48 protein-coding genes and 8 pseudogenes (1 of these 56 running past the window's edge) are annotated in these 57671 nt (G+C 59.1%); 31 read left to right on the forward strand and 25 right to left on the reverse strand.

Translation table 11 applies throughout. The features are described 5' to 3' along the window. Nucleotides 1–92: 92 nt before the first annotated feature. A pseudogene (locus P3T40_RS39395) lies at nucleotides 93–2087 on the reverse strand (error-prone DNA polymerase); the annotation flags it as partial. 271 nt (nucleotides 2088–2358) lie between these two features. Then, nucleotides 2359–3066, reverse strand: a complete 708-nt coding sequence (gene imuA, locus P3T40_RS39400) for a translesion DNA synthesis-associated protein ImuA (RefSeq protein ID WP_429273098.1) — start codon at nucleotides 3064–3066, stop codon at nucleotides 2359–2361. Nucleotides 3067–3152: 86 nt separating this feature from the next. Between imuA and P3T40_RS39405 the strand changes: the two genes are divergently transcribed. Together P3T40_RS39405 and P3T40_RS39410 are read left to right on the forward strand one after the other, a co-directional pair. Next, on the forward strand, nucleotides 3153–3458 hold the full coding sequence (locus P3T40_RS39405; protein ID WP_429273099.1) for a hypothetical protein: 306 nt from the start codon (nucleotides 3153–3155) through the stop codon (nucleotides 3456–3458). Nucleotides 3459–3481: 23 nt separating this feature from the next. Continuing rightward, nucleotides 3482–3699: pseudogene (locus P3T40_RS39410) on the forward strand (hypothetical protein). 472 nt (nucleotides 3700–4171) lie between these two features. On the opposite strand, the gene P3T40_RS39415 reads toward P3T40_RS39410, so the two are convergent. Further along, nucleotides 4172–4414 carry a hypothetical protein gene (locus tag P3T40_RS39415; protein ID WP_429273100.1) on the reverse strand — a complete coding sequence of 81 codons (243 nt, stop codon included), beginning with the start codon at nucleotides 4412–4414 and terminating at the stop codon, nucleotides 4172–4174. 599 nt (nucleotides 4415–5013) lie between these two features. Between P3T40_RS39415 and P3T40_RS39420 the strand changes: the two genes are divergently transcribed. The 5 genes from P3T40_RS39420 (at nucleotide 5014) to P3T40_RS39440 (ending at nucleotide 8039) form a co-directional block, all read left to right on the forward strand. Further along, nucleotides 5014–5283: a DUF1488 family protein gene (locus P3T40_RS39420; protein ID WP_429273101.1), complete on the forward strand. Its 270-nt coding sequence runs from the start codon at nucleotides 5014–5016 to the stop codon at nucleotides 5281–5283. Between the two features lie 538 nt (nucleotides 5284–5821). Then, the gene (locus P3T40_RS39425; RefSeq protein ID WP_429273102.1) at nucleotides 5822–6277 is read left to right on the forward strand and encodes a hypothetical protein; all 456 of its coding nucleotides are present in this window, start codon (nucleotides 5822–5824) and stop codon (nucleotides 6275–6277) included. Between the two features lie 140 nt (nucleotides 6278–6417). Beyond that, entirely contained in the window at nucleotides 6418–7059 is a 642-nt protein-coding gene (locus P3T40_RS39430; protein ID WP_429273147.1) for a CBS domain-containing protein, read from the forward strand. Nucleotides 7060–7290: 231 nt separating this feature from the next. Next, nucleotides 7291–7473, forward strand: coding sequence for a hypothetical protein (locus tag P3T40_RS39435; RefSeq protein ID WP_429273103.1), 183 nt, complete (start codon nucleotides 7291–7293; stop codon nucleotides 7471–7473). A gap of 257 nt (nucleotides 7474–7730) precedes the next feature. Beyond that, the gene (locus P3T40_RS39440; RefSeq protein ID WP_429273104.1) at nucleotides 7731–8039 is read left to right on the forward strand and encodes an acylphosphatase; all 309 of its coding nucleotides are present in this window, start codon (nucleotides 7731–7733) and stop codon (nucleotides 8037–8039) included. 238 nt (nucleotides 8040–8277) lie between these two features. Here P3T40_RS39440 and P3T40_RS39445 read toward each other — a convergent pair whose 3' ends face one another. Continuing rightward, nucleotides 8278–8679, reverse strand: a complete 402-nt coding sequence (locus P3T40_RS39445) for a response regulator transcription factor (RefSeq protein WP_429273105.1) — start codon at nucleotides 8677–8679, stop codon at nucleotides 8278–8280. A 1036-nt stretch (nucleotides 8680–9715) separates the two neighbouring features. Here P3T40_RS39445 and P3T40_RS39450 point away from each other — a divergent pair. Beyond that, nucleotides 9716–10171 carry a hypothetical protein gene (locus P3T40_RS39450; RefSeq protein ID WP_429273106.1) on the forward strand — a complete coding sequence of 152 codons (456 nt, stop codon included), beginning with the start codon at nucleotides 9716–9718 and terminating at the stop codon, nucleotides 10169–10171. Between the two features lie 149 nt (nucleotides 10172–10320). Here the strand turns inward: P3T40_RS39450 and P3T40_RS39455 are convergent, their stop codons facing one another. Then, the gene (locus P3T40_RS39455; RefSeq protein WP_429273107.1) at nucleotides 10321–10734 is read right to left on the reverse strand and encodes a response regulator; all 414 of its coding nucleotides are present in this window, start codon (nucleotides 10732–10734) and stop codon (nucleotides 10321–10323) included. A 928-nt stretch (nucleotides 10735–11662) separates the two neighbouring features. Further along, nucleotides 11663–11872 carry a hypothetical protein gene (locus P3T40_RS39460; RefSeq protein WP_429273108.1) on the reverse strand — a complete coding sequence of 70 codons (210 nt, stop codon included), beginning with the start codon at nucleotides 11870–11872 and terminating at the stop codon, nucleotides 11663–11665. Nucleotides 11873–12031: 159 nt separating this feature from the next. On the opposite strand from P3T40_RS39460, the gene P3T40_RS39465 reads away from it, so the two are divergent. The 4 genes and pseudogenes from P3T40_RS39465 (at nucleotide 12032) to tnpB (ending at nucleotide 13567) form a co-directional block, all read left to right on the forward strand. Next, on the forward strand, nucleotides 12032–12343 hold the full coding sequence (locus P3T40_RS39465; protein WP_429273109.1) for a hypothetical protein: 312 nt from the start codon (nucleotides 12032–12034) through the stop codon (nucleotides 12341–12343). 216 nt (nucleotides 12344–12559) lie between these two features. Then, a pseudogene (locus P3T40_RS39470) lies at nucleotides 12560–12937 on the forward strand (AAA family ATPase); the annotation flags it as partial. Between the two features lie 76 nt (nucleotides 12938–13013). Then, nucleotides 13014–13400, forward strand: coding sequence for an IS66-like element accessory protein TnpA (gene tnpA / locus P3T40_RS39475; protein WP_429273110.1), 387 nt, complete (start codon nucleotides 13014–13016; stop codon nucleotides 13398–13400). Then, a complete protein-coding gene (tnpB, locus tag P3T40_RS39480; RefSeq protein WP_429273111.1) occupies nucleotides 13397–13567 on the forward strand; it encodes an IS66 family insertion sequence element accessory protein TnpB in 171 nt (56 codons plus the stop codon). Before tnpA ends, tnpB begins: the two co-directional genes overlap by 4 nt. A gap of 138 nt (nucleotides 13568–13705) precedes the next feature. Here tnpB and P3T40_RS39485 read toward each other — a convergent pair whose 3' ends face one another. Then, entirely contained in the window at nucleotides 13706–13954 is a 249-nt protein-coding gene (locus P3T40_RS39485) for a thiamine pyrophosphate-dependent enzyme (RefSeq protein ID WP_429273112.1), read from the reverse strand. Between the two features lie 42 nt (nucleotides 13955–13996). Here P3T40_RS39485 and P3T40_RS39490 point away from each other — a divergent pair, with 42 nt between their 5' ends. Further along, nucleotides 13997–14191 carry a hypothetical protein gene (locus P3T40_RS39490; RefSeq protein WP_429273113.1) on the forward strand — a complete coding sequence of 65 codons (195 nt, stop codon included), beginning with the start codon at nucleotides 13997–13999 and terminating at the stop codon, nucleotides 14189–14191. Between the two features lie 40 nt (nucleotides 14192–14231). Here P3T40_RS39490 and P3T40_RS39495 read toward each other — a convergent pair whose 3' ends face one another. The 4 genes and pseudogenes from P3T40_RS39495 to P3T40_RS39510 form a co-directional block, all read right to left on the reverse strand. Further along, nucleotides 14232–14543 carry a hypothetical protein gene (locus P3T40_RS39495; RefSeq protein WP_429273114.1) on the reverse strand — a complete coding sequence of 104 codons (312 nt, stop codon included), beginning with the start codon at nucleotides 14541–14543 and terminating at the stop codon, nucleotides 14232–14234. A 70-nt stretch (nucleotides 14544–14613) separates the two neighbouring features. Then, a pseudogene (locus tag P3T40_RS39500) lies at nucleotides 14614–15189 on the reverse strand (thiamine pyrophosphate-binding protein). Between the two features lie 20 nt (nucleotides 15190–15209). Further along, on the reverse strand, nucleotides 15210–16031 hold the full coding sequence (budA, locus tag P3T40_RS39505; RefSeq protein ID WP_429273115.1) for an acetolactate decarboxylase: 822 nt from the start codon (nucleotides 16029–16031) through the stop codon (nucleotides 15210–15212). Between the two features lie 209 nt (nucleotides 16032–16240). Beyond that, a complete protein-coding gene (locus tag P3T40_RS39510; RefSeq protein WP_429273116.1) occupies nucleotides 16241–17797 on the reverse strand; it encodes a hypothetical protein in 1557 nt (518 codons plus the stop codon). Nucleotides 17798–18223: 426 nt separating this feature from the next. Here P3T40_RS39510 and P3T40_RS39515 point away from each other — a divergent pair, with 426 nt between their 5' ends. Further along, on the forward strand, nucleotides 18224–18913 hold the full coding sequence (locus P3T40_RS39515) for a YoaK family protein (protein WP_429273117.1): 690 nt from the start codon (nucleotides 18224–18226) through the stop codon (nucleotides 18911–18913). Between the two features lie 95 nt (nucleotides 18914–19008). Here P3T40_RS39515 and P3T40_RS39520 read toward each other — a convergent pair. Beyond that, nucleotides 19009–19110: pseudogene (locus tag P3T40_RS39520) on the reverse strand (IS110 family transposase); the annotation flags it as partial. A 573-nt stretch (nucleotides 19111–19683) separates the two neighbouring features. On the opposite strand from P3T40_RS39520, the gene P3T40_RS39525 reads away from it, so the two are divergent. Beyond that, on the forward strand, nucleotides 19684–21084 hold the full coding sequence (locus P3T40_RS39525; RefSeq protein WP_429273118.1) for an amidase family protein: 1401 nt from the start codon (nucleotides 19684–19686) through the stop codon (nucleotides 21082–21084). 250 nt (nucleotides 21085–21334) lie between these two features. Then, nucleotides 21335–22108, forward strand: a pseudogene (locus P3T40_RS39530) (cytochrome c biogenesis CcdA family protein); the annotation flags it as partial. 112 nt (nucleotides 22109–22220) lie between these two features. Here the strand turns inward: P3T40_RS39530 and poxB (P3T40_RS39535) are convergent. Both poxB (P3T40_RS39535) and P3T40_RS39540 read right to left on the reverse strand, forming a co-directional pair. Then, nucleotides 22221–23942 carry a ubiquinone-dependent pyruvate dehydrogenase gene (gene poxB / locus P3T40_RS39535; protein WP_429273119.1) on the reverse strand — a complete coding sequence of 574 codons (1722 nt, stop codon included), beginning with the start codon at nucleotides 23940–23942 and terminating at the stop codon, nucleotides 22221–22223. A 151-nt stretch (nucleotides 23943–24093) separates the two neighbouring features. Then, nucleotides 24094–25023: a LysR family transcriptional regulator gene (locus tag P3T40_RS39540; protein WP_429273120.1), complete on the reverse strand. Its 930-nt coding sequence runs from the start codon at nucleotides 25021–25023 to the stop codon at nucleotides 24094–24096. Between the two features lie 469 nt (nucleotides 25024–25492). Here P3T40_RS39540 and P3T40_RS39545 point away from each other — a divergent pair, with 469 nt between their 5' ends. From P3T40_RS39545 to P3T40_RS39560, 4 genes are read left to right on the forward strand one after another with little or no spacing between them, the layout of a single operon-like run. Next, on the forward strand, nucleotides 25493–26119 hold the full coding sequence (locus P3T40_RS39545; protein WP_429273121.1) for a winged helix-turn-helix domain-containing protein: 627 nt from the start codon (nucleotides 25493–25495) through the stop codon (nucleotides 26117–26119). A gap of 18 nt (nucleotides 26120–26137) precedes the next feature. Beyond that, the gene (locus P3T40_RS39550) at nucleotides 26138–29299 is read left to right on the forward strand and encodes an efflux RND transporter permease subunit (RefSeq protein WP_429273122.1); all 3162 of its coding nucleotides are present in this window, start codon (nucleotides 26138–26140) and stop codon (nucleotides 29297–29299) included. Then, nucleotides 29296–30576 (forward strand): efflux RND transporter periplasmic adaptor subunit, encoded by a 1281-nt coding sequence (locus P3T40_RS39555; RefSeq protein ID WP_429273123.1) that lies wholly within the window; start codon nucleotides 29296–29298, stop codon nucleotides 30574–30576. Before P3T40_RS39550 ends, P3T40_RS39555 begins: the two co-directional genes overlap by 4 nt. A gap of 20 nt (nucleotides 30577–30596) precedes the next feature. Continuing rightward, nucleotides 30597–32054, forward strand: coding sequence for an efflux transporter outer membrane subunit (locus P3T40_RS39560; RefSeq protein WP_429273124.1), 1458 nt, complete (start codon nucleotides 30597–30599; stop codon nucleotides 32052–32054). Nucleotides 32055–32073: 19 nt separating this feature from the next. Here P3T40_RS39560 and P3T40_RS39565 read toward each other — a convergent pair whose 3' ends face one another. From P3T40_RS39565 to P3T40_RS39575, 3 genes are all read right to left on the reverse strand, one after another. Then, the gene (locus P3T40_RS39565) at nucleotides 32074–32445 is read right to left on the reverse strand and encodes a response regulator transcription factor (protein WP_429273125.1); all 372 of its coding nucleotides are present in this window, start codon (nucleotides 32443–32445) and stop codon (nucleotides 32074–32076) included. A 361-nt stretch (nucleotides 32446–32806) separates the two neighbouring features. Beyond that, nucleotides 32807–33493, reverse strand: a complete 687-nt coding sequence (locus P3T40_RS39570; protein ID WP_429273126.1) for a response regulator transcription factor — start codon at nucleotides 33491–33493, stop codon at nucleotides 32807–32809. A gap of 331 nt (nucleotides 33494–33824) precedes the next feature. Continuing rightward, a complete protein-coding gene (locus P3T40_RS39575; RefSeq protein ID WP_429273127.1) occupies nucleotides 33825–35135 on the reverse strand; it encodes a GAF domain-containing sensor histidine kinase in 1311 nt (436 codons plus the stop codon). A 419-nt stretch (nucleotides 35136–35554) separates the two neighbouring features. Here P3T40_RS39575 and P3T40_RS39580 point away from each other — a divergent pair, with 419 nt between their 5' ends. The 5 genes and pseudogenes from P3T40_RS39580 to P3T40_RS39600 all read left to right on the forward strand — a co-directional run bounded on the left by P3T40_RS39580 (nucleotide 35555) and on the right by P3T40_RS39600 (nucleotide 39005). Then, the gene (locus P3T40_RS39580) at nucleotides 35555–36238 is read left to right on the forward strand and encodes a response regulator transcription factor (RefSeq protein ID WP_429273128.1); all 684 of its coding nucleotides are present in this window, start codon (nucleotides 35555–35557) and stop codon (nucleotides 36236–36238) included. A 135-nt stretch (nucleotides 36239–36373) separates the two neighbouring features. After that, nucleotides 36374–36760 carry a response regulator transcription factor gene (locus P3T40_RS39585; RefSeq protein WP_429273129.1) on the forward strand — a complete coding sequence of 129 codons (387 nt, stop codon included), beginning with the start codon at nucleotides 36374–36376 and terminating at the stop codon, nucleotides 36758–36760. 475 nt (nucleotides 36761–37235) lie between these two features. Beyond that, complete coding sequence (locus P3T40_RS39590) at nucleotides 37236–37709, forward strand: hypothetical protein (RefSeq protein ID WP_429273130.1); 474 nt, start codon at nucleotides 37236–37238, stop codon at nucleotides 37707–37709. 175 nt (nucleotides 37710–37884) lie between these two features. Next, nucleotides 37885–38184: pseudogene (locus P3T40_RS39595) on the forward strand (cyclic nucleotide-binding domain-containing protein); the annotation flags it as partial. Between the two features lie 230 nt (nucleotides 38185–38414). Further along, on the forward strand, nucleotides 38415–39005 hold the full coding sequence (locus P3T40_RS39600; RefSeq protein ID WP_429273131.1) for an NAD(P)/FAD-dependent oxidoreductase: 591 nt from the start codon (nucleotides 38415–38417) through the stop codon (nucleotides 39003–39005). A 205-nt stretch (nucleotides 39006–39210) separates the two neighbouring features. On the opposite strand, the gene P3T40_RS39605 is transcribed toward P3T40_RS39600, so the two are convergent. Continuing rightward, nucleotides 39211–39675: a RidA family protein gene (locus P3T40_RS39605; RefSeq protein WP_429273132.1), complete on the reverse strand. Its 465-nt coding sequence runs from the start codon at nucleotides 39673–39675 to the stop codon at nucleotides 39211–39213. 53 nt (nucleotides 39676–39728) lie between these two features. Next, nucleotides 39729–40775 carry an alpha/beta fold hydrolase gene (locus tag P3T40_RS39610; protein WP_429273133.1) on the reverse strand — a complete coding sequence of 349 codons (1047 nt, stop codon included), beginning with the start codon at nucleotides 40773–40775 and terminating at the stop codon, nucleotides 39729–39731. A gap of 327 nt (nucleotides 40776–41102) precedes the next feature. On the opposite strand from P3T40_RS39610, the gene P3T40_RS39615 reads away from it, so the two are divergent. From P3T40_RS39615 to P3T40_RS39640, 6 genes and pseudogenes are all read left to right on the forward strand, one after another. Continuing rightward, on the forward strand, nucleotides 41103–41561 hold the full coding sequence (locus tag P3T40_RS39615; RefSeq protein ID WP_429273134.1) for a cytochrome P460 family protein: 459 nt from the start codon (nucleotides 41103–41105) through the stop codon (nucleotides 41559–41561). Between the two features lie 206 nt (nucleotides 41562–41767). Next, nucleotides 41768–42184 carry an organic hydroperoxide resistance protein gene (locus tag P3T40_RS39620; protein WP_429273135.1) on the forward strand — a complete coding sequence of 139 codons (417 nt, stop codon included), beginning with the start codon at nucleotides 41768–41770 and terminating at the stop codon, nucleotides 42182–42184. Between the two features lie 191 nt (nucleotides 42185–42375). After that, nucleotides 42376–42729: a BON domain-containing protein gene (locus P3T40_RS39625; protein ID WP_429273136.1), complete on the forward strand. Its 354-nt coding sequence runs from the start codon at nucleotides 42376–42378 to the stop codon at nucleotides 42727–42729. A gap of 33 nt (nucleotides 42730–42762) precedes the next feature. Further along, on the forward strand, nucleotides 42763–43689 hold the full coding sequence (locus tag P3T40_RS39630; RefSeq protein WP_429273137.1) for a LysR family transcriptional regulator: 927 nt from the start codon (nucleotides 42763–42765) through the stop codon (nucleotides 43687–43689). A 382-nt stretch (nucleotides 43690–44071) separates the two neighbouring features. Further along, the gene (locus P3T40_RS39635) at nucleotides 44072–50014 is read left to right on the forward strand and encodes an AAA family ATPase (RefSeq protein ID WP_429273138.1); all 5943 of its coding nucleotides are present in this window, start codon (nucleotides 44072–44074) and stop codon (nucleotides 50012–50014) included. 580 nt (nucleotides 50015–50594) lie between these two features. Further along, a pseudogene (locus tag P3T40_RS39640) lies at nucleotides 50595–51292 on the forward strand (IS6 family transposase). Between the two features lie 138 nt (nucleotides 51293–51430). Here the strand turns inward: P3T40_RS39640 and P3T40_RS39645 are convergent. The 6 genes from P3T40_RS39645 to poxB (P3T40_RS39670) all read right to left on the reverse strand — a co-directional run. After that, nucleotides 51431–52027 carry a LutC/YkgG family protein gene (locus P3T40_RS39645; RefSeq protein ID WP_429273139.1) on the reverse strand — a complete coding sequence of 199 codons (597 nt, stop codon included), beginning with the start codon at nucleotides 52025–52027 and terminating at the stop codon, nucleotides 51431–51433. Beyond that, a complete protein-coding gene (locus P3T40_RS39650) occupies nucleotides 52024–53400 on the reverse strand; it encodes a lactate utilization protein B (RefSeq protein WP_429273140.1) in 1377 nt (458 codons plus the stop codon). Before P3T40_RS39650 ends, P3T40_RS39645 begins: the two co-directional genes overlap by 4 nt. After that, on the reverse strand, nucleotides 53397–54140 hold the full coding sequence (locus P3T40_RS39655) for a (Fe-S)-binding protein (protein WP_429273141.1): 744 nt from the start codon (nucleotides 54138–54140) through the stop codon (nucleotides 53397–53399). Before P3T40_RS39655 ends, P3T40_RS39650 begins: the two co-directional genes overlap by 4 nt. A 150-nt stretch (nucleotides 54141–54290) precedes the next feature. Then, nucleotides 54291–55277 (reverse strand): cytochrome d ubiquinol oxidase subunit II, encoded by a 987-nt coding sequence (cydB, locus tag P3T40_RS39660; protein ID WP_429273142.1) that lies wholly within the window; start codon nucleotides 55275–55277, stop codon nucleotides 54291–54293. 16 nt (nucleotides 55278–55293) lie between these two features. Beyond that, nucleotides 55294–56685: a cytochrome ubiquinol oxidase subunit I gene (locus tag P3T40_RS39665; RefSeq protein WP_429273143.1), complete on the reverse strand. Its 1392-nt coding sequence runs from the start codon at nucleotides 56683–56685 to the stop codon at nucleotides 55294–55296. Between the two features lie 8 nt (nucleotides 56686–56693). Then, nucleotides 56694–57671, reverse strand: the 3' portion of a protein-coding gene (gene poxB / locus P3T40_RS39670) for a ubiquinone-dependent pyruvate dehydrogenase (protein ID WP_429273144.1). Its footprint extends 759 nt past the window's final position; 978 of the gene's 1737 nt are visible here — the last part of the coding sequence; its start codon lies beyond the right edge, outside the window; it ends in the stop codon at nucleotides 56694–56696.

Raw genomic sequence — 57671 nt, forward strand, 5'->3', positions numbered from 1 at the left:
CACGAACTGCGACACTGGGTGCGTACTTCAGGGCACCTGAAGCCGCAACATTCCAACACTCAACTGTGAGAGGTGCATTATGAAATCACCGTCGGAACACCTAGTGTTCGGCCCAGCGCCGTCTTCAACGCATCGCTCGGATAGGAGACGGGCTCGAAACCCTGCCGGCGGGCCAAATACGGATGGACCGCGCCCCCTTGAATCGGACCTGGCCGGACGATGGCAACCTCAATAACAAGGTCGTAAAAGGTACGAGGCTGCATTCGCGGCAGCATGCTCATCTGCGCGCGCGATTCAATTTGAAACACGCCGATTGTGTCTGCCTTCGAAATCATCTCGTAGGTTGCGGGGTCTTCTGGCGGGATATCCTGCATTTCGAAGCGCTCCCCGCGTTGCTCGGACACGATGTCGAGGGTGCGCCGGATTGCTGATAGCATGCCTAGCGCTAGTACATCGATTTTCAAGAGACCGAGCGACTCGAGGTCGTCTTTATCCCACTGAATGACCGACCTGTCCGCCATGGCCGCGTTTTCCACTGGCACCAGTCTCGTCAGTTTTCCGCGACTGATAATGAAGCCACCTGAATGCTGAGACAGGTGCCTCGGAAAATTGAGCAACTGTGAGGCAAGTCTGGCCCACGCCTGGATGAGAGGCGTCTCCGGGTTAAGCCCCGACTCCTCAAATCGCTTGAGCAGGTCCCGACTGTTATCAAACCAGTGATGTGACTTGGCCACCGCATCGACAATCTGCGGGTCGACACCCAACGCCTTACCCGTCTCGCGTAGCGCGCCTCTCGGTCGGTAAGTCGACACGGCCGCCGCAATCGCGGCCCGGTGACGCCCGTACTTCCGATATATGTACTGGATGACCTCTTCGCGCCTTTGATGCTCGAAGTCTACGTCGATGTCGGGCGGTTCCCCGCGCTCTTTCGAAATGAATCTTTCGAACAACATATTGCCTCGTGCCGGGTCGACCTCCGTAACTCCCAGGCAATAGCAGACGGCGGAATTGGCCGCCGAGCCTCGGCCCTGGCAAAGGATGTGCTGGCTGCGGGCAAAGCGGACAATGTCATACACCGTCAGGAAATACGGCTCGTACTCGAGCTCGGCTATCAGCTCGAGTTCATGCTCAATCTGCTCCTGTACGTTGTGAGGAATGCCTGACGTGAAGCGTCGCTGCGCGCCGATGTATGTTTCCTGTCGAAGATAGGCCGCCGGCGTGAACCCCGGCGGCACAAGTTCGTCCGGATATTCGTAGCGTAAATCGTCCAGCGAGAATGTGCAGCGGCTCGCAATATCGACGGTGGCAGCGAGGGTGTCGTCGGGATAGAGGTTAGCGAGCCGCAGTCTGGACCGCAGATGCTGTTCGGCATTCGGCGCGAGGTCGTACCCGCACTCGTGCACCGGCCTCCCGACGCGGATAGCAGTCATTGTGTCCTGCAGCGGCTTTCTCGAGCGGACGTGCATCACGACATTGCCAAGCGCCACGACCGGAAGCTCCTGATTGCGAGCAACAAATTCGACCGAACCTCTATGGATGTCATCCATCGCACGTTGATGGAGGACGAGCCCGGCCCATGCGCGTCCAGGAAACGTATCGTCAAGCCACTCGAGCTGAGCCGCCAGGACGTCTTCTTTTGCAGGAAAGTTTGGGACGAGAATGGCAAGACAATCCGGCATGCCATGTAGGTGCCGGTTGTCTTTGTCGGGTCGCGAGATGTCCTGTGGCGTGAGCCGGTATTCACCCTTCGGCGCACGCGTGCGCGCTAGCGTAATCAGTTCGCAGAGGTTGCCGTATCCCTCGCGATTCCTCGCGAGCAGAATGAGTCCGAAGGCTGGCGAGCCGTCGGCGTTCACCAGTCGGAAATAAGAGCCAACGATAAGCGGCAGTTTCGCGTCCTTGGCTGCGACATGGGCACGGACCACGCCGGCCAGCGAGCACTCGTCTGTCACCGCAAGCGCTGAATAGCCTAGCTGCGCAGCTCTCGCAGACAACTCCTCCGCGTGCGAAGCTCCGTGCAGAAATGTGAAATTGGAAAAGCAGAAGAGCTCGGCGTACGCCGGCAGGACATTGAACGTCGTATCCATGGCACTTTATCCGAAGTGACCATGTAACGACCGGCGCTCTTCGACAGCGCCTCTGCTACCTACTCGTCCACGATTTGTCCGGTAGCAGCCTGCGTCTTCCGCGCGTGCGACGAAAGACTTACGCGTCACCCGGTCGCCGTCGAACCAGCCGGGTACGACGCGGTTCCCCGACGTCTTCAGTCGAAACGGCGAGCAGCAGAAACGTTTATATCTACGCACCACGACGCTTGCATGGCTGTCTTTCCCAAGTACGGCACCGCCGTGAAACAGCTCAAGCGACGACTTTGGTCGCAACAGTTGGAGCGGCAACTTCGGCAAGTGAACGGTGAGAAAGACGCGCATGTTGGGAAAGCAGAACAGGAGTGGGTTGAAGGGAAATCGATAAAGGCTCTTCGCGAGAGGGCCCTCGTCGTTTCACGAAATCGACGGCCAAGCCGTCGGCCGATGGTCTTAGCCCCAATCGCAGGAGTGCCGGCGAAGAATCCTGTGCAGCGGCAAGTGGCCTCACCATCACGAAAAGCGTCTCGGACGACTGCGCTGCCAGGTGCAAACGTCGAAGTGACGACGCCTTCGCGTACTGCGTCCAGAAAATGAGCGCACCGCAACTGCCTGCGCGAACAATCTGCTCAGCCGACCAGAGGGCATCTGCTGTCTGCGCAGCCTGCACGCATAGCACTCGCTCAATGGAGAGACCGATGTAACTTAGCCCCAACCCATGAGGGATATGCGGCGGCTGCACAAATGCAACCGGCCGATTTTCCGAAGCGCTGAGCGCTGGCCGAAGCAGTCGCAGTTCACCCACGCCAGCTTGTTGCACCAGCAGGTCAACCAGTGCGCCAACAGGCCACCCCCCACCGGGAAGCTCGGCGGACAGCGCCGGGTAACCCGTCTCAACCACGCGCCCACGGCCGCGTGCGAGCTGCGACGCCCGCCAAAGTGACGGATGTATCTCCTCGGCAAGAACGGTAGCGGTGGACATTGCACGCTCAAAATACTGTATATTTATACAGTATCGTACACGCAATTTTGCGATTGTGAACTGACACTTTTATCGGAGCGGCAACCATGAATACTCGCGTTAGCAAGGCCGGCCATCCAATGCCGGAAATTGCGGCGTTCATGGCAAAGCTTCGCTCTGCTTTTGGCGACAAGGCCATTGACGATGCTATCGGGCGTGGCAAGGCCGGCGAGGCGACGTTTCACGCCCGCGAACACGGTCGAACTGTTGGCACGCCGAGCCCAGCGAAGGACAATGTGTGGCGCGTTGACGCTGAGCTACGGGACCGGCATTATTGCCCCGGCTGCGACGGCGGGTGCGTTGGACAGGGTGGTTGCAAGGAATGGCTGAAACGCAACAGGGAGATTGAGTGAAATCGGTCGGACTAGCGCTCTTGATGGAATCGGGAATCTACAAGGGGTACCGCATCTTTGGGCACGCCATACTTCAGCAAGACGGCATCCTTTTGCCTGAGCGATACGCAGCCAGCGGAACCATAACGCGAGAAACAAAGATTGTTGAGGCCTCTGGCGTGCTCGGCGTATTTGATCGGAAGAAGAGGCTCAGTTTGCAGGACTAGACTGGGCACGCGCATGGGTCGATAACCACGGCTAGCACGCTGATGCGGATAAAAGCTACGAGACGTATACGTGCAGGATAGCGCCACCGTGTTCTACGAGTTCGAAAGTGCGCACGCGACCCGCCTTGACATCTAGCAGGAGCCTTTCGATTTCGGCGATGGCAGCCACGAGTTGAGCGTCTGATTCCACCATGTCTAACTGCGTGGCTTCGCTCATAAGCTCGCGCTTCCGTAAAAGAAGTCGCTTAACGGCCGCATCACGTGATACAAAAATCTGTTGCATATGCCAGGAGGGTACCGTTTTCAATGGTGACCGCCGACACCCGTTTTCGTGACGATTGCAACCTCAACCGACGCCGGCAGTGATGCTCCCGATGTCGATAGCGCGCCATGCAGCACCTTGGTATCGCGGCAAGATTTCGGCTCCGAGGCGACCGAGCGGTTATTAACTTGGATGTGTATGCGGCTCTCGTCGACCCGGCAGCGCGCGTCTCGCATTACGAGTACCTACCCTGCGGATGCCCCGCTTGCGGCTTTCGCTTTTTTGGCGGCCTCATGGTGCCCGATGGCACATCCACCGGCTGCGCCTGCCACACCGTGCTTCCCCGCGACGTGTCCAGCGACGCCACCGACCACCGCACCTTTTGTACAGCCCGCCGCCTGAGCGTTGCTTGCAATAACAAGGCTCACAGCCACCAACCCGCTTAAAAATTTGGACACGGCGTTCCCAAGATGAGATTTCAACGCCATCAAATCGCAACAAGCGTACCTGGGAGGTAAGGGCACGGCTGGCCCGTCCGACGTAGACCGACCCGACTGTGTCATCGTGGACCAGAAATGGCGCAACGGAGCAACCTCGGTGGTTCAAAAAACACGCGCCCAGGGGCGCGCGGCCTTGCAGATTGTGCTTGGGCCGGGGTGCCGCACGCACGCTTGGATTTAAGGCGATGCCTAAGAAAATCGATTGGCAAGTTCTACAACCGATTGTTCGATAATGCAAATTACCTCGCCGCAACGATTGCAGGCTATCAGATTGGCAATCCGCCCCTGGCGGGAGCGTCGCTCCGTGGAATGCTGAACACCATGTCCGCGTACATCCCGGCCATGAACTGATTTTTTACCGGCAGCCGCTCGGATGCACCTTCGAGGCGTCGGTCATTTAGTTGACGACGTGCTCCAACGCGCCGGAGCAACTGGTATTCGCGGCATGCGAAAATGCACACGTCGTTAGGACGGTGACCGCGCGGGCGAGAACTCCCAGCACGCCTCTGTGATTTATGATGTGCGAGACAGTACTGCGGGCGTTATCCGATAACTCGACTGTCTAATCAACAAAACGCGAACGAAATATGGAAAGTACTCTCGTGGCGGAGGCCCGCGTTTCTTCTGACGGAAAGCTGGTGCTTTTCGTAGCAACCATCCGTGACCGTGGCGTGCAATGTTCGATTTCCCGCCGCGCTCTGGAAGAGCATTTTTGGGCCCCTATCGGCGCCTCCGACGCGCGCCTTCTAAAGGCCTATGCGGACGGACGCAACCGGATTGCGGCGGCCGTCGAACGAAAAATGCTGAGAGCGCCCAGCGAACTGATTCAGTTGAACGGCGCCGACTTTAATCACTAAGTGCCTGGGCGCACGCAGAGCTTCCGACGGACTGGCGTTAGCAAGGCGATGAACTCCTATCGCTGCGGTCCACTCTGCCCGTGAAATAGTGCACGACCGGTCAGCGTCGCAATAGCGGCCATGGCAGTGCATGTAAGCGTAGCCGATGACGACAAACCGACGAAAATCAGACAGAGAAAAGCCGCAAGTTGCCCCAGACGGGATAATGCCTCTCGTTTGAACCGCGGGCCCGCAGCATCTTCTGAGCAAGGAAGCGATTTATTTCCGCAAGCCGGTAGACCTGCCATCGCTGATATTCGCAGTCGACACCTTTGTCGCTGCGCGTCTTACCTCGCCGTCTATCAGACTGGCATGCTCTGAACCGGCACGAAGCCGATGGCCGGCTGCCGAAGCGCATCCTGGCCGTAGCGGCAAACCGCGCCACTGGAGCATTCGCACAAGTCAGGTGCGTACCGACGAATATATCGCCACGGGCCGCGACCACAGGCATGAGCGTTGCGCGTCTTAATGTCCACCGGTGTGACCTCGGAGGGCGTTCATGCTGCAAGTTCTCATTGGTCTTTTCACCTCGAACCGCGACGGCGAAGACGCACTTCAGGCATTGCAAATGCTGGGCTTAAGCCCGGGGAACGGGCACCTTTACCAGAAAAATCGACACGACTCAGGGCCGCCTTTGCCTTCCGGGAGCCCACCCCCGGATTTGCACTCAGAAGAGCGCGCGGAGTACGCCGCCCATGGTGAGTACCTCGACGTCTCCGGCGCGGCAAATCGATACAGCGCAGAAACGGACTGTGCCACGCCCAGCATCGGCGGGGGCAGCGTGGCGGGCGGTAGCGCGACCGAGCGCACGCTTCTGGTTGTTGAAGACATATGCGGTCTGCGACCCGCCACGGCCTGCACAGTGTTGTTCGACCACGGCGCGGTCGCGGTGAAGGACCCGTCCGGGCACTGGCGGTTTTCACCTCATCGAAACGTCTGCCTTAAACAGGGGTAAGGCAAGAGGGACGGCTAGGAGCGTAGCCCACGGCTGCCACCTAACCTTTCTGCAACTCGAGTCCGTTGCTGCCTTTTTCTGTTTCTGGAGCGAACGAATGGCCAACGTGCTGCTGCTTGAGGACGATGCCAATTTTCTTCATGCACTCCAAACCATGCTTGTCCTTCAGGGGCCTACTCAAGCAGGATAATATTGACTGTCTTCCGGTATACCGGGACGGTCGGGTTATCGGAATGATTGCCGACCGCGACATCGCGATGCGCGGCGTTGCGGACGACCGCGATTCGAATCAGATGAAGGTGCGAGAAGCAATGTCGGTAGACGTTATCTGCTGCAGCAAGAACGACACTCTCGAGACCGCAGCAGCCACTATGAAGGCGGCTCATGTCCAAAGGCTCGCGGTCACGCAAGGTGACGGCCATCTGGTAGGCATCATTTCAATGAGCGACGCAGGGGGCACGAGTTCCGAGCGGCGTCCCTTCGAAGTCGTCTTCTACAAGGAAATACTAGACCATGCGGGCCTGCCGCATCACGGTGAGTTGATGCGCGTTTCGGTCGGCCAGGGAACGAAGCAGGAGGCGGTGGACGCAGCCACCGCTCAGTTTGAACAAGCCAATCGAGTCGCCAACTGGACTGCACTCGCCAGCGGGTACGATGTCTCAAGCATTCATGTTGATGCAGATGGTGCGAACGTTGAAGAACTCGATTGCACTTCTGAACGCGACGCCCGTATTCGCCCTCGCACCCGCATCCTGTGGGAACGGGCTGGCGCCCCGGAGTGACGGGACATACAATTTTGGGAACAGGCAGCGAGGGAAACGGACGCAGGAGTACCTGCCTGCAAAATGACGACCACAGGCCAGCTGTTCGGATGCACTTCGTTGCGCGACCGGTCTCCACTTCTGGAACGGTGACCGTTCGACTGCCGGCCGCAACCGGTTCAAACCTGATTGCAGCACTCCCGTGCGGGTGACGCACCCAGTTAGTTACTACCTTCCTCTTCGGAGCATGCGATGAAGAACCAATCAAAGGACCGGACACGCGGCGGCGGCCGCAAAAATGCCCAGGACAAGGATGCGCATGAAATCCCGAGCGGCGACATCGGCACACAGACACCCGACGGTGCCGCCCCTGTCCTGCAGTCCGAGGACGACGAACTGCTCGACGAAGACACAACGAAAAAAGTGGCCAGATAGATAAAATGCCAAGAGCCCCGGGCAAGTCGACCAGGCTGCGTGACACCGACTTTGGTCACTGCCCGTCGCGTTGCTCCGTTCCTCGCAGATGGAAGCAACCCGGCTCAGTGCAGGCAGCCCAGGCAGAAGCACACAACGCTCGCAACCGCTAACCCGGAGTAGCGTCGGCGCGATAGCTTGCCAACTTCGCAATAGGCGCATCGACGCCGGGTTGTACCGGACGCCGGATATCGTGACAACCAACGCGGGAGCCACGGATGGAAGACGACCAGAAAGATGGGATGCTTGAGACCCGGCTGGTGAGGGTGCGTGGCGTCGTGCAGGGAGTCGGCTATCGTGAAGCCAGTGTACGCCGTGCTTATGAATTGGGCGTTACGGGTTGGGTCCGCAACCGCATGGACGGCTCCGTGGAGGCGATGGTGCAAGGCTCGCCGGAGCAGCTTGCAGATATGTGCGCCTGGCTAAGCGAAGGTATGTCCGCCGCGCTTGTCGATGGGCTCGAGGTGACTGAAGTCGCGCCACCGTTTGCCCGCTTCGAACACTTTGAGCGATTGCCGACGTTGTAAGGACCCGCCATTCGCGGTAGCGCATTTCATCTCCACGTAAAGCGCCACAGTTCCACAAACGCGGTTCCGGCGCAGAACGGTTCATCCGTTTCCCCGTGACGGGAAATCCGTCCTCGGACTTCGCGTTCCGTCTCCCGCACCTACTTCTCCTCACGTCTCGCACGGGTGGCCACGGCGGTGTCCTGCAGCCGCTTATGGGGTGCTCTTCCGGAGCACCCGGTTGCGCGTCCTCAGCTCGCTACGAAGACGCGTTCAAAAGACGTCGTACCGATGCGACCATTACCACGAGAGACACGGGCTTTTGCCAAAACTCATCCCACACTGCTGCGTCGCCGGGCTCCACAGGGTGAGCGCTCGCGAGAATGACAGGAATCCGTGCGAGTTCCAGGTCTAGCTTCAGTTGACGGCAGAACTCAATGCCCTCCATTGCTGGCATCGACCGGTCCGTGACGATGAGGTCGGGCTTTTCCTCGCTGGCGGCAACAAGCCCGGCATTGCCATTGCTGGCGGTCACGACCCGATAACCCGCAAGCTCAAGGATGCGTTTCCACGCTTTCACGATGGCGACATCGTCATCGACAAGAAGGATGGTCCTCTTTGTTTCTTGCTGCCCACCGGCGCTGGGGAGTGCCGGAATCATAGTCGTCACCTGTCCTCCCTACGCGCTTCGTCGAGTTCGTTGAATGTATTTCACTGTATTGCGCGCGCAAATTACCGATGTGTTTGTATGTAACCAAATGAACGGCCACTGCATTCGGCGCGAACCCGGCAGCGGACTGCTACCCCAAGCGAACCAGGAAACATACCACCCCGCTTGCCAACCTTCGGACCGCCGCACAATTTGGATAATTGCTTACAACTATCACCTCGACCGACATGCATTTCAGCGTTGGCCGCACGTATATTTCACGGTAGCCAACGAGGAGGATGCTGTCATGAACGGTTTGCGGCACTCATCCAATCCGAGACCTAGTCGTATTCGCGCATTACTCGCGGTCGCGGTCTTTTCAGTCGTAGCGCTGTGCGGCACTGGACTCGCCGCGTTTTCAGGGGTCCTGCCCGGCTCTGAGGGTGTAGCGTGCAAAGTAACAGCCATTCCGTTGGTTGACCTGCAAGTCGCCGCCTCAAAGGCCGGTCATCACCATTCCCCTCGTTCTGGGCGGAAGGCCGTCGCCGCGACGTGAGCAAGTGATGCGTCGGCGGCGCTCCAGTACCACTTCGTGCTGGGAAACTCCTCCCATGGCGGCCTAGGTTTTCATCCAGGCCCCGCCAGACTGATGGTCGCGGACCGGGAAATGCCCGGGATGGATGGCGGAGAGCTGGGCAGGCAAATCCTGTGGAAACCGGCATTCGCTCAGCTACGATTTTTTGTACTTTCGGCGGCGCCGGACCCAGCGGCTTCAAGTGTGTTGGTCAATGTATTTCCGCAAGCCGGCAAACCTGCCGATGCTGTTACTCGCAATCGGTTCGTCGCTGCGCGCCTCGGCGTCTATCACGCTGCCTTGCTCAGACCCAACACCGTCCCGCTGACAGCCGGTCGAAGCTCATCGCAGCGTCGGGTCAAACCGGGTAGGTGGAAGCACTAGCACGAGTGGAATGCGCGCCGCCAGCGACTCGCGAGTACAGGCATGAGCGTTGCTCGTCAGCACGGACCAGTGTGAACCAGGAGAGAACAGATGCTACAAGTTCTCGTTGGCTTTTTCACCTCGTACTGGGACGGCGAAGACGCGCTTCAGGCGTTGCAGGCGCTGGGTTTAACCCCGGCGAACGGGCACCTTTACGAGGAAAGTGAACACGACCCAGCCTCGCGGTTGCATCCCGAGATTCCTGAGCCGGATTTGCACTCCCATGAACGCGCGGAGTATGACGCGCACGGGGAATACCTTGACGATACCAGCGCGGCAAACCGATACGGCGCAGAGACGGGCTGCGCGGCACCCGGTACCGATGAAGGGAGTCCTTCGTGCGGTAGTGCAACAGCTCGCACGCTTCTGGTTATTGACTACATATGCGGTGCGCGACTAGCTACCGCTTGCGAAGTGTTGTTCGACCGTGGCGCCGTCGCGGTAAAGGACCCTTCCGGTCATTGGCGATTCTCACCTCGACGAAGCGACTGCCCTGGATTGAATTAAGTTACTCGAAAAGGGCACCCACAACGCGTAGCGCTCTAGCGGCGGGGCTCGCAGCATCATTCATGCTCACGGTATCGCGGAGCAGATGTACGGACGATGCGTCCCGCCAGGCTCCTCCATGCGAGTTCTGTGCGTCCAAAGGAACGTTTTTATCGCGTGCCCAAGAGTCGACGTAGCGCGGCGAAAAGCTCTCCAAAATCGAGCGGCTTTCGCATGTAACAATCGTAGCGCACACAAGCAGGCGGTGTGAGTTCACCAGAAACCAGAATAAATACTCTATCTGCTAACCAGCGCTGCTCGCGCACACGTTCGCACAGTAAACCGCCCGACATCCTGGGCATTCGTAAATCCGAGACGACGGCGTCGACGTGCGCGGTGGTCAGTATGTTCCATGCGGCAACGCCGTCGGCGGCAGCGAGAACGCTGTACCCTCCTTGTGCGCACGCCTCGGTCCATGCTGCCAATGTATCGCCGTCGTCGTCAACCAGTAGAACTGTGCTCATCGCCGTTTGGGAATGTCGAAAAATTGGTCGTTCTGAGCCGCTACCTTCGATTTTTTTCATCGCCCACATCGACCGGTCTCAAGCCGTCTCCGCGCGACACGCCGCGACTGGCTCTCTAGTGTTCGACAGACAAAATTTGTCAAGTTCACATTTCTGGTTGGAAGCGTCAAGGCGCGCGACGCAAGGACTGGCAGCTGCCGAGCCTACGCGGACAGCGGAGCTGGACGCGTGACCTCTGGCGAAGCCCCGAATTGCAGGACTAACCGCCTTCGTTTCGACCAATTGCGCGTGAGCTATCAACCCTACAATGATTTTCATGGGAGCAAGTCCTGAGCCCATACGCGGTCTTCCCCCGCGTTGTTTTGAACCGTACCGTTGATAGCATCGCTGGCGCGGCGTGCGCCAGTCGCTTTTGAGCGCAGCAGGCAGTCGAAGTAGCAACATCGTAGTTGCAGGACCGGCAGCAGGAGTAGCAATGTCCGCTGCCGGCTTCATCCTGTCCGGCCCTGTTCCTCCATGGAGCAGGGCTCTTTTTCACCTCTTGGCGACCTCCTCTATCCGAACTGGTCCGAAGGTGCCGCGAGAGACATGCCCGACGTTTAATAGTGGTCGTGATAATGGTCGTGGTAGCCGCCACCTTCAGGGACTACGATGCAGCCGCTGAGTGCGGTTCCAAGACATACCGCCATTAGCATCAGCGCAAAGATTCTTTTCATAACGCGCTCCCAATATTTGGAGTGCAGATTACCGGTGTGTTTGTGTGTAACGAGACGTGTGATTTGAAACACGTGCCCCGGCCCGGCCCTTCCCGGAAATCCCGTCTGACACGAAATATTCGGTTTCAGAACTCACAAACCCTCGATCAACATCGTGGTCGTCCGAGCCGCTGAGGAGATGAACGGCTAGCAACCGTCCCTTCAAACTGAATCGGAGACGAACATGCACAACGTTGCCTACAAAATCGCCGCTGTCGCAGCACTCCGCCTTGTCATTCGCCGGCACCGCCTCGGCGCAAACCAACCGGGATGCGGCGCGCCCACGCCGCGCTCGGGTCAATGAGCGCCTCGCGAATCAGGACCGGCGCATTCACCACGAAGTGCGGAAGGTGAAATGTCGCACGCGGGCGGCGAGACTCCATCGCGATGACCATCAGATTCGCCAGGAGGAGCGCGACACGGCAAGCCAGGACGGGAGCCATATCACCCGGCGTGAAGACTACGCGTTTAATCAGCAGGAAAACCGCACGAGCCGGCAAATGGGCCAATAACGATTTCGCCAGCGGTAGACAAGGCTCGGAACTGGGGGAGTTGGTACGCTCCCCCCAGCATCGGTAGGCCTCAGGCCTGCCGGAGGGAACATGAAAAACACGAATGAAAAGTCTCTGCGTTCTCTGGTCGAGAAATGGCTAGCTTCGGCTCCCGCGACACCAGTCCATGTGATTGCGTTCGGTCGTACACGAAGGGATGGCAGTCGCTATGTGTGCGTCGAGACTGCAGGCGGAGTCCGAGCACTGTTCTTCTTTCGGCACGACGATGGTGACTGGTGCGTGTTCCCGCCTGCTTCGGACAGGAGGAAGTCGGCCAGCGGGGCTACCACCGCCTCTACTTGGAGGCGCTACGTCGCACCCGCGCCGAACTCCTTCGATGCGAGCAATAGCATGCAAGCTTGAGCGTTATGCGCCAGCGCATCAGAAGAGGTTCTTCTGAGGGCACGGACGCAGCATAGCGAGGGTACGCGTAGAATCCACGGACCGGCAGAATGCCGGTCGCAGTTGGACCCAAATCACTGATTTCCCCTGCCCTCCACATGTCTGGGAGACTCCTGTCGGCAGGCCGGACCCGCAAGCCTAAAGTCTCCGGTACAAAAGCCGCACGCCATATGCGATATGACCGACCTCTTCACTACCAAACCTCGCGCGCCGCTCGCCGAGCAGCTCCGCCCCGAATCGCTCAGCGATGTAGTGGGACAGTCTCATCTGCGGGGCCCGGGCAAGCCCCTTCGGCTCGCTCTCGACTCCAAACGGTTGCACTCGTTCATCCTGTGGGGACCGCCCGGCGTCGGTAAGACGACGATTGCACGGCTTGCCGCGAAGGCGTTCGACTATGAATTCATCGCTGAGTCCGCCGTCGCCGCCGGCATCAAGGAACTGAGGGAGGCCGCCACGCGCGCCCAGCAGGTACTAGACCAACATGACCGCTCAACCGTCCTGTTTCTCGACGAAATTCATCGACTCAACAAGAGTCAGCAAGACGGTAAGCGCCCGGCAATGTCGCCTCGGACTGGCGGGTTATGAAGGCGACGATCGTGTCCACCTGTTTTTTAATGGACACGTGTACGCTATGAACAAGAATGAAGCAGTTTCTGAGGTGGTGCAGCCGACACGGCGCCGTCGCCACAGCAAGGAGTTCAAGGAGAAGGTGATCCGAGCGGCGATGCAGCCGAATGTGTCGATCGCTGCGGTCGCGTTGCATTTCCAGTTGAATGCGAATTTGTTGCACCGATGGGTGGCTGCACAGGAGGAACAGGACCTCGCGCGTGAGGCGCGCCAGTCCGTGAGCGTGCCGCCGGCGCAGTTTGTTCCGCTGCAACTGGAGGCGCCGGGCGCGATGCCCGCTTCGACGGAGATTCAGATCGAAGTGCGGCGGGGAGCGGCGAGCGTCACAGTGCGCTGGCCGCTTTGTGCTGCAGCCGATTGCGCCGCCTGGTTGCAAGGGTGGCTGCGATGATCCGCATCGACGCGATCTGGCTGGCAACCGAGCCCATCGATATGCGTGCGGGCATCGATACGATCCTTGCGCGTGTGGTGAAGGTGTTCGGCGCGGCACGGCCGCACCACGCCTATCTGTTTGCTGTCACGGATCGGCGTAATGAGGCCATTCCGGGATCGGCGTAATCGAGCCACCAGATGATCGCCGTAATGGACCCAGTGCAGGATCGGCGTATTGGAGCCACTCGATGAGCGGCATATAGGAGCCACCTCAGGATCGGCATTGTTCTCTTTTCACCAACGGGCGTCTGGTATTCCCGTCGGTCAGTGAAACGCGTTGTCATGCACCATTTCGTACAGCTTGTGGTTGTCCCGATAGTTCACATGAACGATCAAGACCATATGAACAAGGTTCGATTTGAGCCGGACCGCCGTTTCGAGCTCCATGCTCGAAAAAAGAAAGCCGCCGTCACCGGAGATCGAAATGACCTTCTCCGTGGGTCGCACCAAGGTTGCGGCAATCGCCCACGGCAATGCGACGCCGAGTGTCTGCTGACCATTCGAGATCAACACCTGAAGCGACCTGAAGCTGTAGGGATGCCGCGCAAACCACAGATGAAACGAGCCCATGTCGAGGCAGAGCGTGACATCGGGCTCAAGCAGTTTCTGCAACTCGTAGACGATCCTGAGCGGGTGGACTGGTGCTCCGCCAAGCTGCGCGGCTTGCTGGCCAAGCTGGGCACGTTCCTCCCTGATCGCGTAGAGAATACGCGATCAGATTGGCGGCTGCTCCTTGTGATCGAGCAGTAGCTTCAGAGCCGACAGGCTTTGCGCGATGTCGCCCACCAGCTCAACGATCGGGACAGTAGTGCGAGTCGAGATCGGCGGGGAGCACGTCGATATGAATGATCTTGCGGTCGCGGTCCTTGTTCCGGAGCGACGGCCAATACTCGACGGGATCATACCCGACCGTAATCACCAGATCCGCTGCCTCGAGAAGCCGGTCGGCCGGCTGATTGGCAAGCTGCCCGACGCGTCCACCGAAGTCTACCAGCAGGTGCGCGGCAATCGCACCCGCTGACTGGAACGTGCCGACCACGGGCAATTGATGCCCGGCAATCATCTCCCGCACCGCGGTTGCATTGGCCGCTTGGCTTGCCAACAAACCAATCAGCACGACCGGTGTATGGGCTGCGTTGATCAGGCGAGCGGCCTCTGCGATAGCGGCGCCGTCAGCCCGGCCCCTGCCCCGAGAGCCCTGGTGCGAGCAGTAGCTTGCCTTCAGCCCGCGCCGAGATGATGTCACGCGGCAAGCTGACAAATGCGGCGCCGGGACGACCCGACTCCGCCGCGCGAAACGCATTGCTGACCACTTCCGCGACGGCATGCGGTGCGCCGACCGAGGCACTGAACTTGGTGACGGGTTTGCAGATCGACACCGAGTCCATGGTCTGATGGATATGCTTCAATGACTCATCTGTCGCGACCGCACCGCCCAGCGCGACGACCGGATCGCCTTCGGAGTTCGCGGTCGCGAGACCGGTGACGAGGTTCGACACACCAGGCCCTGACGTTGCGATGCACACAGCGGCTTTCCCCGTCATACGCCCTATCCCGCCCGCGATGAAAGCCGCATTATGTTCATGCCGTCACACGACAGTTTGTATCGTCAAATAGACCAGCGTATCGAACACAGCATCGATCTTGGCGCCAGGAATACCGAAGACATATTTGACGCCTCGATCTTCCAAGGTCTGCACAACAAGTTCCGCGCCGTTTCGAGGTGCACGGCGATTTTCGCTAGACATCGCTTTATCTCCTAATGAGCCTATTCGGCGTACGCAAGTTCACCCGCGGAGTTCTTGCTCAGGTCCGCCTTGAGGAACGATTCGTTTTCGGGCAACGCGAAATGGAAGTCCGTGAGCGCTTCGATACGTAACCGCAAGGGCCCGGTCGAACACGCCAGCAGATGGCCGCCATGCGCACGGTCTTCGGACATGAAGTGAAAGTGATATCCGGCGATGCTAAAGGCGCTGGAGAAACCCGGCGACCACAGTCCGACCAGCGTGCCGTGAATCTCGCTGAGTTCGAATTCGGCCTGCGCTTTGGTGGCGTCAATCAGCCGGCCCCCGCTCGAGGGCGGGCTGACCGCGCGCATGCGGACATGGAGGAATTCGCCGTCGAGGCGAATCGCGTAGAAAATGTTGTTCGAGCGCCGATACTCGTCACACCGTTCCTTCAGGATATCGAACGAGTCTGCCGGCTCGATTGAGAGATCGACGTCGGGCGCGAAACGCGTCCCGACGGCAAACGGCGCGCACGCATCCACAGGCGCTTGCGAGACCGTTCCATCGCCACGGGTCCGGTAGATGTGCCCGTCGAGCACGACCATTTCTCCGTCGAGGTTCTCGAAGGTTCCCAAGCCGAAATCTCCGTGCTTAAGGATCACCTCCGATGAGATGGCACCCGTGCAAACGCCTTCCACCAGCGCGCCCGAGGTTGAAACCTGGAAGAGCGTATGCAAAGGCGTATGAAAGTACTCCGCCAGCGCTGCTGCGACGATGGACGATGCGCTCGTCCCGGTTCTCATCATTTCATCTTTGAGCGCGCGGTCGAGGACCGCGGGAATGACCAAATTGAGTTCAGGCACGTGTCATATCCCAAGGGTAACTGCGCGAGTTGCGCACATTGGAACCATCGATCGATGGACGAAGCATCGTCATGAGTCGGGATGCAGTGCAATCAAGATATTCCCGATCGGCCTGCGGAGGAAATCGCCTCTACGTTTGCCGAGGCGGACCGATGTATGGGTGACCCTATACGAAGCCATGCTTAACCGAATGCGCGAGCACAGCGCGCTCAGTTTGATAAGCTGGCGGGGTCGGCCTGTAAAAAGATCTGACCGTGTATTTCCGACAAGGTATTTTGAAATTGAATCGCATCCGGTTGCGGGTTGCGATCCGTAAGGAAGGGCTTCAGCAACGCCAAGAAATCTCGCGACTGCGACTGTTCGGAAGGCGTCGTCTTATCCTGAACAAGCTTGCCCAACACATAGGTCTGTTGATGCGTGGATTTGTCCGCCGATCGGATTAGCGACGCGTTGGTAAGCTGTCCGTTCTGATAGGCGATGTTGGTTGTGCTATCTGCCTCATCCTGGACCCGCACGTAATCGTAGTTTTGCGAATTCGTCTTGAGCGTAAGATCCAGCGGAGCGTCTGAGGACAGCGCTTGGTGATGGCTTGCATTCAACTCGGAGTGTTGATGCTGTGTAATCGATCCGTCACGTGTTCCCCCAGCAACTTGAGTCTGTTGGGACACCTGATAGGAAAAGGTATCCATTTCGTTCAGGCGCATAGGATTGGATGCTTTCGGCGTATCGGTAATCGAGGCGTTGAAATCGGGCAGCCCCGTCAGCATAGCTTGCTCGGTCTGTTGCAACGGAGAGACAGAGTTTGCTGCCGATGACTGCCCTGAAGCAGCAACGTCGTTGCTGTTCATCTGGGTAAAAGCCTCCTTGAACAACGCCATCAGCGACGCGTTGCCTTGTCCCTGAGTGTTCGCCTGATCGAATTGCTGCAGATAACCGTTAATAGCCTGCGCTTGTCGCTGCGGGCTTCCCCATATTGCGGGGTTACTCATGTCAACGTCCATCTTTATCGAGCCGGCGCCCCCGCCCACACTAACCGTTCTTGCTAAACTGTCAGCATGGAAGTCAATGGATTGGGCCGATTGGTCATTACCGGTCATCTGAGAGCTTAGATCCACCGACGATATCAACGACGGGTCATATTGGGACAGTCCGCTTAAATCAAGCGCAGGCGGGACCGCGTCAAGTCCGTTGATTGCGCTTTGGAACGCACTTGAGAGCTTTCCGATCGCACCACGCTCCGCAGTGCTGAGGCTGCCATGACTTTGCATCGTGACGGACAACTCGCCTCCCTGATTCTCTAGCGTCACGTCCACTTCCACGCCGCTTTTTGTCTCGATGGTCAGTTTAATGTTGGCCTGGTTACCGGATAACGCCTGTTCAAATCCGCCCAACGAACTCCCCGAGCCGACCTGCACTGATTGCGAATAGTCGCCGCCGCCGTTGGCTAACTGGGTCAGTAGCGCACTCCCGAGGCCATTAAACTGGCCCGCGAGAGATTGAGATTGGTAGTTGCCGGCCATCAGCTTCGTTATCCCGTCGATCGTGTTGGTCTCCCATGTCACGACCGGCGCCGCGATTGGCACAACGTAATACGCCGGAGAGGGACTCGCCGAACCTACCTGGCCGATTGTTACGATCGACGATGGCTGTGGCGTCGAAGCATCTTGCGTGGCAGGTGCAGTCGCCGAAAGACGCGAGACACGTTCGATCGGCGACGACGCGCCGAGCAAGGCGCTCGCGAGGCTCACTGAGGATAGGGTTGTCATGGCTGTGGCGACTGGATTTTTTTAGAAGCTTTTTCGAGCGCCATGGAAGTGCCCCGCACTTCCACGCGCCACTGGATGCGCATAGATGTTCGCGTCGGAGCACCGGTCGAGCAAGAGCAACTTAGGTCATGAGCGTTCGCATATGAGCAACAGATGGGCGTGCACATTTTGCGGACTGCCCAACGCGCACCTGCTTGATAGCCTGCACGCCCGCGCTGTCACGAATTCGTCACAGTCCTATACACGTGTATGTCGCACGCCAACTTAAGCGCTAGCGGCGGCACCGTCAAGTAGGCTGTCAATCCGCCTGGATCCCCGATATCTTGAGGTAGGCAACAACGTGCGGCGATCGCCGGTGCGATGCCATGCACGTCGCGTCACGCGCCGATCCGACATCTTCTGTTCTTTCGCCTGGCCGGAAACGTTATGAGCAAGGCCCCCGTCGCCGCACCGTCTGCATTGGAATCTACGCTTGGCGCCGGCTTGCTGTTGAGCGCGATCGGTGGCTTCCTCGACGCGTATACATACATCGGTCACGGAATGGTGTTCGCGAATGCGCAGAGCGGTAATGTGCTGTTCGCCGCGCTGGCAGTCGCCAACGCACAGTGGTCAGTAGCGTTCCACCATATTCCGCCCATGATCGCGCTATTTGCCGGGATCTTCTTTGTCCGCGCGATTCAACTGGTCTGTCCGCGCCTGAAATGGCGTGCCGCGTCTGTTTGTCTCGCAGTCGAGTCAATAGTATTACTGATCAACGCCGCGCTGCCAGCCAACATGAACGATTATCTGTCCACCGTTTCGATCTCATTCGCTGCGTCGCTGCAGTGGTCGGCGTTCGCGAACATCGAAGGATGGACCTACACATCGATCGCCGCGACCGGTAACATGCGGCAGCTTGCCGACGCGTTATTCACCTTGAGCATCGGTGCGACGCCCATTGCAGCCGCCACACCTCGCGCTCGCGCATTTGCGGCAATTTGTACGGGCTTTGCCATTGGTGCGGTGATCGGCGCGTTGGCTACGCACGCGATGGGAAACGCAGCCGCGTTGTTGCCCGCCATATGCCTGTTGGGTATGCTTATGATTATCGATGTCACTGCGCGGCTCCCCTCGTAGACCTTCTGGTGAAGGCTCAGGCAAGCGGGAAAAAATACCGTTCGTCGAAAAAATGAGGTACAACTTATACATACAAAAGCATGCGTCCCTCATGCTCTGCCTGGTTGCTGCACCGATATCCGGATCGCACGTGCATCGGGGGCGTCGTTTTTCTTACCCATCACGAATGCCTTCACAAACCGTCGAACCGGTATGCGTCGGAAAGACGCTTGAGTTTGGGTGAAGTAGCCATCGCTAAATCATGCCCGATTTCGCTTGGCCATCAAGACGCGCAAACCGTTGCCCAGATCGGTTCTCCGACGTTTTCATCGTGAAAAACCATCACACTTTTCCGCGAAGATCCCGATTTGCGTAACTGTGCCGTGTACCGAGCCAGACTCGCCTGCGCTCCCGGGTTCACGCACATGCGCGACTTGCGAAGGGCTATCTTCAGTGACATCCGGGAAAATCATAAGCAGCCTATGACGAGTCAAACCATAGCGCTAGCGTAGATAAAGGTTGAACCTGTCGGCACCTCCAGTCTTTGAAAAGAGACTGGTCCGCTGTGCCCTAGACCACCGCGCTTTCGCGCGAATTAACCATCTGTATGAGTGTGTCACTCGATGGTTAGGCAAGCGCTATCCGTTGATAGGATGGTGCGCCGCTCTTGCCGACGATAGATTGTGTCGTACGGAATGCTCATAGGCTGCCTTTCCCATTGAGCAAGACTGTGCGAACCCCGAGGACTGGCGGGGACCCTCACCAAAATCTTGACCCCTATCGGAGGCACCGTGACGGATCTATGGCGTTTGCCCGCAACTGAACTTGCTCACCTCATTCGTACCCGCGAAGTCTCTGCGCGGGAAGCGGCGGAGTCGGCGCTCCAACGGCTCAATGCAGTCAACCCGCTGATCAATGCAATCGTTGCGCACCGGCCGGACTGGGTGCGGGAACAGGCCGATCAGGTCGACAAACTCATGACCCGCGGCGAGGATCCTGGTCCATTGGCCGGTGTTCCGGTCACGGTAAAGATCAATACGGATCAGGCGGGGTTCGCCACGACCAACGGCACGCGACAGCAGGAGAACCTGGTGGCGCACGCCAACAGTCCGGCGGTCGATAACCTCCAGCGGGCCGGCGCGGTGCTCCTCGGCCGCAGCAATGCGCCGACCTTCGCCCTGCGCTGGTTCACCAGCAATCTGGTCCACGGCGCCACCCGCAACCCGCGCGATCCGTCGCTCACGCCAGGCGGCTCGTCTGGAGGAGCCGCAGCAGGCGTGGCCGCCGGCATTGGTCATCTTGCGCTCGGCACGGATATCGGTGGCTCGATCCGTTACCCGGCTTATGCCTGCGGCATCCACGGGTTGCGCCCGACGTTCGGCCGCGTTCCGGCCTTCAACGCGTCCTCGCCGGAGCGTCCAATCGGTGCCCAGTTCATGTCTTCGACCGGCCCGATCGGCCGCACGGTCGAAGACCTTCGAGTGGCCCTGCTGGCCATGTCGGCGCGCGATCTTCGCGACCCCTGGTGGGTACCGGCGCCCATCGATGGTCCCGCCATGCCGCTTCATGCGGCGATATGTCTTCGTCCGGGCGACTTGCAGATCACGAAGGAGGTCGAAGCGGCGCTGCTCGACGCGGGGCGGCGGCTTTCGGATGCCGGATGGAAGGTGGAAGAAATCGAGGACACCCCGTTGATCCGCGAAGCAGCGGAAGTCCAGGAGCGGCTGTGGCTCGGCGATGGGTTCGGGGCGCTCGTGGAAGCCGTTGCGCGCGACGGCGACCCCGGCGCGCATGCGGTCGTCACGGCTGTCCGCGCCAAGGTCGCAACGCTCCCCGCCGATGTGATCAGCCGTGAACTGGTACGACGCACCACCCTGACGCGCCACTGGCGTCAGTTCCTGACCCAGTATCCCGTGCTGTTGCTGCCTGTTTCGGGAGAATTGCCGTTCCCTGACAACCTTGACATGCAGGGCCCGGAGGGCTTTCAACGGGTGTGGGAAGCGCAACTCACGATGCGAGCCTTACCCGCCATGGGGTTGCCGGGCCTGGTCGTCTCCACCGGGCTCGTGGGGTCCGTCCCGGTCGGGGTGCAGATTGTCGCCGGTCACTACCGGGAAGATTTGTGTCTGCTCGCCGGCAAAGCTATCGAAGCGCGCGGCACGCCGCCCTCTCCCATCGATCCCGTCTTATAGACAGACAGGAAACGCATCGGGCTCACCTTCCCTGTTTGCGAAGTCCGGCCGAGATTCGTATCGCAATGTATCTACCGATGACGGCGATACACGGCGTTGCACTCGACCGGCTTTCCGACATAAGCCGGATACCTCTGCGAGTCTTAATGCATCAACGCCGGAAGTATGTCGGCTTGATCTGTTTCGTCACGCACCGGGTCCGGCAGCCATACGGGCCTGGCCGCGTTTCCAACCCACGCCCGGAGCAGCCATGCTACTCATCGTTCTCGCCTACCTCGGCGGCGCCCTGACCATCCTCAGCCCGTGCATCCTGCCAGTGCTGCCTTTCGTCTTTGCGCGCGCCGATCAGCCTTTTGTGCGCAGTGGCCTGCCGCTGCTCGTCGGCATGGCGCTCACGTTCGCTTTGGTGGCGACGCTCGCGGCCGTCGGCGGCGGCTGGGTCACTCAGGCCAACCAGTACGGCCGCTGGCTCGCCATCGCGCTGCTTGCCGTATTCGGCCTGACTCTCCTGTTTCCGCGCTTTGCTGACCATCTGATGCGTCCGCTGGTGAGCGCCGGCAACCGTCTGTCGAACTTTGCCCAGGCCGACGGTCAGCAGGTTCGCGCGGGGTCGTCGTTCCTGCTGGGCATCGCCACGGGTCTGCTGTGGGCGCCCTGCGCCGGCCCGGTTCTCGGTCTGGTGCTCACGGGTGCCGCGCTGCGCGGCGCGAGTGTCGGCACGACGCTGCTGCTGGCCGCCTATGCGGCCGGCGCGGCAACCTCGCTTGCAGTGGCGCTGTTGATCGGCGGCCGGGTGTTCACGGCGATGAAACGCTCGCTCGGCGCGGGAGAATGGATTCGCCGCGGGATCGGCGCGGCGATGCTCGCTGGCGTGGTTGCGATTTCGTTCGGTTTAGACACGGGCGTCCTCGCACGCGTATCGACCGTCAATACGGGTGTGATTGAACAGAAGCTGATTAAGCGCTTGTCGCCAGGGATGACACCGCTCGGAACGCCTCTGTCGAGTCATGCAGCCGGCGACGCGACGCGACGGATAACGGATAACGGATGACGCCGAACCCCTAACGCATAGCCTCACGCCTCGGCACCTCGAACGGCGGCACGATATCTCGCGCCGCCGCTCACTCGACTACGCCTTAGCGCAAGTTCGTTCTAACAAGCTCGACGATTTCATCGCCACGCCCGTTGAGGATGGCGCGCAGCATATACAGGCTGAACCCCTTGGCCTGCTCAAACTCGATCTTCGGCGGCATGGCGAGTTCGTGCTTCGAAGTCACCACGTCGACCAGTGCCGGCCCTGGGTGCTCGAACGCGGCTTTCAACGCCGCGGCGATGTCCTCCGACTCCTCTACCCGGACACTGAAAATCCCGGCGCCCTTCGCGATCGCTGCAAAATCCGTCTTGCTCAGATCCACGTTGGTGTCGAGATAACCGCCGGCCTTCAGCTCCATGGAGACAAATCCAAGCAGACTGTTGTTAAACACGACGACCTTGATGGGAAGATCAAGTTGCCGCGCCGTCAGCAGATCGCCAAGCAGCATTGAGAGACCGCCGTCGCCGGACAGGGAGATGACTTGCCGGTCAGGATGGGCACCCTGCGCGCCAAGCGCTTGCGGCATCGCGTTGGCCATGGAGCCGTGATTGAACGAGCCATGCAATTGACGCTTGCCATTCATGGTCAGGTACCGTGCGGCCCAGAGCGTCGGCGTGCCGACATCCACGGTAAAAATCGCATCCTCGTTGGCCGCTTCATTGATCAGCCTGGTCAGATATTGCGGATGGATAGGCCTGCCAGGTTCCGACGCCACGGCCAGTTCATCGAGCCCGCTTCTCGCCGAGGTGTAGTGCTTGAGAGCGTTGTCCAGAAAGCGCCGGTCGTCTTTGCGCTGCAAACGCGGCAAAACCGCTCTGATCGTATCCTTCACCGTACCCACCAACCCAAGCGTGAGAGGCGCACGGTGACCGAGCTTCGAGCCCTTCCAGTCGATCTGCACGATCTTCGCGTTACCCGGATAGAACGCGCGATAGGGAAAGTCCGTACCCAGCATCACCAGCGTATCGCAGGATTCCATCGCGTGATAACCGGAGCTGAAGCCGATCAGACCCGTCATGCCGACATCGTAAGGGTTGTCCCATTCGACGAACTGTTTGCCGCGTAACGCGTGAACCACGGGCGCTCCGAGCGTCTCGGCGAGCGCAATCACTTCATCATGCGCGCCGGAAGTGCCGCTTCCGCACAACAGCGTGACATCTTTCGATGCATTGAGCAGGTCCGCCAGGCGGTCAAGATCAGCGTCTGCGGGGACAATCGACGGCGGCGTGATTTCGCTCCAGCTGCCGATTTTCTCCGCACATTCCGTCAACGCGACATCTCCCGGCAAGACGATGACGGCGACGCCACGCTCCTCGACGGCCGTGCGCATCGCTCGTTCCAGCACACGCGGAAACTGCGCCGGATTCGTCACGAGTTCGGCGAAATGGCTGCACTCGCGGAAGAGCTCCTGAGGATGCGTCTCCTGGAAATAGCCCAGACCGATTTCGGTCGATGGAATGTGCGCGGCGATCGCCAGCACCGGCTGATGATTGCGGTGACAGTCGAACAGTCCGTTAATCAGATGAAGGTTGCCCGGACCGCAACTGCCCGCACACACCGCAAGTTGTCCTGTCGATGCGGCGTCTGCCCCGGCCGCGAACGCGGCGCTTTCCTCGTGACGCGTGTGCATCCAGCGGATCGAGCCGATCTGGTCGAGGCTAAACGCTAGCCCGTTCAGACTGTCACCCGTTACACCCCAGATTCGCTTGACGCCCGCGGCGTCGAGCGTTTTTGCCAGATAGTCGGCGATAGTCTGTTTGCCCATGATTCGCTCCTAAAAAATTGAAAATTGGCAGTTCGTTTCAAGTCTGCCGGTGACCGTCCTTAACTTCGAAGTACGCGCTTGACCGAGCGCGCGCCCTACGTTTCGCCGCCCGGCGATGCAAGGTTGTCCGCCAACGCGTAACCGATCACGACTAGGCCACAACGCGCAGCGTGACTTGCGAATCGTGGATCACGGGTTCCTGGAATCGATCGAGCACAAAATCGATAAAGCTGCGTACTTTCGCAGTGAGACATCTGCGTTCGTAGTAGACGAGCGCGATATGTTGCGGACCGCCGTTGATCTGATAACGCTCAAGCAGCGGAACCAGCCTCCCCTTCGCGATATCGTCTGCGACAAGCGGAATCGGCAGCAACGCGATGCCCATGTTGGCGAGCGCTGCGGATCGCACGGCGTCGCAACTGGTCGCGCTGAGTATGCTGTTCACCAGAACATGCTTTACCCCGATCGCGTCGGCGAACTCCCATGAACGGGAACCGTCGCGTTCAGTAAGCAGGTCATGCCGCTGAAGAACCGCAGGGGTGTCCGGCTTACCCCGGTTCGCCAGATAGGCGGGAGAGGCCACCAATATCTCCTTGATGGTCATAAGCGGACGACGAACAAGCGAGTTACTGACCGGGTGGCGGTCAGTGGCGAAGCACACATCGAACCCACCTTCAATCACGTCGATGGGCGCATCGTAAGTTGTTACATCAAAGTCGACGCGAGGCGCCATTGCGCGATATGCCGCCAGCAGCGAGGCAAGACCAGTCGTAGCAAACACTGCCGGTGAAGCAATGCGCAAGACACCGCAGTGATCGTGCGCCGAGCGAACCAGACCGGATTCGACTTCATCGAGCGCTTTGGTCACGGCGCGGCACCCATCGAGATAAACCTTCCCTGCCTCGGTCAGCGAAAGGCTACGCGTGGAGCGGTTCATCAGACGCACGTTGAGCTGCGCCTCCAACATCGCAACGTTGCGGGTGATCGCAGCGGGTGATTTGTTTAATTGCTTTCCGGCAAGCGAAAAACTGCTGAGATCGGCAACACGCATGAAAATACGCATAGCTTCTAGCTTGTTCATATTCGAACTCGTCTATGAGAGGTGACCGGCACGGCATCGGTCAGGCGATATGAAGAAATATCCGGATTAGAGCAAGGCAACTCATCGCAGACGGCAAGTGAGAAAAGCACACACCGCGCTGGCATGAGATCAAGATACGTGGAGCCGTATAAAAATCAAATCATACGAACCGGTGGAGGCGCCACTGCTTACGCGTACACAGTTCATACATACGTATGCCCCGAGCCACGCGATGGGTCGGTTACGGGCCGCGCGGCCGTTACCCGTGCAAGCGATACACGGAACCTGACAAACGGCCTATCGATCGCCGTTCCATACCCGAGTATGAAACTCCGATATGCATGTGGGATCGCCAGCATCGCTTTGTATGCTGGTTTCGTGAATTCCAAGCCGTTATCTTGAAGCATGGCCGACGCTATCTCTAGCCGTATGCGGTCACCGGTAAATGCTCTCATTGGACATGCTAATCATGTTGAGGATACCTACCATCGACGATGGCGCACTGCCTGGTCAAGACGTTCTCGATCGCGGCGCGTCGAATGCAGACCATATAACGTCGGCTGAAGTCATGTCCGGCACCTATGCACTCTTCGCCCTCGATTGCATGTCGCCCGCAGCAATTGGGCACGCTGTGCTATCCGCAATCCGCACCATAGGTCTCGATACGCTGGTGCTCGATGCCGACGTGATGTCGAAGGTGGAAGAGCGTATCCGGGGGTTGCGCGCCCTGGGTGCCGGCCACCTTGATCAGTCGAAAGTGGGAGCGGCGCCACGAACCAAACGTCCCGATCAGGCTGTCGAGACCGCCTTGCGGATCGGGCCGCTTGAGCTTGATCTTCTGAAACGCGAGGCAACACATAGTGGCCATACCCTCGATTTACGACCCACCGCCTTACGCGTGCTCGAGTGTCTGATGCGCCGTGCCGATCAGGTGGTTACTCGAACGGTCATTTTCGAAGACGTGTGGAATTGCCATTTCGATCCGCATACGAACCGGATCGACGTCCATGTCGGACAGTTGCGAAGGCTGCTAGCCGCCAGAAGTACGAGCCCACGTATCCATACGTTCCGGGGCGCGGGCTACATGCTCCGATGAGATTTCCATACGAATGCCATGAACGCTATTGTTCTGATCGCACTGCGCCGCCCGCTGACCTTTGTCGTGTTGGGCATTCTGATCGTGTTATTCGGCGCGATGGCCGTACGCAAAACGCCAACCGATATTTTCCCCGACATCAAGATTCCCGTTGTCGCCGTGGTGTGGACTTACAACGGGCTGTCGCCGCAGGATATGTCCGGCCGTGTGATTTACTACTATGAACGCGCCCTGACCGCGACGGTGGACAACATCGAGCACATCGAAAGTCAGTCGCTCTATGGACGTGGCATCGTCAAGATATTTTTCCAGCCCGGCACCGACATCGCCGCGGCGCAAGCGCAGATCACTTCGATTTCCCAAACGGTGTTGAAGCAGTTACCTGCAGGCATCACACCGCCGCAGGTCCTGTCGTATAGCGCCTCTGACGTTCCGGTGCTCGACCTGCAGGTATCCGCAACGGGGTTGACCGCGGCGCAAGTCTACGACCTGGCCTCAAACCTGATCCGGCCGCAACTGGTCGCCGTACCCGGCGCCGCCATTCCCGCGCCATACGGTGGTACGGCACTGAACGTCGAAATCGATCTGGACCAGACCAAGCTGATGGCACACGGCCTGTCTGCGGTGGATGTCGGCAATGCATTGAAGTCCCAGAACGTCGTGCTGCCGGCGGGCGACCAGAAAATCGGCGCGCTCGATTTTCTGGTCGAAACGAACGCGAGCCCGTTGGAAGTCGCCACGTTCAACAATCTGCCAGTCAAGACCGTCAACGACGTGACGGTTTATCTGCGCGATGTTGCGTATGTCCACAGTGGCTCGCCACCGCAGATCAATGCGGTCTTGGTGAAGGGAAAGCAGGCGGTGTTGATCCAGATCCTCAAGAGCGGCAATGCCTCGACGCTGCAGGTCGTGAGCGGTATCAAGAAGGTGCTGCCGGGGATCATCCGCACGCTGCCGCCCGGCGTGCAGATCACCACGTTGAATGACGCATCAGGTTTCGTGCGCGACTCGGTGAAAGAGGTGGTACAGGAAATGATCACCGCCGCCATCCTGACCGGTTTGACCGTACTGCTTTTTCTAGGCAGCTGGCGCGCCACCCTGATCGTTGCCACCTCCATTCCACTGGCCATTCTCTGCTCAGTGCTGGCGCTTTCGTGGTGCGGACAAACGATCAACATCATGACTCTCGGCGGACTTGCACTTGCAGTTGGGATCCTCGTTGACGATGCAACTGTCATGATCGAAAACATCGATGCTCACCTCGAGGCCGGTGCGGAACTCGAACCAGGCATCATCACCGCCGCAAACCAGATCGTCGTACCGACCTTTGTCGCCACCTTGTGCATCTGCATCGTCTGGTTGCCGTTATTCCAGCTGGGCGGGGTCGCAGGTTATCTGTTCCTGCCGCTCGCCGAAGCCATCATCTTTGCGATGATCGCGTCGTTCATTCTTTCGCGCACCCTCGTGCCTACGATGGCAGCGTACCTGCTACGCGCCCAGGTCGAGCAACACAAGCGCGGACATACGGAGAATCCGGGTGTATTTACGCGCTTCCAGCGCGGCTTCGAACAGCGCTTCACACAGTTTCGCGTGCGGTATCGCGCCACGCTCACGCGCGTCGTCATGCAACGGCGGCGCTTCGTGACTGTGTTCTCCCTTTGCGCATTTGCATCGCTCGGCCTCCTGGGTTTTCTCGGACGCGATTTTTTCCCGGGCATCAAATCGGGAGAGATCGATATGCATATGCGGGCGCCGGTCGGCACGCGTCTCGAGGACGCGTCCAAGATCGCCGTCCTCGTCAATGCATCGATCCGAAAGATCCTGCCCGGCGAGGTCACCAACGTACTGGACAACTGCGGTCTGCCCGTCAGCGGTATCAACGAAGCGTATAGCTCGACAGGCACGATAGGACCGCAGGATTGCGATATAACAGTGAGCCTCAGGAGCAACCGCTCGCCCGTCGACGACTACCGCTTCAAGCTGCGACGCGAACTGCCCACACTATTCCCGGGGACGGCCTTCACGTTCCTGCCCGGCGACATCACCGCGAAGATTCTCAACTTCGGACTGCCCGCACCGATCGACGTGCAGATATCCGGCAGTTCACAAGCGGAGAATTTTGCCTACGCACAAGCCATGGCCGCACGCCTGCGCCGTATTCCTGGGAGTGCCGACGTCAACATCCAGCAGGTGATCAACCAGCCTACCTTGAAGATCGCCGCGTCCCGCTCGTTTGCGTCCGGTATCAACCTCACCGAAGCCGATATCGCCAACAACGCGCTCACGACTCTGTCCGGTAGCGGGCAGACCGCTCCAACCTACTGGCTCGATACGGCCGCTGGCGTGTCACACCTCGTGAATCTCCAGACACCGCAGGACGAGTTGAGCTCGGTGAACGATCTGGAAACCATTCCGATCGACGGAGAAAGCGCTGGCGGAGGCGACAACGGCCCACAGCTTCTAGGCGCGCTTAGCCGCATCAGTCAGACCGGTACGCCGCTGCTGGCGTCCCACTACAGCATCCTGCCGGTGATCGATATCTTCGTGAGCAATCAACGGCGCGACCTGGGTGCGGTGCAAGACGCGGTAGCTCGCGTCGTCGCAAGCATGAGCCATGAGGTCCCGCGAGGCGCCAGCGTACACCTGCACGGTCAGGGGCAGACCATGCGTAGCGCGTATGCCCAATTGATTGCGGGACTCGCCCTCTCGATCCTGCTCGTTTATCTCGTCATTGTCGTCAATTTCCAGTCATGGCTGGATCCCTTCATCATCATCACCGCCTTGCCTGCCGCATTGGCCGGGATCGTCTGGAGCCTCTTCCTGACCAATACGACGCTATCCGTACCCGCGCTGACCGGCGCCATCATGTGTATGGGCACTGCCACGGCCAATTCGATTCTCGTGGTTTCGTTCGCCCGTGAGCGCCTTGCCGAACACGGCAACGCCGTCGAGGCCGCGATCGAGGCGGGATTCGCCCGTATCCGACCGGTTTTGATGACCGCGCTCGCCATGATCATCGGCATGCTGCCCATGTCCTTCAGCAATACCCAGAACGCGCCGCTAGGACGCGCCGTCATCGGCGGTCTGCTGTGCGCAACCTTCGCCACCCTACTGTTCGTGCCTTGTGTCTTTGCACTCTTGCACCGTGACAGACGCACTGAAATGGAGTCGCACGGATGAACGCGAATCAGGATGTTTCGCTCGCGCGCCGTATCCCGTCCTGGCTGCTAGCCGTGGTGGCTGCTCTGCTGGCCGCTGGGCTCGTCATCTTCGGTATCGCCCGGCGAGCTAACAACGTTGCAGACCTTCACAACGTCGCCGCCGAGGAATCGATCCCGCAGGTCCAGGTCATCTCGCCCGCTCCCGGACCCGCGACACGCTCAATCACGCTGCCCGGCACCATCAAAGCCTGGTCCTACGCGCCGATCTACGCGCAAGTATCAGGCTACGTGGTCAAATGGCTCAAGGATTATGGTGCTCCGGTAAAGGCCGGCGAGCTGCTCGCCACGGTTGACGCGCCCGCTGTGGACGAGCAGTACGAGAGCGCTCTCGCGGACCTGGAGGTTGCGGAAACGAACTACCAACTGGCAACAGTCACTGCCGCTCGTTGGACCGCGCTCGCCGATACCCAGGCGGTCTCGCAACAGGAAGTGGATGTGAAGGTCGCGGACGCAGCGGCGCAGAAGGCGCAGGTCCATGCGGCCCAGCATAAGGTTGCACGCTTCAAGGTACTCGAGGGTTTCAAGAACATCATTGCTCCGTTCGACGGCGTAGTCACGTCACGCAACACCGACGTGGGCAATTACGTCAACGCGGCTGGCGGCGACGTCGGCACACGCGGCTCGGCGGATGAGTTGTTCAGCGTCGCGGACATTCACGAGATGCGTGTTTTCGTTTCGGTACCCCAGGATTACTCCGGAATGCTCGAGCCCGGCCTCACCGCCACACTCACGTTGCCGCAATATCCCAACCGGGAGTTCAAGGCGTCTTTCGACACCACCGCAAATGCATTCAATCCGCAAACACGCACCGTTGTCACGGAACTGCTCATGCCCAACCCCGATCATCTGATCTGGCCGGGCACGTATGCAGATGTGCATTTCGTCGCGCCGATGGATCGCAACGTACTCGTCGTGCCCGAGCAGGCATTGCTGTTTCGCGCCGAAGGCATGCAGGTCGCTTTGGTCGGCAGCAACGATACGGTGCATCTGCAAAACGTCAAACTCGGTCGCAATTTGGGTCAGACCGTCGAGATCGTGTCCGGTTTGAAACGCTCCGACCGGCTGATTCTCAGTCCATCGGCAGGCATCCTCGAAGGAGAACAGGTACGCATCACTGCTGGCGTGCCCGGTATTGCGCCTGAAACAAAGTTCCGGCCCACCGTGGCCGACACGGCTAGCATGACCGATATGCAGCGCGCGAAGGTCCAGGCCGCAACAGATAACGGTGACCAATGATGCGGTGCCCTCGATCCTCCTTGCGGATCGCCGCTTGGGCAGCATTGGCACTGCTTAACGGCTGCGATCTGGCGCCGGTCTACACACCGCCGCAGACACTGCTGCCGGAGCAATATCAGGGCTCGCGGCCATTCATCATGGCGCGCCCACAGGACCAACTCCTGCACGGCCCGTGGTGGCAGATGTTCGGCGACGCGCAATTGAACCAGCTTGAGACCCAGCTCGATGCATCCAACCCCGATCTGCAAGCCGCCGAGCAATCCTATACGCAGGCCCGCGATGTTGTAGCGGAGGCCCGCTCGGGACTCTTCCCCCAACTGAGCACACAGGCCTTTGTGTCCGGGAACAAGGAATCTGCTCACACGCTGTTCCACAGCGACAACGGCGCCGAGCAGCAGGCATCAAATGGATATGGAGCAGCGGCGGTCTGGGAACCTGACTTCTGGGACCAGATCCATAACAGCGTCAAGCAAGCGAAGGCGGATGCACAAGGAGTGGCTGCGGAGGTTGCGTCGGCACGCTTAAGCCTTGAAATAGAACTGGCGAACGACTACATGGTGATTCACGGCCTCGATGCCGAACACGCCGTCTATGTGCAAACGATCAAGCTCTATCAGAACGCCGTCGAGATCGTGCAGATGCGTCTCGCCGGCAAGATCTCCTCTGGCCTCGACGTCGCCCGGGCGCAGAATCAGCTCGCGTCAGCTCAGGCTGCGGACACCGACGTAGAGGCACAGCGCGCCGTTCTTGTGCATGCTGTCGCCGTACTGGCGGGCGTAAATCCATCAACCTTCACATTGCCGGTATTGACGAACGCATCTATCGCGATCCCGACAGTACCGGTCGGCATACCTTCCGAACTGCTGCAAAGACGACCCGATATCGCTCAGGCCGAACGTGCAATGGCTGCAGCGAACGCCGCCATTGGCGTGGCGCGCGCCGCGTTCTACCCGAACATTCGCCTTAGCGCCTCGGCGGGTTTCGAGGACACCGGTTTTGCTCTGGCATCGTTACCTAACAGCCTGTGGGCGGTTGGCGCATCCGCCATGCTGCCCATCTTCGAGGGAGGTCTGCGTAGAGCCGAATTGCAACAAAGCCGGTCGGTATTCACTCAAACCACGGATCGCTACCGCTCAGTTGTCCTCGACGCTTTCCGCCAGGTGGAAGACCAACTGGTGTTGACGGATAAACTCGCCACCGAGGCGGCACAACAGCAGCAGGCACTACAGGCGGCGGTGACGGTACAGCACATCGCCTTGAACCTCTACACAGGCGGCCTCGACAACTACCTGAATGTGACAGTCGCGCAAATCGCGGCGTTGACCGCCCAGATAGCCGAAGTGCAGGTAGGAACCCGGCGTTTGCAAACGGCAGTGGCGCTGATCGGAGCGTTAGGCGGTGGATGGGCTTCTTCAGATCTTCCTACCGAAGATCAAACCGTACCGTTTAGTCCGCTACACCTGCACGAAGACGACTAGTTCTGCGCTGGGTAAAGAACTACGGTTGACCCAAGGCCACGCTGAGATAGTGTTCCAGGGCGACACCATCGACGGGTTTCTCAAGAAGCGCTAACGCACCGTTCGCGATTACCGTCGCACGAAGAGTGGCTGTCGGAAACGCGGTGACAAAAATCGTGGGCAATGCGTAGCCAAGCTGCCGGAGACGATCATGCATTTCGATGCCGGACATATTCGGCATGCGTACATCGGAGATGAGGCACGCAGTATCGGCGATCTGCCCAGACCGCAAAAAGGCCTCCGCCGATGCGAATATGTTTGCCTGCCAGCCGAGCGAGCGCACCAAGGCAGAGGTTGCTATGCAGACGGCTTCATCGTCGTCCACAATGGAAATTATCTGAGCGATATGCACGCCACGGACCTCGCCCTTCGAGTGAAATAGTGCAAATACAGGGGGCTGTGTACCCTACGCGACTACGCCGACTAGCGTCATGCCTTGACACGCTGCGCGGAAATCACGCTAACGTACACACCGGGCAGAGACAAATCGCCGATCAAATAGCTGCCACGGACGGCCAGACAAATAGGAGGGAGGCCCGGCGGTGTTTTCCTGTGCACCAAACCCGTTGGATGCGTGCCGTGTTTCATCAACAGTATTCCAAACAATCACCTTACGCCATGCTACGAGTGGATGCGAGAATCCAAACCCTGGTTTGCATGGCTCATACTCGCGTATATTCGGCAAAACCAGCGTAGCGTGTGTCACGCCTCGCTCAATGAGACTTTGGTTGGCTAGGCGCGAGGTGAATCGCTTCGGCTTTCCTAACCAGTTCGGCAACTGAGCGCGATTCCATTTTCTTCATCATTTGTCCACGATGAATTTTCACCGTGATCTCGCTCAAGTTCATTTCCGACGCAATTTGCTTGTTCATCAAGCCGGCCAGCACAAAACCGAGCACATCCCGCTCGCGGGGCGTCAGAGAATCGTAAGAATGGCGTACCCCTGCGAGTGATTGCTCTATCGCGATACGCTCGCCATCGTGTTTCAACGCTTCGCCGACAGCGTCCAACATATCCTGATCACGAAAGGGCTTCGGGAAAAAGTCGCGCGCGCCCGCTTTCATCGCCCTGACAGACATTTCAATGTCGCCGTGTCCTGTAATGAACAGAACAGGAATCTGCAAGCCGTTCTTTGCGATCTCCTGCTGAAACGTGAGACCGCTTTCCCCACGCAGCCTGACGTCGAGAATCAGGCAGCTCGGGGCAGCATATTTCGGAAAAGCCAAGAAATCCTTCGGTGTTTCGAATGCTTCTACGCGCAATCCGACCGAGCGTAATAGCCCACCCAGCGCGATTCGCATCGACTCGTCGTCGTCCAGAATGTACACAACCGGAGAATTGTTCGCGTTGCTACCCGCACTGTTGCCCTGCTGCGGAGTCGAAACCGCTCCCGAAATCATCTCGTACTCCTTTGAACAGTGAATGCTGTGCGACAAGATCCAATCTCATTTCCTGACGCGCTGAGCCATTAGAAAATGGCAGTGGCATCCATCATTATGGCGTCGCCACGCCATAAGGCGCAAACGAATTGCGTCGAAAATCGCTGCCCGGAAATGACGTGGAAATCGCAGCGTGTCTTGTCTGATGTTTGTGCGCGATACCACGTGTTCGGAGTGCACACCTACCATTCAGCGGAAGGTTGTCGTTCCTGCAAGACAGTGGAAACTATAGGCCGCTGCGCATTGACCGTTGAGCTATCTGCGGCGCCCCGCTAGCACCGAGCGCACAGGCTCACAAGCTTTCATGAGTACTACGACTGCCTGTCAATTGTGGAACATGGAATCGAAAGGAAGCGCCACACCGAACACCAAGGTCCGCCTCAATACAACCGCCGTGAGCCTCGATAATCGATTTACAAATGGAGAGCCCCATTCCCATTCCGGAGTCTTTCGTCGTGTAAAACGACTCGAAGAGTGCAAGCGCCGACTCGGCCGCGATACCGGGCCCCGTATCGGACACGGTGACCCACAACGTATTGTCGTTGTCGATGCTGGTCTTGATCTCGATGCTCTTTTCCCTGCCGACGACCGCGCTCATCGCCTCGCACGCATTGACCACCAGATTCATGAGTACCTGCTGCAGCAGAATCCGATCGCCTCGCACCATCAGGCTTCCCGAGCCAAAATTTCCGCGCACCGCGATGGCGCCGCACCGCAACTGCGCCTGGACCAATCCCAGCACTTCACGTATCGCCTCATTCATGTCCATCTTGTCGAGCCGGAGCGGCGCCTTTTTTGCCATGGCACGCAGGCTGGTCACGATATTGGCTGCCCTCACACTGTCGGCTGAGATCTGGTCCAGCATCGCGCGCGCCTCTTCGAGGTTCGGCACCTCCCGATTGAGCCATCGCAACGCCGCTCGCGCACATGTCCCGACAGCACTCAGGGGTTGACTGACCTCATGAACGATAGAGGCAACCAGCTCTCCCATTGCCGTCAATCTCGCCACCTTGTCGAGTTTTTCCTGCGTCTCGCGAAGATGACTTTCTGCGGCAGCACGCATGAGGTTTTCCGCTTCAAGGTCCTCATAGAGCCGGGCATTCTCCAATGAGATTGCCGCCTGTGAAGCGAGTACCTCCAGCATCTGCACCCTTTCCACGGTAAAAATGCCTGGGATCAGGCTGTTCTCCATATACAGCAATCCGGCCAGTGTTCCCTGTTTGACCAGCGGCACGCACAGGATCGACCGTGACTGATGCCCCACGATATACGCATCTCTCCCATAGCAGGGGTCCTCTCTGGCGTCGTGAAGTACGAGAGATTCTCTCGTCCTGAGCGTCGAGCAGGCAACGGATGTGGGAAGGACCTCGAGCGATACCACATCGCTCTCCATTTTCACGTCGATACTGCTCCGGGAATACGTCGCCTGGGCCGCGACGTTCAGTATTCCATCCACAAGAAGACACAACACGGCGCGATCGGCTCCGGCGTATTGCAACGCGTTGTCGACAAGAACGTGAATTAGCTTGGCGAGTGATATCTCGCTCGACAACGCCTGGGCCGCACAAAGCACCGCGCGGGCGTCGAACTGGTGCTCACTCATTTGATGCGCAGGCGGCGGGAAACCCAGGTGCGAAGGGGTTGTTCCCATGGTTAGACCCGGCAATCATAATTTTAATTTTCCAGTACTCCTTTATATACCCCAGCTCTCGCACCGGCTATCTTCTTCGAACAGGCGCGGCAGAGCAAGAGCAATCAGGTTCACACAGGGTTGCTTTGTGAGCAACATCTCATTCGATGAGAAGATCTGGTGCTTCCCCCTCGTGAAGACATACCAAGGGATAGACTGGCCTACTCGCACGCACTACCTTTCTACACTTCGTCGGTGTTGAGATAAGGAATGGCCGGGTAAAAGCGTATTTCCATGCATGACCGGCTTAATCTACTCTCGAGAGCAATTGGGTTCGGCAATAAAGTTGGCCTGATCGAAGGCCATCAAAGAAAGCACATGCTCAAGAGTCTTTGACGCTTTCAATACTCATTGGGGCCACGGTGAAAACAAACAAAATATTGCTGTCCGAAGCACTCGTCTATGTTGTGGACGACGATGTTTCAATTCGCAGCGGTCTCTCCAGCCTCCTGCGTTCTGAGGGCATCCAGGTGCGCACCTTCGAGTCATCGGACGCCTTTCTGAGCACGGAACTGCCCGACGTTCCGAGTTGTCTGATCCTGGATGTGCGCTTGCGCGGCGCCAGCGGCTTGACGCTGCAACAGGAAGCGCTTCGCGAAGGCATTCGCCTGCCGATCATCTTTCTAACCGCCCACGGCGACATCGCCATGTCGGTTCAAGCGATGAAAGCGGGTGCTTTCGACTTCCTCACCAAGCCGTTTCGCGACCAGCATATGCTGGATACGGTGTCTGCTGCGCTCCAGCGGGATGACGAATTGCGCGCTCAAGAACGACTCGTCGCGGACATCCAGAGCAAGTATGAAACGCTTACTCCCCGGGAAAAGGAGGTCGTCGCCTTTGTTGCCGAAGGGTTGATGAACAAGCAGATTGCCGACCGGATGGGGTTAAGCGAGGTCACGGTGAAGATCCATCGCGCACAAGCCATGCGAAAGATGGAGGCCCGTGCCATGCCCGATCTTGTCAGGAAGCTTCAGCGCGTTGCCGTGCAGAACCAGGGCGCGCCGAAGGCGCGATAACAATGTGCGCAAGCTTTCGTTTGCATGATAGGTCTAACGCGAACGTATTATTGCTCCGGAGCCCAACCGCAGATACGTTTAGGCTGCGGCCAACGTAGTCGCTGAAATCCTCTTCGGCGTGGGCCCTCCTACAAGATGAAATCTCACTCGCTTCCTGCCGTTATCGCCGTGGTCGACGATGACGAATCAGTCAGACTCGCGATAGCCAGTCTGCTGAGATCATGCGGATGGACCGTATGCACCTATGCCTCCGGCGGCGAACTGTTGGCCGGTATCGACGAAAGCAAGTTCTGCCTCGTCGTCGCAGACGTTCAGATGCCCGAAATGGACGGATTCGCGCTCGTCAGGAAACTCGCCGTGCGAAGACCAGACATCCCGGTCGTTTTTGTTACCGCGTATGCGACTTCGGACATGGCCGAGAGAACCATCATGGCAGGCGCGGTCGGCTTTTTCACAAAACCGCTGGACGACGTCCTATTCCTGTTCCGTGTTGCGGAGATCGCCGGCACAGCGCCGCGCTGACGACCATACACCAAAGTATTAACAGGCAAGACAAAGATGGTGTATAGGCATCCGCTTGTAGCATGGTTTATCTCCGGATTAAGAAGTACCTTTAATACAACGCGGTGCGTAGCAGGCGGTCTCCCGAATCCTCGAGCATGACGCAGCACCCACGTGACAGCGTACGCACAGAGTCTGATCAGTCTCCCCTCCGAAAAGATCGTATTGGGGTGCGCCCGTTCGGACACCGGCAACGTATTAACGACTGATTCAGGGTGAAACCATGTCGACGTCAATCACGCTTCTCGCCAACGGGTACCTCGAAGTTCTCTGCACCGATCCTTGGCTCTCTCCGCTGCGCCGCCATTACATCATCCGGCGCGTGGTGGATTATGCGTCTATCTGCATTCAATAGCGCCAGTGAGTCACGCGCCTCGAAACAACGCTGTTTGCCCTTACGTTGGCCAACTCAATCATCTTATCGGTGAGGTTTAGCATGCTTTGGCAAGACCCTTTTGAGCTCACGCGATCGGACCGCGCGGCTGGGCGGATTTCCACGATCACCTGGAATACTCGCCGCGGTATCTACGAAAGTGAGGAACTCGCTCACGAGCGTACGCCCAGTCTGGGGACGTTCACGCTGTCGGTAGTGGCCTTCACGGCAATCTGGTCGTTGTGCGAATTGCCGCTGGAGGTATTGAGCAGCCGGACGCCTCTCGAGAGCGCCGCGTGCATTGCGGGGAAACTGATCTGGCTATGTTTGACGCTCTGTGCGTTGTCCGGCAGTCGGGCGGCCAAAGCTGCCTTCGTGTTTTGCTGTGGCGTAAGCACGTTTTCCATTGCTACCGGGCTGGCGGCAGAACAGCAGTTCTTCGCGGTTGGATTTTGCCTGTTGGCGGTCGAGTGCGCATTAAAAGCCGCCGCGTTCATCCTGATCGTCTGGCCGGCTGTGCGACGGGTTGTCCAATAGGCGGCAAGTTGCACTCTTCGCTCAACCCGCCCCGGCCGGATTGGAGCAATTGGATTGCTCTTCCAGACTTGCCACGGGTTACCTCGATGTCGAATCATCAAGATGCGAAAAGCGGCGTTTTCGGAAGCGGCAGCGACGGAAGACAGCCTGGGTCGTACGAGTCTGAAGCTTTGAGATGTATCCTCGGTTTACGGCAGATCAACTAGGTAAAATTGGCCGCTTCGGAACCACGGAGCATTGGAAAGCAGGCGAGGTGATGTTCGAAACCGGTCAACCAGACACCGGAATGCGCGCCCTGATCAAAGGGACCGCTCGACTCAGCAGGCGCGATGGCCTCGGTCGCACGCAACTCCCCGTAGAACTGACCGATGGACAGTTTCTAGGCGAAACTGCCCAATTGACAAGAACGCCCGCTTTGGCCGATGGTCATGCGGTGACCGACATTGAAGCACTTTTGATTCCGCCACACGGAATCCGGGCGTTGCTGGTGGCAGAAGTGCTACTGGGCGAAGCAATCATTCAGTCGTACATCTTGCGGCGCGTCAGAATGGTTCGGAACGGCAGCGGGCCGGTGCCGATCGGCCCCGCCGAGAATCTGAAGCTTGTCGCACCGCAAGGACTATTGCAGCGTATTAGTCATCCCCATTCCGTCGTAGACGCCGCAACTAACCCGGGCGCCTGCGCTTTTCTCGAGGTGCTGGACACGTGGAAGGACGATTTGCCAATCGTCATCCTGGCAGACGGAACCGTGATGCGCAGTCCCAACGAAAGCCAGTTAGCAATGCGATCGAGGGGCTTGAGCATATCAATGGCTGCGGGATTTATCACTGGGCGTCGTCGATCGAAGCGAAGCTCTGCGCGGGGACCGAGGTCACGATTGTTGGCAGCGGAAATTCGGTCGGACAAGCGATTGTGTTCCTTTCATCCTCTGCGCACCGGGTCCACGTTCTCATTCGCGGCGACGACCTCCATAAGAGCATGTCCAGCTACCTCGTGGAGCGCGTCACATCGCTTCCGAACGCCGTGCTGCATACCATGACGACTGCTGCCTCGGTTGAGGGCAGTGAAGTCGGACTGGCAAAAGTCGTGTGCCAGACAGCGGCCGGCCAGAAGATCTTGGAATTGAGGCATCTGTTTCTATTCACAGGCGCGAATCCCAAGACGGGCTGGCTTGGCACGTGCCGCGTCGAGGTCGACGAGAAAGGCCTTGTGAAAACCGCTGTTGATGGACGCATTCGCGCCGCCCCCACCTTCTGCTCTACAGACGAGCGTGCCTGGCGTCTTTGCTATTGGTGACGTCCGTTTCTCGTCAGCTAAGCGTGTCGCAGCGCCCGTCGGCGACGGCGCGGCGGCTGTTGGGGAAATTCACTCGTTCCTAACAGCCCGCGGGGTAGCGCCAAAGCATTAACATAAGGACAGGGCGCGAACACGATACGTGACCCGCGCCGGCCGTCAGGAAAGACCGGCTGGCGTTGCACCTACTTCGAAGACGCGCAAAACGTCATTTAACCTCGACAACCATTTCGATCTCGACGCATGCACCTAACGGAATCTGTGCAACACCAAACGCCGAACGCGCGTGCTTCCCCTCCTCGCCGAATACATCGGCGATAAGGTCTGATGCGCCGTTCGTCACCAGATGCTGCTCGACAAAGTCAGGAGTCGAATTGACGAGGCTTACCAGTTTCACGATCCGGGTAACGCGATTCAGATCGCCGACGTGCGTGTGCAGTGTCGCGAGCAAATCGATAGCGGCCGCACGCGCAGCAAGGCGACCGTCTTCCGTTGTCAGTGCGTCGCCAAGTTTCCCCGCCCACACCTTGCCGTCTCTTTTGGCGAGATGGCCAGACAGATAAACCGTATTGCCGCTCTGTGCACTCATCACGTAGGCGGCAGCAGGGGCGCCAGCGCTCGGCAATTCGATGCCGAGTTCTTTCAGTCTGGCGTGGACATCGTGGTGGTTCATGAAATTCTCCGAGCAAGTAAATGACTGACTGGAATGAACGACGGGACCGCGCACTAGGCAGCCACTTCAATGACGGCTTCGGCAAAGGCCCGTGGCGCCTCTTGTGGAAGGTTATGGCCCGCACCCTTAACCAGCTTGTGTGAATACGTGCCGGAAAATTTCTTGGCGTACGATGCCGGATCGGGATGCGGCGCACCATTGACATCGCCTTCCATGGTGATCGTCGGCACGCTGATAAGCGGGCCGGCAAAGAGCCGATTTTCCAGCGCGTCGTACTGCGGCTCGCCTGCCGCCAGGCTCTGCCGCCAACGGTAGTTGTGAATCACGATGGCGACGTAATCCGGGTTGTCGAAAGCTTGAGCGGTGCGGTTAAACGTGGCGTCGTCGAATGCCCATTTCGGCGAGGCGATCTGCCAGATGAGTTTGGCAAAGTCATCCTTGTATTTTGCATAGCCCTCCTTCCCGTGCTCCGTGTCGAAATAGTACTGGTACCACCATGCGTATTCGGCCTTCGGCGGGAGCGGCAATTTAGTCGTTTCGAGGTTGGTGATCAGGTAGCCGCTCACGGAAACCAGACCGGTGCACCGCTCGGGCCACAGCGCCGCGAGGATGCAAGCCGTTCGCGCTCCCCAGTCATATCCTGCGACGGTCGCCTTATCGATCTTGAGCGCGTCCATCAGTGCAATGATGTCGACGGCAACCGCGGCTTGCTGTCCATTGCGCATCGTTGCATCCGATAGAAAGCGCGTCGTGCCGTGACCGCGTAGATATGGGACGATTACCCGGTAGCCGGCCGAAGCGAGCATGGGCGCCACATCGACATAACTGTGGATATCGTAAGGCCAGCCATGCAGAAGGATCACCGCCGGACCATCGGCGGGTCCCGCCTCGGCATATCCAACATTCAGGACACCCGCATTTATCTGCTTCAGTGCAGCGAACGATGTATTCGTGCCCGGCTTGATAGTAGGCAGATTGGCCAGCTTCCCGGTACTGGATTGCGCGCGTGCAGAGCCAATCATGCCAAATTGGGCGGCGGCCAGGGTCATGGCCGCAGTTCCCAGAAAGCCGCGACGGCTAGGGTCGATCTTGTCCGACATTGATATCTCTCCTGGTGAGGTTTGGATGCGGTCGCCACAACGCAACTCGCGTACCGCACTGACGACGAGATTAGGATACGTGCCGGAGAATCGAATTTAAATGATACATACCGGTGCCGCGGCGCCTGCTTACGCGTGTGCTCTTCATACGTGCGTATACCGAGGCGGATTTTCGAAGTCGTTTGGATCGATACTGTCGCCGGCATCGCGGGTTTCCTTGCAGACCCAGAACGCCGCCTGAAAGTCACCACGCATCTAAAAAGGCATCCAGTTATGAACCGGGCCGTATACGCAGGACTATCGCTCGCCTTCGTGGCAACATCTGTCATGGCCGCGACCCCGTCAGTCGCCGGCGTCGCTAATGCAGCAGACGCTTCGCCCATCTACGGGGTTACCATCCCCAGCGGCTACCGGCGATGGGAACTCATCGCACCGGCCGAGGAAGCTGCGCCATTGAGCGAGCTTCGCGCAGTTCTCGGCAACCCTGTCGCTGTCAACGCGATACGCGCGGCTACGCTGCCCTTTCCGGACGGCACCATTTTCGTCAAACTGGCCTACAAGCGCGCTCCCTCTGCCGAATTCGGCCCCGCCTCCATACCTGGTGCGCCTACCACGGTGCAAGTCATGGTGAAAGACTCCAAGAGATACGCCACCACCGGCGGCTGGGGATTCGGTCGTTTTGTGAACGGCAAACCTGCCGATCTGGCGCAGCATCAGACTTGCCTTGCGTGCCATCAAGCAAACGTTAAAAACCACGATCTGGTCTTCACGCACTTTGCGCCTTGATCCATTTGGCCATCCAAATTCCTGCGATCGCGAATATTATTTCGCGATCCAAATCATGTTTCATACACCCGTATGCCGCATAAAAACGAAGATATGTTGCAGGCATAGCTTTGCGGCACCTATTTTCGTTACCGGGCTGTTGAGTCGGTTCGGTTCGTAGCTACGAATACTTTCAAACAATCAGTGCCTTTAACAGGGATTCCATCATGACCGCACTCGAACAAGTTTTGTACACAGGCAAAACCCACACGACCGGAGGCCGGGAAGGAGCGTCACGCAGTTCCGACGGCCGGCTGGACGTTGCGCTTTCCTTGCCCGGCAGTGCGGGCAACGGAACGAATCCCGAGCAACTGTTCGGCGCCGGCTGGTCCGCCTGTTTTATCGGTGCGATGGGCTTGGCGGCCGCGAAAATGAAGATCGCGTTGCCGGCTGATGTCACCGTCGACGCCGAGGTGGATTTGGGCAAGACCGGCGATGCATTCTTCCTGCAGGCTCGCCTCAACGTCAGCCTTCCCGGCCTGGAGCACGAGGTCGCTCAGGCCTTGGCAGATGCCGCGCACCAGACGTGTCCGTACTCCAAAGCTACACGCGGCAATATCCACGTTGAAATCAAGCTGGTCTGATTGATGCTCTCAAACGACGTCGCATTCACTTGAAATAGTCCGATTGCCCCGAAAAAATAACGCGCCGATATACCGACGTATGAGCCAATCAATCTCACGCGCTACTTTTCTAAACGCCCGGAGTGTTGAGGCGAAGGGGCAGTACGGCTACGCTCACGGGGACACACCTATGTTCCCTTCAGGAGGTTCTGATGAAAACGCTGAAGAAAATCGCCGTCACCCTGGCGGCCACCACCGCTCTGTTCGGCACCATGTACGCAAATGCCCAGACAAACGACGCGACCGCTGATAGCACTGCTCAACCGTCTAAAAAAGCGCAGCGCGCGCAAAATCACAAGCTTGAAATGACCGTTCGTCGCGCCTTGACTCACACGAAACATCTCGACTCGTCGGGCATCACCGTGCTGGCCAGGGGAGGCGTGGTAACACTCGATGGCACCGTGCCAAGCGATGACGAAATTCAGGTCGCCGTCGGTGCCGCGACCGGCGTATCCGGTGTAAGCAGCGTCAAGAACAACCTGCTCATGCGGGAAGCCGGCCACTAACCCCAAAAGCACACGCTCCGAGAGACGCTCGACATGCGAGAGATCAATCAGCAACGCCTGCGGTATTTTCATGCGGTACTAAGTCATGGCACGATCCGCGGCGCGGCTGAGAGTCTCAATACTTCACCTTCCGTTATCACGCGGCAGATCAAGCTGCTGGAAGATGAACTTGGGTCAACACTATTCGTACGCGAGGCCCGTGGCGTCAAGCCAACCGAGGCGGCCGGCCATTTGCTGGAGTTCTGGCGCGGTTATCGGTCATATCAGGAGCAGCTTGAGGACCGGCTCCAGGCGCTTAAAGGGCTCCAGCAAGGTCATATCCAACTGGCCTTGAGCGAGGGCTACGTCGACACGCTGATTGACGAAGTGCTCGCCGAGTTCTGCGCGCAGTATCCAAAGCTGCATGTCAGCATTGGCATGCTTCCAGTGGACGACGTGGTCGAGGAAGTCGCGGAGGGCCGCGCGCATATCGGACTTGCCTACAATCCGCCGCCGCATCCGCGCGTCGAATGTCGTGCAAGCTCTTCACAACCGGTCGTGCTGCTGGTCCGCAAAGATCATCCCTTAGCGTTACGCGGGGGACCCGCCAGCATCGACGATGTACTCGCCTACCCGCTTGCCTTGATGCCGGCTACGTACGGGATCGGACAGTTCGCAAAGATGTTGGCGTTCGCCGAGAACATTGAGATCCGTCCGATCTTGACCATCAACTCGCTGACCGGCCTCAAACGCTTCGCGGCATCCGGCAACTTCGTGACGCTGATTGGCGAGTTCGCGGCGTATCGAGAAATCGTATCCGGGGATCTGGCCGTCGTGCCCATCGATCATCCAATGTTTCGTGGAATCAAAGCCAGGGTACTGGTGAGATCCGGCAGACCTCTTGTTGCTGCCGCTCAGGAATTGCTTGACTGGATCTTGCGCCAGATGGGAATGTTTGCGCAGGAAGCGGACGTCACATAATAAACAGACTGAGACCGCCCGGTCCCAGATGACGTCGGTTCCACTCGAGGCCACTCTGTCGAGCACGTCGGCAAGAATTATGGGCGTGCGTGAAGGGATAACCTCGAACGTTTATTGTGCTTAAACACCTCGCCGAGCGGATATCTTGCGACCACTCATCGCACACACACCTTTTATCGCGCGAGCGTGAAGCTCGCCTGCATCTTCGAATCGTCTGGGGAATGAGCAAAGTGTGCGCGAGACAGAACAATTAGCCTGTGACCTATGCACTCTCCGCACGCTTTTGGTGCCTATATATCGGGGGCGCCACGCCATAGCCAAGGGACTCAAAAGCGAGCAAAATCGCCGCTGGACGCTGTACGCCGCGAGAATACGAACGACTATGGATATCACTGGATGCAAACTCGAACCGCTGCGCGAAGACGGAGACTTCTCGCTCTATCGCGCGCGGCAGCCTGGCAATCCGGTTTCTGTACTCGTTCTGATTGCAGCGAGTTCGGCGTCGAAATGTATCGCGCGCCTCGAGCACGAATATGCGCTGGCGGCGCGGCTTGACTCCGGTTGGGCCGCTCAACCACTGGCGCTCAATGGCCACAAGGCGCCTCCTACGCTCCTCCTCGAAGATAAAGGCGGCGAGCCCCTCGCCCGCACGCTCGGCCGACCGCTCGAGCTGACGCGCTTCCTGCGTCTCGCCACCAACCTCGCGAATGCAATTGGCCATATGCATCGACGCGGCCTCATTCACAAGGACATCAAGCCGACGAACGTGCTCGTCGATGCCGACGACAACGTCAGGCTAACCGGCTTTGGCATTGCGACCCTGCTGCCCAACGAACGCCAGCACCCTGCACCACCGGAAATCGTTGCTGGAACATTCGCCTATATGCCGCCCGAACAAACCGGGCGCATGAACCGCTCTATCGATGCCCGTAGCGATCTCTATTCGCTAGGCGTCACGTTGTACGAGATGCTTACAGGCACCCTTCCATTCACGGCGACGGATGCGATGGAATGGATCCATTGCCACATCGCCCGCAAACCGCCTCCGCCGAGCGAACGCGTCGGCGGCATCCCGACGCCAGTCGAGCAGATCGTGCTGAAGCTTCTCGCGAAAACGGCAGAGAATCGCTACCAGACTGCAGCGGGCGTCGAAGCGGACCTTCGGTCGTGTTTCGCGGCATGGCAGACCCACCGACGCATCGACCCTTTCCCGCTGGCCACGCACGACACATCCGACCGGCTAATGATTCCGGAGACCTTGTATGGACGTGAGCCACAGATAGAAGCGCTAGTCGCGGCATTCGACCGGGTGGTGGCCAGCGGCACAACCGAAATGGTGCTCATCTCCGGGTATGCGGGTATCGGCAAGTCCTCTGTCGTCAATGAACTGCACAAGGTGCTGGTTCCTCCGCGGGGCCTGTTTGCGGCAGGCAAGTTCGACCAATACAAGCGCGACATTCCTTACGTCACGCTTGCGCAAGCTTTTCAATCAGTCGTACGCAATCTGTTGAGCAAGAGCGACGCAGAGGTTATACCGTGGCGGCGGGCCCTGCTGGAAGCGCTGGGCCCAAACGGCCAACTGATGGTGAACCTGATTCCGGAGCTTGCGCTGATCATCGGCGAGCAACCGCCCGTCCCCACGCTCCCGCCGCAAGACGCGCAGAATCGCTTTCAGATCGTATTCCGCAAATTCATCGGCGTATTCGCCTGCCCCGAGCATCCGCTGGCCTTGTTCGTCGACGACTTGCAATGGCTGGACACGGCAACACTGGATCTGATCGAACACCTCGTCACGCACCCGGACGTCCGGCATCTTCTGCTCGTGGGCGCCTATCGGGACAACGAGGTCGGTCCATCACATCCGCTCACGCGGACGCTGAAGTTGATTCGCGACGCCGGAGGAAGCGTCCAGGAAACGGCGCTCGAGCCGCTCATGCCTGAACACATTGGACAACTGGTCGCCGATTCGCTTCACTGCGATCGTGCGACAGCCCAACCGCTCGCGCAGTTGGTGCATGAGAAGACCGGTGGCAATCCTTTCTTTTCGATCCAGTTCCTGATGGCTCTGGCGGAGGAGGCGTTGCTCGCCTTCGATCACCGCACACTGGCATGGCTCTGGGATCTGCAACGTATTCGGGCAAAGGGGTTCACCGAAAACGTGGCCGATCTCATGGCCGCAAAACTGAGCCGGCTACCCGACACGACACGGGGTGCGCTAGGCCAGCTCGCCTGCCTCGGCAACATGGCCGAGGTCGCCACGGTGACGCTGATTAGCGGCGAATCCGCGGAAAAAATCCACGAGAGACTATGGGACGCCGTTCGCGTGGGTCTCGTCTTTCGTATGGAGAATGCGTATGCATTCGTCCACGATCGAATCCAAGAAGCTGCCTATGCGCTCATTCCTGCTGGCGAGCGTGCCGCAGTGCATCTTCAGATTGGCCGCGTGCTCGCCTCGCGGACCGCGCCACAAGAGATCGAAGAGAGCATCTTCGACATCGTGAACCATCTCAATCGCGGGGCGGCCCTCATTACGCTGCAGGAAGAGCGCGAGCACGTCGTCACGCTGAACCTCAGAGCAGGGAAACGGGCCATGAGTTCGACGGCCTATGCCTCGGCTCGCAACTACCTGGCACAAGCAGCCGGGTTGTTGTCGTCGGATGCCTGGACACGCTGCTACGAGGAGACGCTCGACCTTTATCTTGCGTTCTCCGAGTGTGAATATCTGGTTGGCAATTTCGCCGCGGCGGATGCGCTGTTCGACAAGATACTGGGCCGGGCGCACTCGAATCTCGATCGCGCCAAGGTCTACAGCCTGCGCATGAAGCTATACCAGGTCGCCGGAAAATACGACGACAGCTTCGCCGTTGCGCTCGATGCGCTGCGGGATTTCGGCGTGACCATTCCTCAGTCCGACGAAGCGATTCGCGCAGCGGTAGACGCCGAGTTCCGGGACGTCCCGATCAACCTCGCTGGACGCGCTATTGCGGAACTTCTCGATGCGCCGGTCGCGGAAGACCCTGCCATACGGGCCATTATCGATCTGCTCGTCGAAGCCATGCCCTGCGCGTATATAGGGTGGCCGGCGCTCTTCCCGCTGATCACGCTCAAAGCCGTCAACCTCTCGATGCGACACGGCAATACCAACCAGTCGAGCTACGTGTATGGCAACTATGCGGTCATGCTGGTCTCACTGCTGGGCGACATTACCAGCGGAGTCCAGTTCTCCGAAATGTCCCTGCTGTTAAACGAAAAGTTCAACAACCCACGTCTGCGGGGAAAACTGCTTCACTTGCATGGCGACCATATCAACTTCTGGCGAAGCCACATCGCGACTGACCTGCCGATTCTGGAGCGCGCTATCCACGCCTGTCTCGAAGTCGGCGACCTCGTGTTTACCGGCTACCTTGCGTTCGAGACGCTGTGGCAGTTGATCGAGAAGGGCGACGCGCTCGAGGAGGTGCAGGCGTTGTCGGCGAAATACGCAGCGTTCGCCCGGCAGAGCCGCAACCAGGCCGTTTGCGAAACGGTGCGGCTCGAGCAGCAATTTGTTGCCAGCCTCCAGGGCAGAGTGACAAGCCCGTTGACTCTCGACGACGGCACGTTCGACGAGGCAGCCTGCTTTGCCGATATCGTCAAGGCGAGCTTCGGTTGCGGCATCGTCTTCTATCACATCATGAAGCAGATGCTGGCCTTCCTCGATGGCCGGCACGACGAGGCGCTGGAGTGTGCAAGACGGGCAGAGTCCGTGCTCGGTCCTGCCATGGGTATGCCGATCGAGGCGACCTACTATTTCTTTCATGCGCTCACCCTGACGGCACTCTATCCCATTGCGACTGCGGCACAGCAACAGGATTACGCGTCTATCCTCCAGGCGGAAATCAGGAAGCTCCAGTTGTGGGCCGAAAACTGCCCCGAGAACTATCGGAACCGCCACGCGCTGGTATCTGCGGAGATGGCACGCATCGAGGGCCGCGACCTCGAAGCCATGCGCTTTTATGAGGAAGCCATACGTTCTGCCCGCGAACAGGGTTTCATTCAGAACCAGGGCATAGTGCATGAACTGGCCGCACGCTTCTATTCGGAGCGTGGCTTCGACACGATCGCCGACACGTATCTGCGCAACGCGCGGTCGTGCTATGCACGCTGGGGTGCGGGCGGCAAAGTTCGGCAACTGGAGCAGGCTTACCCGCAACTGCGACGGGAACCATCGCATCAAGACAGCACTGTGGCGACTTCGGCAGAACAGCTCGATCTCGCAACGGTCGTCAAGGTATCACAAGCGATCTTCAGCGGCGTCGATCTGAATGAACTGATTCATACCTTGATGGTTCTGGCGCTCGAGCATGCCGGCGCCGATCGCGGTTTGCTGATCCTGCCATGGGCCGACGGTTGGCGCATCGAGGCGGAAGCGACCACGGCGCGTGACGCGGTTGAGGTCCGCCTTCCGCGAACGCGTCTGACACCCGAGGCACTCCCCGAGTCGGTGCTGCGCTACGTCATCCGAACTCGCGACAGCGTGCTGCTGGACGACGCTGCGGACCCGAGTCCGTTTTCCGGCGATGAGTACATCGGCCGCCGCCAGTGCCAGTCGGTTCTCTGCCTGCCTCTCATCAAGCAGACCAAACTGATCGGCGTCCTGTACCTCGAGAACTGCCTGGCCGCTCAGGCCTTTACGCCGGCGCGCATTGCGGTGCTCAGATTGCTCGCCTCGCAAGCCGCCATTTCGCTGGAGAACGCGCGCCTGTACGCCGATCTGCAGCATGCGGAGGCGCTGCTGGCGGACGCACAACAGCTCAGTCATATGGGCAGCTTTGACTGGCACGTCGCGAGCGCCGAGATCACCTGGTCTGAGGAGAGCTTCCGGATCCTCGGCTACGATCCGGGCACCCGGCCCACGGTCGAACTGCTGCTCGCCCGGGTCCATCCGGAAGACGCCTCCATGGTCCAGCGGGTGATCGCGCAGGCGGTAAACGACGGGCAAGACTTCGATATTGAATACCGGCTGCTGATGCCGGACGGAGCAGTCAAGCACCTGCATGCGGTGGCTCACGTCGTCGTGGACGAGCCAGACCGTTTGCGGGTGGTGGGCGCGCTTATGGATGTGACGGTGCGCAAGCAGGCTCACGCGGCGCTGGAGCGCAGCGAGCATCGCTACCGCAGCCTCTTTCGCGATATGCCGGTCGGCCTGTGGCAGGCGGACGCCCAGGCTCTGATGGCGATGATGATGGAGCTACGGGCCCAGGGTGTGGAAAACCTCTCGGCCTACATCGATACGCATCCCGAGTGGCTGGACCGTGCAAAGGAGGTACTGGCCATCGAAGAGGTCAACAATTACGCGGTGACGATGTTCGGCGCGCGGGATCGCAGCGAACTGCTCGGCCCTGTGTCATGGATCTGGCGGGAAAGCCCCGGCACGTTCCGGCGGGTTCTCGAAAGCCGCTATCGCGGGGAGGAGCACTTTGAGGAAACGACGCGGCTCCCCACGCGCGACGGACGGATCATCGATGTTCAGTTCACCGTAGCACGCTCCCGCACGGCCAACGACCTGGGCATCGGCCTGATCAGTCTGGTCGACCTGACTGAGCGGATTCGCGCCCAGGAGATGCTGGAACGGCTGCAGGCCGATTTTGCCCACGCCGCGCGCATCTCGATGCTCGGCGAACTGACTGCCTCGATTGCACACGAGTTGAATCAGCCACTTGCCGCTATCGTGACGAACGGCCAGGCCGCGCAACGCTGGCTCGGCCGGCCGGAACCGGACATCGCAGAAGCACGCGGATCCAACACCCGCATGGTCGCCGACGCGCGTCGCGCCGTGGATATCGTCAGCCGCATCCGCGGCATGGCGACCCGGCAAACGCCCGAGCACAGGCTGGTGTGGCTCGACGAACTCATCGACGGGGTGCTGGTGTTCTTGCGTCACGAAGTACAGATGCGCGGCGTCACGGTATCGCATCACCCGGCTCTCGGCGCGCCGCGGGTGCTGGCTGATCGCGTGCAATTGCAGCAGGTCATTGTCAACCTCGCGGTCAATGCCATGCAGGCCATGGAACAGGCGCGCACCGAGGACCGCAGGATCACGATCCGCACGCTCGTGCCGGATATCACGATACTGCGCTGCGCGGTCGAGGATAGCGGACCGGGCGTCGCCCCCGACCATCGCGGGCGCCTGTTCGAAAGCTTCTTCACGACGAAGCCGGATGGCATGGGTATGGGCCTGCCCATCTGCCGCTCGATCATCGAAGCCCACGGTGGCCACATCGCGGCCGACAACGAGTCGACCCATGGCGGGGCCCGTTTCTATTTCGAACTCCCGGCCGGCTAGCGCTGATGTCGGCTGGATCGTGCAAAAGACCTCGCTGCATGCTGCGCATGCATTCAGTGCAGTCGCGTCGAGCCGTGCGAAAACGAAGATACGTCAATTATCCCGGTGGCGTAACATGTTTCGCGCGAGGCAGCTTGTCCGGGCCCGCACCTTGTGGCTCATACCCTCGAAAGGACAGTGTCGCAAATGAGTTCACGGGACTAAGTGCGCGGCGAAAGCGGAAATGCCAGCACCACCAAAACTTAGAAAGCATGTGTTACGCCTCGGGGACAAAGTGGAAAGCGTTCGGAAGATTGCTGAAGTGCAAGAAATCCTTGTTCGACAGCAAGGAATCACAAGATCGATGCGGATCGGGTGATACAGGCCGCAGCGACGACAAAGCGAGTGCCCGTCGAAGAAATCGCGTCTGTAATTACTGCTGCAGATCAGTTACTGTCGTTGCGCTATCAGGTGTTCGAGCCCGATGTTCGATACTGACGAGGACGCCCTGCCATCAAGCGTATCCATTCCTTCTTTCGGTTCTGTTGCAAAATGGCGATCGGCTATGATGTTCGGAACAACATGAAAGGCTAGAGGCCTGATGAAGACGTCAAATCCGGCGGTGGCTCAAGTACCCAGGCGCCCGCATTACCCGCTCAACGTCATCCTAATATGCGTACCCGAGTACGTTGCCTACCCGCTGAGCCTCCGCCACATTGAAGAGATGGTTGCCGAATGTTGAGTCTGCGTTGGTCATTCAACGGTCCATCGCTGCTCGCTCAAGTTGTTGCCGGTGCTGAAGAAGATGTTCCTTTGCCGCAACCGGCCAGTCGGGAAGAGCTTGCGAATGGACGAGACGTACATACGCATCAACGGCGAATGAAGGTATCTCTACTGGGCAGTCGACAACGATCGTAACGCTGCGACTTGCTGCTACGAGACCATCGGGACAGGGCTGCGGCCCAACGATACTTCGGGAAATCGATTACCAGATGACGTGCCCGAGACCGTGATCATCGATACAAGTGGCGCCAAACTCGCCTCGATAGAAGCCATCAACGCTGATCGCGAAGTGCCCATCAAGATCTGCCAGCCCAGGTATCTCAACGGCCTCCTCGAGCAGGACCATAGGACGATCAAGCGACGCGCGTGACCTATGCTGGGGTCAAGACTTTTTTCCGCACCTAGATTCTGCTGGGTCGCACGAAGCCATGCATACGATCGCCAAAAGGATTGATGATGTGTGCTCGCACGACCCATCCGTCCGCGGACGATCAATTCTATAAACTGTCAACATGAGCAGTCCTTTGTATATTGATCATCGTCTTTTCTTCGCGAACCTTACCGCGACAAAACCCTCCCACAGTGGATATGTTTTACGATTGGCGATTTGTAATAACGCCTCCAGGGGCCGTGGCACTGGCGCGCCTGCATCCGTCAGTCGGCACCAGCGCGCACAAGCGGGATCACCGTCAAAGACCGGATCCCCTGTGCGCCGCGTATCAGGATACCTTCGATATCGGCCGTCGCCGACGGTCCGCTCATCAGCACTGCATAGTCCGCGGAGAAAAAGTCGGACCGGTGATACGCGTGGTGCAGGTTGCCGACGATGTCGACCGGATCGAGCAACGCAACGAGATGCTGGGACAGATAGCCGAGTGCATTGACCTGATACTGCGTTTCGCTGAGCCAGATCGATCCGGTCTCGGCCACCGCGAAGCGCGGCCGCACCACACCAACATCGACGTCGTTCAATTCATGCGGATCCCGGACATCTTCGATGCGTCGCGTACCGGCCACTTCGGGCGCGGCCGAGCAGATCACTTTCGCATCCGGATGGCGCGCCCGGATCAGCGCGTTGATGTCGCCGTCCGCGGGCATCTCCTCCCAGGTGCCGCCCATCTGGGCAAGCGTTTCCTTGAACCTGTCGAGCGCTGGCGGCAAGCCGGCATCGAACATCGGTACGTCGGGTAGCGCGGCCGGCGTGCGCTGCGCGGCGCGCAGACTGTCGAGAATGGCGTTTCGGCTGTTCATTTTGCTTTCCTGTTCTTCAGGTACCAGTCGCGGAAGGTTTGTTCGGGCGCATCAGGCACTTCCCGTTGTTTGCCCCACGCATTGAAGGGGTTGTAGATGAAGGCACGCGGCAATTTTGCGACAGCCGTGTCCGCTGCCTTGATGGCCATGCGGTACAGCTTCGGCTCCGCCAGGACCTTGCCCGCGACCTTCATCGCCTCTTTCTTGATGAATGGCAACTCGTGCTGCTCGGCGACGATCTGGCGCCACTTGTAGATCTGCTCGTGAATGTTGATCTTGACGGGGCAGACGTTCGAGCAACTGCCGTTCATTGTCGAAGCAAACGGCAGCGCGCTGTACTTTTTCAGGTCGAAAGTCGGATTGATGATTGCGCCGATCGGACCGGAATACACGCCGCCGTAACTCAGGCCGCTGCTGCGCCGATAGACCGGACAGGTATTCATGCAGGCGCCACAGCGGATGCATTTCAACGAGTACCAGAAGTCGTCCATGGCGAGCCGTGCCGAGCGGCCGTTATCCACTAGCACGAAGTGCATCTCACCGCCTTTGCGCGGGCCACGGAAGTGCGATGTGTACTGCGTGATCGGCGCGCCGAGCGCACTGCGCGACAGCAACCGGATGAACACGCCGAGATGCTCGAGCTTCGGAATTACCTTCTCGATGCCGATCGATGCAATGTGCAGCGGCGGCACATTCGCACTTAGATCGGCGTTGCCTTCGTTCGTGCACACAGTAATGCCACCGGTTTCCGCGATGGCGAAATTGCAGCCGGTCATCCCGGCTTCGGCGGCCAGGATCAGTGGCCGGGTCGCATCGCGCTGCGCTTCGGCGAGGTAATGCACGTCGCTGTTATCCGGGTCGGTTCCAAGCGTTTTGGCAAACACTCTGGACACGTCCGATGCGAGCTTGTGAACCGCCGGTACGACGACGTGTGCCGGGCGCTGGTGATCGAGCTGCTGGATCCGCTCGCCGAGATCGGTTTCGACGACCGTGATACCCCGCGCTTCGAGGTACTGGCGCATCTCGCATTCTTCGGTGAGCATTGACTTGCTTTTGACGAGCGTCTTCGCGCGGTGGCTCTCGAGAATCTCGTGCACGATGCGGTTGTGTTCTTCGGCATCCGTTGCCCAGTGCACGATTACGCCGTTTTTTGTCGCGTTGCGCTCGAATTCTTCAAGATAGCCGGCAAGGTGCGTGAGCGTATGTTCCTTGATGCCTGAAGCGAGCGAGCGCAACTGCTCCCATTCCTCGATACCGTGCGCAGCCTCGTCTCGCAAAGTCCGCAGCGTCCACAGGCGTTTGTCGTGGAACTCGACGTGTTTTTCGTCGGAGAGAAATTCGCGCGACGCCTTGACGTGATCGACTCGTTTCATGAGCGGGCTCCATTGAGAATCTGGGCGATGTGAATGAACTTCAGATCGAGACCGAGCCGTTCCGAGCAGCCTTTCTGATGCATCAGGCACGACGAATCGGCAGATACGATGTATTCGGCGCCGGCCCGCTTGTGATCACGAACCTTGTCCTGGCCCATGCGCGCCGACACCGGCTCCTCGGTCACGCAGAACGTGCCGCCGAATCCGCAGCATTCATCCGGCCTTTCCGGCATGACGAACTCAATGCCTTTTACCTTCTTCAGCAGCGACAGCGGCTTCGAAAAGAACGGCTCGTCAATCTCCGACATCTTCGCAGTGCGCAGCCCTCGCAGCGTTCCACAACTGTTGTGCAGGCCGATCTTATGCGGAAACTCGGCCCACGGAAGCGCGTCGACCTTCAACACGTCGTGCAGGAACTCGACCAGCTCGTAAGTGTTGGCTCGCACGGCCTTGCTTTCCGGGGTCGGTTCGATTGCCGTGAAATGATCGCGCACGTGGTGCACGCAACTGCCGCTCGGCGCAACGATGTAGTCATAACCGACGAAGTTCTCGACGAACAGCGCTTCAGTGGCAGCGGCGTCTTTCTCGCATCCGCTATTGCCCATCGGCTGACCGCAGCAGGTCTGCTCAAGCGGGAAATCGACGTCGCAACCGAGTCGCTCGAGCAGTTCGAGCGTTGCGACTCCGACATCGGGAAAGAAGGCGTCGATGAAACATGGAACGAACAAGGCGACTTTCATGATGTATCCTGTGGCTACGAATGACTCCAATTGACCGAACGTGTCGAATCCCGATATCTCATCGCTAGCTCGTCTTAGGTAACTGACCGCTCGGTCCAACCCGCAACTTGACGCACGCACCGTCCATAGGGTGTGTGGCGATGTCGTTCATCAGTAGTGTCCCGAAGTCAGGTCGACCTTGCCTTTGAACACGTTGTAGCTGTAAATCGTGTAGATCAACATCAATGGATAGACGAACAGGCCTTCACCCCAGAACATGAAGACAAGGCTTGCACGCGGCCCCGCCGCCTGGGTGATCGTGAGCGAAAACGGGACCATGTACGGCCAGAACGAGATGGCCAGCATCGCGTACGCGCAGATGAACAGCAACACGATCATCAGAAACGGCTGGTCGTCTCGGCGCCGTCTGATGCCGGTCAGGGTTCCGACGATTGAGGCAAGCGCGACAAGCGGCACGATGAAAAGATACGGACGGTCGAGCCAGCGGTGCATGATGGCGAGGTTTTCATGAAGTGCATGAACGAACAGCACGATCAGCAGAAAGAGCACCGCCAGAAGCAACGGCGCAATCGCACGATACGCAGCGTCGCGCGCACCTTCCTCGCATTTCTTGATGACCCAGCTCGCACCGAGCAAGGCATAGCCGGCGCATAACGCTACACCGCACAGTACTGAGAAGCTGCTGCACCACGTCATTACGTCGCCCGTGAAGCGGCCGTTGACCACCGGCAACCCTTTGACCAGCGCGCCGACCATCGCGCCCTGCGTGAAGGCGGCAATGACCGAACCCACCACGAAGCCGACATTCCAGATTGTTCGCGTGCGGCGCGCCCTGCCACGGAACTCGAAGGCTACACCGCGAAAGATCAGGCCGGCGAGCATCAGGATCACGGGCACATAGAACGCGGAGACCAGTAACGCGTAAGCCTGCGAGAATGCGCCCCACAGCACTACGCCGGCTACGATCAGCCAGGTCTCGTTGCCATCCCACAGCGGCGACACGGCAGCCAGCATATGACGCCGGCGCGTTTCGTCCCGGGTCAGGCCGAACAGCATGCCGACACCGAGGTCGAAACCATCGAGCAACACGTACAGCAACATGCTCAGGGCGAGTATCAGCGACCAGTAGAGGACCATTTGCACATCTCCCAGATCATTTGGCTGTCGACGGCAGATCTGCCGCCACCGAAAGCGGACGGTTCGGCAACGCGGCAGGCGCCGTGTGCAGCAGGTCCTCAGCAGGCCCCCCTTTGAGCAGCCTGTAAATGTAGAACGTGCCAAAGGCAAAGATGAAGATGTAGGTCGCACAGAAGACGAGCAGCGAACCTGCGGCCGCGCGCGCCGTCAGGAACGGCGTGAGCGCATCAGCAGTGCGCAGCAACCCGTAGACCGTCCAGGGCTGCCGCCCGACCTCCGCGGTAAACCAGCCGGTGAGCGTAGCAATGAACGGAAGCGGAAAGCACAGGAATACTGGCCACAGAAACGCACGCTGCTGCAGCAGGCGCTCCTTGAGCGACAGCAAGGTTCCGCCCCAGGCGACGAGCAGCATGAGGAGACCGCAGCCCACCATGATCCGGAACGCAAAGAACGGAATGCTGATCGGCGGACGCTCGCTGCGCGGAAAATCGGTGAGGCCGACCTCTTTTGAATCGAGCGTCATCGATGCAATCAGGCTGCCGAGCACCGGCACTGAGATCGCGTAGTCGTTCTTTTCGTGCGTCGCATCGGGCCACGCAAGCAGAACTTCGGATGCGGGTTGTTCGTCGTGCCAGCGCGCCTCGATCGTTGCAAACTTGATGGGCTGATAGCGGTGCACATAATCGCCGACCAGATGTCCGAATAGCAGTTGAACCGGCACGAGGATCGCCGCGAGAAACAGCCCCATACGCAACATGATGCGGGCTTCGGCGGGACACATCCTTCGCAGCGTGTACCACGCACCGGTCGCAGCGACACAAAACGCCCCAGTGACGTAAGCCGCCAGCAACATATGAGGGAACCGCACCCAGACGACCGGGCTGAAGATGATCCTCAGCCAGTCGTCCGGCACGTACACGCCACCCTGGATCGTGTAGCCCACGGGGTATTGCATCCAGCTGTTGTTCACCATGATCCAGAACGCCGAGAGCGTCGTGCCTAGCGCCACCATCGCGGTGGAAAACAGATAGAAGCCCGGCCTCACCCTGTTCTTGCCGAAGAGCAGCACACCAAAGAACGACGCTTCCAGCATGAAGGCCGTGAAAGTCTCATAGGACAGCAGCGGCCCCTGGATCGGTCCCGAAATGCGCGAGAGTTCGCTCCAGTTCGTGCCGAACTCGAAAGCCAGCACGATCCCGGAGACCACACCCATGCCGAATGCGATCCCGAAAATCTTCAGCCAGAAGTCGAATACCCGACGATACGCGGGCCGCCCGGTGATCAGGTGCAGCGCTTCCAGCACCGTCAGCCACGCCGCCAGTCCAATCGTGAACGATGGGAAGATAATGTGGAACGATACGGTGAAGGCGAACTGCAGTCGCGAGAGCATGAGTGCGGTGGTGTCCATCTCTGCCTCTAGCGCCACAGGTTGGTTTGGGCGAGGTCGATCACCTGATCCACCTGCCCGTTCAGGATTGCCTTGACCATATAAAGCGAGAGCCCCTTTGCCATCTCGACGTTGACCGCGGGGGGCATCGCCAGCTCCATCCGGTTGACGACCGCGTCGACCAGCACCGGACCGTTGTGGTCGAACGCTGCGGCAATGCCAGGCTCCACATCGTCGGGCTTCTCGAGTCGGATGCCGCGGATCCCAACGGCTTCGGCCATGGCCGCGAAGTTCGGATTGTTCAGCTCGGTACCGATCGGCACGAACGACGTCGACTTTTGTTCGAGTTCGATGAAACCCAACGCACCGTTGTTGAAGACCACTACCTTCACCGGCAGACCCAGTTGAGCCAGGCTCAGGAAATCGCCCATCAGCATCGCGAAGCCGCCATCGCCCGACATGGAGATGACCTGGCGGTCGGGAAAGGCGGCCTGCGCGCCAATCGCCTGCGCCATGGCGTTCGCCATCGAGCCGTGCCAGAACGACCCCATCAGCCGGCGCTTGCCGTTCATCGCGAGGTAACGGGCGCCCCACACTGTCGGCAGGCCAACGTCGCACGTAAAGACGGCGTCTTCCGTTGCATGGTCGCTGATTGCTTTGGCAACCTGCTGCGGATGGATCAGCGACTTCCTGGCACCGGCCTGCGCCAGTGCGTCGAGCTCCTTGCGCGCCTTGTGATAATGCTGCTGTGCCTGGGTGAGATGCGTTGCGTCGGTTTTCTCCTGCAGTTTCGACATCAGCGCCTTGAGCGTCGCCTTCACGTCGCCGATGATGCCCAGATCGAGCGGAGCGCGGCGCCCGAGATGACCGGGGCGAATGTCGATCTGGACAATGCGCGTGCCCGTTTTGCGGGGATAGAACTGGCTATATGGAAAGTCCGTTCCCAGCATCAGCAGCAGATCGCAATCGAGCATCGCGTAGTAGCCCGACGAGAAGCCTATCAGGCC

Origin of the sequence: Paraburkholderia sp. EB58, assembly GCF_050436665.1 — a bacterium.
Lineage (GTDB): Bacteria > Pseudomonadota > Gammaproteobacteria > Burkholderiales > Burkholderiaceae > Paraburkholderia.

What these genes read in the sequence shown, in the direction of transcription:
- imuA (WP_429273098.1), bottom strand. Translation starts at nt 3,066, where the DNA reads ATGTCCACCGCTACCGTTCTTGCCGAGGAGATACATCCGTCACTTTGG.
- P3T40_RS39405 (WP_429273099.1), top strand. Translation starts at nt 3,153, where the DNA reads ATGAATACTCGCGTTAGCAAGGCCGGCCATCCAATGCCGGAAATTGCG.
- P3T40_RS39415 (WP_429273100.1), bottom strand. Translation starts at nt 4,414, where the DNA reads ATGGCGTTGAAATCTCATCTTGGGAACGCCGTGTCCAAATTTTTAAGC.
- P3T40_RS39420 (WP_429273101.1), top strand. Translation starts at nt 5,014, where the DNA reads ATGGAAAGTACTCTCGTGGCGGAGGCCCGCGTTTCTTCTGACGGAAAG.
- P3T40_RS39425 (WP_429273102.1), top strand. Translation starts at nt 5,822, where the DNA reads ATGCTGCAAGTTCTCATTGGTCTTTTCACCTCGAACCGCGACGGCGAA.
- P3T40_RS39430 (WP_429273147.1), top strand. Translation starts at nt 6,418, where the DNA reads ATGCACTCCAAACCATGCTTGTCCTTCAGGGGCCTACTCAAGCAGGAT.
- P3T40_RS39435 (WP_429273103.1), top strand. Translation starts at nt 7,291, where the DNA reads ATGAAGAACCAATCAAAGGACCGGACACGCGGCGGCGGCCGCAAAAAT.
- P3T40_RS39440 (WP_429273104.1), top strand. Translation starts at nt 7,731, where the DNA reads ATGGAAGACGACCAGAAAGATGGGATGCTTGAGACCCGGCTGGTGAGG.
- P3T40_RS39445 (WP_429273105.1), bottom strand. Translation starts at nt 8,679, where the DNA reads ATGATTCCGGCACTCCCCAGCGCCGGTGGGCAGCAAGAAACAAAGAGG.
- P3T40_RS39450 (WP_429273106.1), top strand. Translation starts at nt 9,716, where the DNA reads ATGCTACAAGTTCTCGTTGGCTTTTTCACCTCGTACTGGGACGGCGAA.
- P3T40_RS39455 (WP_429273107.1), bottom strand. Translation starts at nt 10,734, where the DNA reads ATGAAAAAAATCGAAGGTAGCGGCTCAGAACGACCAATTTTTCGACAT.
- P3T40_RS39460 (WP_429273108.1), bottom strand. Translation starts at nt 11,872, where the DNA reads ATGGCTCCCGTCCTGGCTTGCCGTGTCGCGCTCCTCCTGGCGAATCTG.
- P3T40_RS39465 (WP_429273109.1), top strand. Translation starts at nt 12,032, where the DNA reads ATGAAAAACACGAATGAAAAGTCTCTGCGTTCTCTGGTCGAGAAATGG.
- tnpA (WP_429273110.1), top strand. Translation starts at nt 13,014, where the DNA reads ATGAACAAGAATGAAGCAGTTTCTGAGGTGGTGCAGCCGACACGGCGC.
- tnpB (WP_429273111.1), top strand. Translation starts at nt 13,397, where the DNA reads ATGATCCGCATCGACGCGATCTGGCTGGCAACCGAGCCCATCGATATG.
- P3T40_RS39490 (WP_429273113.1), top strand. Translation starts at nt 13,997, where the DNA reads ATGAAACGAGCCCATGTCGAGGCAGAGCGTGACATCGGGCTCAAGCAG.
- P3T40_RS39510 (WP_429273116.1), bottom strand. Translation starts at nt 17,797, where the DNA reads ATGACAACCCTATCCTCAGTGAGCCTCGCGAGCGCCTTGCTCGGCGCG.
- P3T40_RS39515 (WP_429273117.1), top strand. Translation starts at nt 18,224, where the DNA reads ATGAGCAAGGCCCCCGTCGCCGCACCGTCTGCATTGGAATCTACGCTT.
- poxB (WP_429273119.1), bottom strand. Translation starts at nt 23,942, where the DNA reads ATGGGCAAACAGACTATCGCCGACTATCTGGCAAAAACGCTCGACGCC.
- P3T40_RS39540 (WP_429273120.1), bottom strand. Translation starts at nt 25,023, where the DNA reads ATGAACAAGCTAGAAGCTATGCGTATTTTCATGCGTGTTGCCGATCTC.
- P3T40_RS39545 (WP_429273121.1), top strand. Translation starts at nt 25,493, where the DNA reads ATGTTGAGGATACCTACCATCGACGATGGCGCACTGCCTGGTCAAGAC.
- P3T40_RS39550 (WP_429273122.1), top strand. Translation starts at nt 26,138, where the DNA reads ATGAACGCTATTGTTCTGATCGCACTGCGCCGCCCGCTGACCTTTGTC.
- P3T40_RS39555 (WP_429273123.1), top strand. Translation starts at nt 29,296, where the DNA reads ATGAACGCGAATCAGGATGTTTCGCTCGCGCGCCGTATCCCGTCCTGG.
- P3T40_RS39570 (WP_429273126.1), bottom strand. Translation starts at nt 33,493, where the DNA reads ATGATTTCGGGAGCGGTTTCGACTCCGCAGCAGGGCAACAGTGCGGGT.
- P3T40_RS39575 (WP_429273127.1), bottom strand. Translation starts at nt 35,135, where the DNA reads ATGAGTGAGCACCAGTTCGACGCCCGCGCGGTGCTTTGTGCGGCCCAG.
- P3T40_RS39585 (WP_429273129.1), top strand. Translation starts at nt 36,374, where the DNA reads ATGAAATCTCACTCGCTTCCTGCCGTTATCGCCGTGGTCGACGATGAC.
- P3T40_RS39590 (WP_429273130.1), top strand. Translation starts at nt 37,236, where the DNA reads ATGCTTTGGCAAGACCCTTTTGAGCTCACGCGATCGGACCGCGCGGCT.
- P3T40_RS39605 (WP_429273132.1), bottom strand. Translation starts at nt 39,675, where the DNA reads ATGAACCACCACGATGTCCACGCCAGACTGAAAGAACTCGGCATCGAA.
- P3T40_RS39610 (WP_429273133.1), bottom strand. Translation starts at nt 40,775, where the DNA reads ATGTCGGACAAGATCGACCCTAGCCGTCGCGGCTTTCTGGGAACTGCG.
- P3T40_RS39615 (WP_429273134.1), top strand. Translation starts at nt 41,103, where the DNA reads ATGGCCGCGACCCCGTCAGTCGCCGGCGTCGCTAATGCAGCAGACGCT.
- P3T40_RS39620 (WP_429273135.1), top strand. Translation starts at nt 41,768, where the DNA reads ATGACCGCACTCGAACAAGTTTTGTACACAGGCAAAACCCACACGACC.
- P3T40_RS39625 (WP_429273136.1), top strand. Translation starts at nt 42,376, where the DNA reads ATGAAAACGCTGAAGAAAATCGCCGTCACCCTGGCGGCCACCACCGCT.
- P3T40_RS39630 (WP_429273137.1), top strand. Translation starts at nt 42,763, where the DNA reads ATGCGAGAGATCAATCAGCAACGCCTGCGGTATTTTCATGCGGTACTA.
- P3T40_RS39635 (WP_429273138.1), top strand. Translation starts at nt 44,072, where the DNA reads ATGGATATCACTGGATGCAAACTCGAACCGCTGCGCGAAGACGGAGAC.
- P3T40_RS39645 (WP_429273139.1), bottom strand. Translation starts at nt 52,027, where the DNA reads ATGAACAGCCGAAACGCCATTCTCGACAGTCTGCGCGCCGCGCAGCGC.
- P3T40_RS39650 (WP_429273140.1), bottom strand. Translation starts at nt 53,400, where the DNA reads ATGAAACGAGTCGATCACGTCAAGGCGTCGCGCGAATTTCTCTCCGAC.
- P3T40_RS39655 (WP_429273141.1), bottom strand. Translation starts at nt 54,140, where the DNA reads ATGAAAGTCGCCTTGTTCGTTCCATGTTTCATCGACGCCTTCTTTCCC.
- cydB (WP_429273142.1), bottom strand. Translation starts at nt 55,277, where the DNA reads ATGGTCCTCTACTGGTCGCTGATACTCGCCCTGAGCATGTTGCTGTAC.
- P3T40_RS39665 (WP_429273143.1), bottom strand. Translation starts at nt 56,685, where the DNA reads ATGGACACCACCGCACTCATGCTCTCGCGACTGCAGTTCGCCTTCACC.